Annotated in this window: 51 protein-coding genes, 1 tRNA gene and 1 pseudogene; 21 read left to right on the forward strand and 32 right to left on the reverse strand. The window is 60.5% G+C overall.

The window, feature by feature from the left end:
• Window positions 1–239: 239 nt before the first annotated feature.
• The 15 genes from AC07N8_RS16775 to AC07N8_RS16845 all read right to left on the reverse strand — a co-directional run bounded on the left by AC07N8_RS16775 (window position 240) and on the right by AC07N8_RS16845 (window position 15611).
• Complete coding sequence (locus tag AC07N8_RS16775) at window positions 240–1820, reverse strand: aldehyde dehydrogenase (NADP(+)) (protein ID WP_493144865.1); 1581 nt, start codon at window positions 1818–1820, stop codon at window positions 240–242.
• 119 nt (window positions 1821–1939) lie between these two features.
• Window positions 1940–3337, reverse strand: a complete 1398-nt coding sequence (gene abaF, locus AC07N8_RS16780) for a fosfomycin efflux MFS transporter AbaF (protein ID WP_493144867.1) — start codon at window positions 3335–3337, stop codon at window positions 1940–1942.
• A gap of 70 nt (window positions 3338–3407) precedes the next feature.
• Complete coding sequence (locus tag AC07N8_RS16785) at window positions 3408–4325, reverse strand: dihydrodipicolinate synthase family protein (protein ID WP_483843232.1); 918 nt, start codon at window positions 4323–4325, stop codon at window positions 3408–3410.
• 118 nt (window positions 4326–4443) lie between these two features.
• Window positions 4444–5472: a trans-3-hydroxy-L-proline dehydratase gene (locus AC07N8_RS16790; protein WP_493144870.1), complete on the reverse strand. Its 1029-nt coding sequence runs from the start codon at window positions 5470–5472 to the stop codon at window positions 4444–4446.
• Between the two features lie 116 nt (window positions 5473–5588).
• Window positions 5589–6311 carry an amino acid ABC transporter ATP-binding protein gene (locus AC07N8_RS16795; protein ID WP_027924791.1) on the reverse strand — a complete coding sequence of 241 codons (723 nt, stop codon included), beginning with the start codon at window positions 6309–6311 and terminating at the stop codon, window positions 5589–5591.
• The gene (locus AC07N8_RS16800; RefSeq protein WP_027924790.1) at window positions 6304–6954 is read right to left on the reverse strand and encodes an amino acid ABC transporter permease; all 651 of its coding nucleotides are present in this window, start codon (window positions 6952–6954) and stop codon (window positions 6304–6306) included. The genes AC07N8_RS16795 and AC07N8_RS16800 overlap by 8 nt, the downstream gene beginning before the upstream one ends.
• A gap of 10 nt (window positions 6955–6964) precedes the next feature.
• Window positions 6965–7630, reverse strand: coding sequence for an amino acid ABC transporter permease (locus AC07N8_RS16805; RefSeq protein WP_027924789.1), 666 nt, complete (start codon window positions 7628–7630; stop codon window positions 6965–6967).
• Window positions 7623–9398, reverse strand: coding sequence for a cis-3-hydroxy-L-proline dehydratase (lhpI, locus tag AC07N8_RS16810; protein ID WP_493144873.1), 1776 nt, complete (start codon window positions 9396–9398; stop codon window positions 7623–7625). Before lhpI ends, AC07N8_RS16805 begins: the two co-directional genes overlap by 8 nt.
• A gap of 10 nt (window positions 9399–9408) precedes the next feature.
• The gene (locus AC07N8_RS16815; RefSeq protein ID WP_483843234.1) at window positions 9409–10227 is read right to left on the reverse strand and encodes an ABC transporter substrate-binding protein; all 819 of its coding nucleotides are present in this window, start codon (window positions 10225–10227) and stop codon (window positions 9409–9411) included.
• Between the two features lie 232 nt (window positions 10228–10459).
• Window positions 10460–11209, reverse strand: a complete 750-nt coding sequence (locus tag AC07N8_RS16820; protein WP_493144877.1) for a PAS domain-containing protein — start codon at window positions 11207–11209, stop codon at window positions 10460–10462.
• An 89-nt stretch (window positions 11210–11298) separates the two neighbouring features.
• Window positions 11299–12555 (reverse strand): FAD-dependent oxidoreductase, encoded by a 1257-nt coding sequence (locus tag AC07N8_RS16825; protein ID WP_493144879.1) that lies wholly within the window; start codon window positions 12553–12555, stop codon window positions 11299–11301.
• A complete protein-coding gene (locus AC07N8_RS16830; protein ID WP_493144881.1) occupies window positions 12552–12788 on the reverse strand; it encodes a (2Fe-2S)-binding protein in 237 nt (78 codons plus the stop codon). The genes AC07N8_RS16825 and AC07N8_RS16830 overlap by 4 nt, the downstream gene beginning before the upstream one ends.
• Window positions 12781–13896: an NAD(P)/FAD-dependent oxidoreductase gene (locus AC07N8_RS16835; RefSeq protein ID WP_493144883.1), complete on the reverse strand. Its 1116-nt coding sequence runs from the start codon at window positions 13894–13896 to the stop codon at window positions 12781–12783. The genes AC07N8_RS16830 and AC07N8_RS16835 overlap by 8 nt, the downstream gene beginning before the upstream one ends.
• Window positions 13893–14825, reverse strand: a complete 933-nt coding sequence (locus AC07N8_RS16840; RefSeq protein ID WP_483843239.1) for a 4-hydroxyproline epimerase — start codon at window positions 14823–14825, stop codon at window positions 13893–13895. The genes AC07N8_RS16835 and AC07N8_RS16840 overlap by 4 nt, the downstream gene beginning before the upstream one ends.
• 114 nt (window positions 14826–14939) lie before the next feature.
• Entirely contained in the window at window positions 14940–15611 is a 672-nt protein-coding gene (locus tag AC07N8_RS16845; protein ID WP_027924781.1) for a GntR family transcriptional regulator, read from the reverse strand.
• A 425-nt stretch (window positions 15612–16036) separates the two neighbouring features.
• On the opposite strand from AC07N8_RS16845, the gene AC07N8_RS16850 reads away from it, so the two are divergent.
• The 3 genes from AC07N8_RS16850 (at window position 16037) to AC07N8_RS16860 (ending at window position 21075) form a co-directional block, all read left to right on the forward strand.
• Window positions 16037–16396: a DUF6124 family protein gene (locus AC07N8_RS16850; protein WP_483843240.1), complete on the forward strand. Its 360-nt coding sequence runs from the start codon at window positions 16037–16039 to the stop codon at window positions 16394–16396.
• Window positions 16397–16599: 203 nt separating this feature from the next.
• Complete coding sequence (locus AC07N8_RS16855; protein WP_483843241.1) at window positions 16600–17034, forward strand: GFA family protein; 435 nt, start codon at window positions 16600–16602, stop codon at window positions 17032–17034.
• A gap of 213 nt (window positions 17035–17247) precedes the next feature.
• Entirely contained in the window at window positions 17248–21075 is a 3828-nt protein-coding gene (locus tag AC07N8_RS16860; RefSeq protein ID WP_493144886.1) for an autotransporter outer membrane beta-barrel domain-containing protein, read from the forward strand.
• A gap of 90 nt (window positions 21076–21165) precedes the next feature.
• Here AC07N8_RS16860 and AC07N8_RS16865 read toward each other — a convergent pair whose 3' ends face one another.
• Entirely contained in the window at window positions 21166–22068 is a 903-nt protein-coding gene (locus AC07N8_RS16865; protein WP_493144888.1) for an autotransporter domain-containing protein, read from the reverse strand.
• Window positions 22041–22562: an autotransporter outer membrane beta-barrel domain-containing protein gene (locus AC07N8_RS16870; RefSeq protein WP_493144890.1), complete on the reverse strand. Its 522-nt coding sequence runs from the start codon at window positions 22560–22562 to the stop codon at window positions 22041–22043. The genes AC07N8_RS16865 and AC07N8_RS16870 overlap by 28 nt, the downstream gene beginning before the upstream one ends.
• Before the next feature lie 145 nt (window positions 22563–22707).
• Between AC07N8_RS16870 and AC07N8_RS16875 the strand changes: the two are divergent.
• A pseudogene (locus tag AC07N8_RS16875) lies at window positions 22708–23040 on the forward strand (MBL fold metallo-hydrolase); the annotation flags it as partial.
• Window positions 23041–23120: 80 nt separating this feature from the next.
• Here the strand turns inward: AC07N8_RS16875 and AC07N8_RS16880 are convergent.
• The 4 genes from AC07N8_RS16880 to AC07N8_RS16895 all read right to left on the reverse strand — a co-directional run bounded on the left by AC07N8_RS16880 (window position 23121) and on the right by AC07N8_RS16895 (window position 26221).
• Window positions 23121–23528, reverse strand: a complete 408-nt coding sequence (locus AC07N8_RS16880; protein WP_493144892.1) for a hypothetical protein — start codon at window positions 23526–23528, stop codon at window positions 23121–23123.
• 165 nt (window positions 23529–23693) lie between these two features.
• On the reverse strand, window positions 23694–24275 hold the full coding sequence (locus AC07N8_RS16885) for a hypothetical protein (protein WP_493144894.1): 582 nt from the start codon (window positions 24273–24275) through the stop codon (window positions 23694–23696).
• Window positions 24276–24451: 176 nt separating this feature from the next.
• Window positions 24452–25177 carry an alpha/beta fold hydrolase gene (locus AC07N8_RS16890; protein ID WP_493144896.1) on the reverse strand — a complete coding sequence of 242 codons (726 nt, stop codon included), beginning with the start codon at window positions 25175–25177 and terminating at the stop codon, window positions 24452–24454.
• Between the two features lie 120 nt (window positions 25178–25297).
• Entirely contained in the window at window positions 25298–26221 is a 924-nt protein-coding gene (locus tag AC07N8_RS16895; RefSeq protein ID WP_493144898.1) for a LysR family transcriptional regulator, read from the reverse strand.
• 90 nt (window positions 26222–26311) lie between these two features.
• Here AC07N8_RS16895 and AC07N8_RS16900 point away from each other — a divergent pair, with 90 nt between their 5' ends.
• On the forward strand, window positions 26312–26779 hold the full coding sequence (locus AC07N8_RS16900) for a GNAT family N-acetyltransferase (RefSeq protein WP_493144900.1): 468 nt from the start codon (window positions 26312–26314) through the stop codon (window positions 26777–26779).
• Window positions 26780–26844: 65 nt separating this feature from the next.
• Here AC07N8_RS16900 and AC07N8_RS16905 read toward each other — a convergent pair whose 3' ends face one another.
• The 3 genes from AC07N8_RS16905 to AC07N8_RS16915 all read right to left on the reverse strand — a co-directional run bounded on the left by AC07N8_RS16905 (window position 26845) and on the right by AC07N8_RS16915 (window position 30773).
• Window positions 26845–27732 (reverse strand): DUF2950 domain-containing protein, encoded by an 888-nt coding sequence (locus tag AC07N8_RS16905; RefSeq protein ID WP_493144901.1) that lies wholly within the window; start codon window positions 27730–27732, stop codon window positions 26845–26847.
• Between the two features lie 26 nt (window positions 27733–27758).
• Window positions 27759–29342, reverse strand: a complete 1584-nt coding sequence (locus tag AC07N8_RS16910) for a DUF3300 domain-containing protein (RefSeq protein WP_483843250.1) — start codon at window positions 29340–29342, stop codon at window positions 27759–27761.
• 132 nt (window positions 29343–29474) lie between these two features.
• On the reverse strand, window positions 29475–30773 hold the full coding sequence (locus tag AC07N8_RS16915; RefSeq protein ID WP_493144904.1) for a peptidase MATCAP family protein: 1299 nt from the start codon (window positions 30771–30773) through the stop codon (window positions 29475–29477).
• A 233-nt stretch (window positions 30774–31006) separates the two neighbouring features.
• Between AC07N8_RS16915 and AC07N8_RS16920 the strand changes: the two genes are divergently transcribed.
• The 3 genes from AC07N8_RS16920 (at window position 31007) to AC07N8_RS16930 (ending at window position 33830) form a co-directional block, all read left to right on the forward strand.
• Complete coding sequence (locus tag AC07N8_RS16920; RefSeq protein WP_483843252.1) at window positions 31007–31666, forward strand: hypothetical protein; 660 nt, start codon at window positions 31007–31009, stop codon at window positions 31664–31666.
• A gap of 77 nt (window positions 31667–31743) precedes the next feature.
• Window positions 31744–33507 (forward strand): SulP family inorganic anion transporter, encoded by a 1764-nt coding sequence (locus AC07N8_RS16925; protein WP_493144906.1) that lies wholly within the window; start codon window positions 31744–31746, stop codon window positions 33505–33507.
• A gap of 59 nt (window positions 33508–33566) precedes the next feature.
• Entirely contained in the window at window positions 33567–33830 is a 264-nt protein-coding gene (locus AC07N8_RS16930; protein WP_493144908.1) for a hypothetical protein, read from the forward strand.
• A 36-nt stretch (window positions 33831–33866) separates the two neighbouring features.
• Here AC07N8_RS16930 and gltS read toward each other — a convergent pair whose 3' ends face one another.
• A complete protein-coding gene (gene gltS / locus AC07N8_RS16935; protein ID WP_493144910.1) occupies window positions 33867–35081 on the reverse strand; it encodes a sodium/glutamate symporter in 1215 nt (404 codons plus the stop codon).
• A gap of 383 nt (window positions 35082–35464) precedes the next feature.
• On the opposite strand from gltS, the gene AC07N8_RS16940 reads away from it, so the two are divergent.
• The 3 genes from AC07N8_RS16940 (at window position 35465) to AC07N8_RS16950 (ending at window position 40994) form a co-directional block, all read left to right on the forward strand.
• Window positions 35465–37087, forward strand: coding sequence for a methyl-accepting chemotaxis protein (locus AC07N8_RS16940; RefSeq protein ID WP_493144912.1), 1623 nt, complete (start codon window positions 35465–35467; stop codon window positions 37085–37087).
• A gap of 138 nt (window positions 37088–37225) precedes the next feature.
• Window positions 37226–37921: a tRNA (adenine(22)-N(1))-methyltransferase gene (locus AC07N8_RS16945; protein ID WP_483843257.1), complete on the forward strand. Its 696-nt coding sequence runs from the start codon at window positions 37226–37228 to the stop codon at window positions 37919–37921.
• A 136-nt stretch (window positions 37922–38057) separates the two neighbouring features.
• Window positions 38058–40994 (forward strand): sensor domain-containing phosphodiesterase, encoded by a 2937-nt coding sequence (locus AC07N8_RS16950; RefSeq protein ID WP_493144915.1) that lies wholly within the window; start codon window positions 38058–38060, stop codon window positions 40992–40994.
• Between the two features lie 12 nt (window positions 40995–41006).
• On the opposite strand, the gene AC07N8_RS16955 is transcribed toward AC07N8_RS16950, so the two are convergent.
• Entirely contained in the window at window positions 41007–42329 is a 1323-nt protein-coding gene (locus AC07N8_RS16955) for a DUF1329 domain-containing protein (protein ID WP_493144917.1), read from the reverse strand.
• 212 nt (window positions 42330–42541) lie between these two features.
• Window positions 42542–43717: a DUF2252 domain-containing protein gene (locus AC07N8_RS16960; RefSeq protein ID WP_493145105.1), complete on the reverse strand. Its 1176-nt coding sequence runs from the start codon at window positions 43715–43717 to the stop codon at window positions 42542–42544.
• An 837-nt stretch (window positions 43718–44554) separates the two neighbouring features.
• Here AC07N8_RS16960 and AC07N8_RS16965 point away from each other — a divergent pair.
• Both AC07N8_RS16965 and mqo read left to right on the forward strand, forming a co-directional pair.
• Window positions 44555–44914 carry a DUF6124 family protein gene (locus tag AC07N8_RS16965; RefSeq protein ID WP_493144918.1) on the forward strand — a complete coding sequence of 120 codons (360 nt, stop codon included), beginning with the start codon at window positions 44555–44557 and terminating at the stop codon, window positions 44912–44914.
• 386 nt (window positions 44915–45300) lie between these two features.
• Complete coding sequence (gene mqo, locus AC07N8_RS16970; protein ID WP_493144920.1) at window positions 45301–46947, forward strand: malate dehydrogenase (quinone); 1647 nt, start codon at window positions 45301–45303, stop codon at window positions 46945–46947.
• A 63-nt stretch (window positions 46948–47010) separates the two neighbouring features.
• Here mqo and AC07N8_RS16975 read toward each other — a convergent pair whose 3' ends face one another.
• Window positions 47011–48231: an MFS transporter gene (locus AC07N8_RS16975; protein ID WP_493144921.1), complete on the reverse strand. Its 1221-nt coding sequence runs from the start codon at window positions 48229–48231 to the stop codon at window positions 47011–47013.
• 129 nt (window positions 48232–48360) lie between these two features.
• Here AC07N8_RS16975 and AC07N8_RS16980 point away from each other — a divergent pair, with 129 nt between their 5' ends.
• Window positions 48361–48825 carry a winged helix-turn-helix transcriptional regulator gene (locus tag AC07N8_RS16980; RefSeq protein WP_483843262.1) on the forward strand — a complete coding sequence of 155 codons (465 nt, stop codon included), beginning with the start codon at window positions 48361–48363 and terminating at the stop codon, window positions 48823–48825.
• A 1-nt stretch (window position 48826) separates the two neighbouring features.
• Here the strand turns inward: AC07N8_RS16980 and AC07N8_RS16985 are convergent, their stop codons facing one another.
• The 3 genes from AC07N8_RS16985 to AC07N8_RS16995 are packed head-to-tail and all read right to left on the reverse strand — an operon-like array spanning window position 48827 to window position 49560.
• Window positions 48827–48988, reverse strand: coding sequence for a DUF2986 domain-containing protein (locus AC07N8_RS16985; RefSeq protein ID WP_483843263.1), 162 nt, complete (start codon window positions 48986–48988; stop codon window positions 48827–48829).
• A 54-nt stretch (window positions 48989–49042) separates the two neighbouring features.
• Window positions 49043–49369, reverse strand: coding sequence for a low molecular weight protein tyrosine phosphatase family protein (locus AC07N8_RS16990; RefSeq protein WP_493144924.1), 327 nt, complete (start codon window positions 49367–49369; stop codon window positions 49043–49045).
• Window positions 49366–49560 carry a hypothetical protein gene (locus tag AC07N8_RS16995; RefSeq protein ID WP_483843265.1) on the reverse strand — a complete coding sequence of 65 codons (195 nt, stop codon included), beginning with the start codon at window positions 49558–49560 and terminating at the stop codon, window positions 49366–49368. The genes AC07N8_RS16990 and AC07N8_RS16995 overlap by 4 nt, the downstream gene beginning before the upstream one ends.
• 205 nt (window positions 49561–49765) lie before the next feature.
• Between AC07N8_RS16995 and AC07N8_RS17000 the strand changes: the two genes are divergently transcribed.
• On the forward strand, window positions 49766–50506 hold the full coding sequence (locus AC07N8_RS17000) for an AzlC family ABC transporter permease (protein WP_493144926.1): 741 nt from the start codon (window positions 49766–49768) through the stop codon (window positions 50504–50506).
• Window positions 50503–50829, forward strand: coding sequence for an AzlD domain-containing protein (locus tag AC07N8_RS17005; protein ID WP_493144928.1), 327 nt, complete (start codon window positions 50503–50505; stop codon window positions 50827–50829). The genes AC07N8_RS17000 and AC07N8_RS17005 overlap by 4 nt, the downstream gene beginning before the upstream one ends.
• A gap of 13 nt (window positions 50830–50842) precedes the next feature.
• Here the strand turns inward: AC07N8_RS17005 and AC07N8_RS17010 are convergent, their stop codons facing one another.
• Window positions 50843–51703, reverse strand: a complete 861-nt coding sequence (locus AC07N8_RS17010; protein ID WP_483843268.1) for a LysR family transcriptional regulator — start codon at window positions 51701–51703, stop codon at window positions 50843–50845.
• Window positions 51704–51837: 134 nt separating this feature from the next.
• On the opposite strand from AC07N8_RS17010, the gene AC07N8_RS17015 reads away from it, so the two are divergent.
• The 5 genes from AC07N8_RS17015 (at window position 51838) to AC07N8_RS17035 (ending at window position 56287) form a co-directional block, all read left to right on the forward strand.
• On the forward strand, window positions 51838–52902 hold the full coding sequence (locus AC07N8_RS17015; protein ID WP_493144930.1) for an agmatine deiminase family protein: 1065 nt from the start codon (window positions 51838–51840) through the stop codon (window positions 52900–52902).
• 4 nt (window positions 52903–52906) lie between these two features.
• Window positions 52907–53815, forward strand: coding sequence for an N-carbamoylputrescine amidase (gene aguB / locus AC07N8_RS17020; protein ID WP_493144932.1), 909 nt, complete (start codon window positions 52907–52909; stop codon window positions 53813–53815).
• A 1-nt stretch (window position 53816) separates the two neighbouring features.
• A complete protein-coding gene (locus AC07N8_RS17025; RefSeq protein ID WP_493144934.1) occupies window positions 53817–54920 on the forward strand; it encodes an extracellular solute-binding protein in 1104 nt (367 codons plus the stop codon).
• Between the two features lie 52 nt (window positions 54921–54972).
• Complete coding sequence (locus AC07N8_RS17030) at window positions 54973–56079, forward strand: agmatine deiminase family protein (protein ID WP_483843272.1); 1107 nt, start codon at window positions 54973–54975, stop codon at window positions 56077–56079.
• Between the two features lie 133 nt (window positions 56080–56212).
• Window positions 56213–56287 (forward strand) — tRNA-Gln (locus AC07N8_RS17035).
• Window positions 56288–56300: the final 13 nt, after the last annotated feature.

Here is a 56300-nt window from a genome sequence, read left to right on the forward strand (position 1 = left end):
CTGCTGAACGGGCAGAGCGAATACCAATCGAAAACCAGTTGAGGGCTTCCCCTCAACCATAGAATCTCCCACAGTTAGTCCAGGTCGTACACAAGTATTGTTCCCGGCAACAATCCAGTGTGGGAGCGAGCCTGCTCGCGAAGGGGACGGTACATTCAACATTTCTGTTGGCTGACATTCCGCTATCGTCGGAACGCCGCCCGGAGCAGGCTCACTCCTATAGGATTTTTGGGTGTCTGTTAGATTGGATTTCGGTGGTTGATGCCGTCGACCAGCCGGGCAATACCCAGTGGGTTGGCGTTTTTCAGTGGGTCGGGCAGCAGCGCCTCCGGGCAGTTCTGGTAACACACCGGGCGCAGGAAACGGTCGATGGCCAGGCTGCCGACCGAGGTGCCACGGGCATCGGAGGTGGCCGGGTAGGGGCCGCCATGCACCATCGCATCACACACTTCGACACCCGTGGGGTAGCCGTTGAACAGCACCCGGCCGACCTTTTGTTCCAGCAGTGCCAGCAACTCTGCGTGTTCATGCAGGTCCTGCGGTTCGCCAATCAGGGTGGCGGTGAGTTGACCGTGCAAGCTGTTCAGCGCCTGGCGCAGTTCGGCTGTGTCGGCCACTTCGACGATGAGGGTGGTCGGCCCGAAAACTTCTTCCTGTAGCAACGGATCACCTTCGAGCAACAGACTCACGTCAGCCTTGAACAGATGCGTACGCGCCTGATTGCCGTGTTGTTCATGGCTGGTCAGGTGGGTCACGCCCGGGTGGCTGAGCAACGCCTGCACACCTTTTCCGTAGCTGCGCAGCGTGCCGGCGTTGAGCATGGTTTGTGCCGGTTGTTCAGCCAGCCGCGCAGTCAGGGTTTCGGTGAAGGCACTGAATTGCACGGAGCGCACACCGATGACCAATCCCGGATTGGTGCAGAACTGGCCGCAGCCGAGCACGACAGAGGCGGCCAGTTCATTGGCGATTTTCTCGCCGCGAACGTGAAGGGCTTCGGGCAACACCACGACCGGATTGATGCTGCTCATTTCGGCAAACACCGGAATCGGCTGGGCGCGTGCAGCAGCCATGTCACACAACGCCCGGCCACCTTTGAGCGAACCGGTGAAGCCGACGGCCTGGATCGCCGGATGCTTGACCAGGGCTTCACCCACACCCGCGCCGTAGATCATGTTGAACACACCCTTGGGCATATCAGTCTGCTCGGCCGCGCGGATGATTGCATCGGCCACCTGTTCGGCGGTCGCCATATGCCCACTGTGGGCCTTGAACACCACCGGGCACCCGGCGGCCAGGGCTGCTGCGGTATCGCCGCCCGCCGTGGAGAATGCCAACGGAAAGTTGCTCGCACCGAACACGGCCACGGGTCCGACACCGATTCGATACTGACGCAGATCGCTGCGTGGCAGCGGTTGCCGGTCAGGCAATGCGCGGTCGATGCGTGCAGCATAAAAATCACCGCGACGCAGGACCTGGGCGAACAGGCGCATCTGGCCGCTGGTGCGAGCGCGTTCACCCTGTATGCGTGCGCTCGGCAATGCGGTTTCGCGGGTGACCAAGGCGACGAATTCGTCATCCAGGGCATCCAGTTGTGCGGCGATGGCTTCCAGAAAATCCGCACGGCGTGCTGCTGGCATCGTGCGAAAGGTCGGGAATGCTGCGGCAGCGGCCTCAGCGGCGGCATGCACTTCGCCTTCGGTGGCTTGCACGAAAGCGTAGGGCAACGCCTCGCCAGTGCTGGCGTCATGACTGTGCAACATGAGGCTGCCGGCGGCGCTGCGCGTGCCGCCAATGTAGTTGTGACCAAGGATCCGGGGCATGAAAACTCCTGTCAGGCAAAAGGTAATACATCCCTCTGTAGGAGCGAGGCTTGCCCGCGATGGAGGTTCGAATGACACACCGCCATCGCAGGCAAGCCACGCTCCTACAGGTTTTGGGCTCACGCCAGCGAATCGCCTCGACGCGGGGTCGCGGGGGCGGCGTTATCCAGTGAGGCAATGCTCGCCGCAGACTCGGCATCCACCGCGTGCAACGACTTGCCGCGGGTTTCCCGGGTCAGCCCCACGGCAACGACCGAGATCAGCGAAGCACCGACCAGGTACCAGGCGATGGGCGTCGAGCTGTGGTACTTGTTGAGCAGCGTGATCGCGATCAGCGGTGCGAGGGAACCGGCGAAAATCGGCGCCACCTGGTAGCACAGCGAGAGGGCGGTGTAGCGCACGTGCGTGGGGAACATTTCGGCCATCAGCGCCGAGTACGGTGCGTAGGTCATCGACTCGATGGCCAGGCCCAGGGTAATGGCCGCCATGATCAGCCAGTTGTTGCCGGTGTCCATCATCGGGAAGCCGACGAACCCCCAAAATGCCGTGAGCACCGCGCCGACCAGATACACCGGTTTGCGCCCGACGATGTCGGACAGATAGCCCATCAACGGGATCATGAAAAAGTGCAGCAAGTGAGCACCGAACATCAGAAACAGAATCTCTGAAGTGTCCTTGTGCACCACCAACTTGAGGTAGGTAATCGAGAACGTCACCACGGTGTAGTAGAGAATGTTTTCGGCAAAGCGCGCGCCGATGCCCACCAACACCGAACGCCAATGGTGACGCAGCACTTCGACCACGCCCAATTGTTGTTGCTTGGTTTGCGCCTGACGCGCCTGGGCTTCCTTGAAGATCGGTGCGTCATCGACGCTGGTGCGAATCCAGTAGCCGATCAACACCACCACTGCCGAGAACCAGAACGCCACGCGCCAGCCCCAGGCGAGAAATTGTTGCTCCGACAGGTTCGACGACAACAGCAGCAGGGCGACGGTCGCCACCAGATTTCCGGCCGGCACACCCGCTTGCGGCCAACTGGCCCAGAAGCCCCGGCGATTGTCCGGGCAATGTTCGGACACCAGCAAAATCGCGCCGCCCCATTCACCGCCAAAGGCGAACCCCTGGATCAGCCGCAACAGCACCAGCAATACCGGCGCCGCGTAACCGATCTGGTCGAATCCGGGCAGGCAGCCCATCAGGAACGTGGTGATGCCGACCACCACCAGGCTCAATTGCAGCAAGCGCTTGCGGCCGAATTTGTCACCGTAGTGACCGAACACCAGGCCACCCAGCGGTCGAGCGAGAAAGCCCACGGCGTACAGCGCGAACGCGGCGATGATGCCGTCGACGGGGCTGTCGGTCTGGCGAAAGAACAGTTGGCCGAAGACTAACGCCGAGGCCGTACCGTAGAGAAAGAATTCATACCACTCCGCGACGGTACCGGCCATGGCGGCGGCCACGACGCGCTTGAGTCCGGAGGGTGTGGTTGCGCGTTGAGTGTGTTGATGATTGGGCATGCTGACGTTTCCTGTAGAGGCGCGAAAACAGGCAGCCGGGCCGGGCCTCCAAGGCCCGCCCGGCACTCACTCAGAGACCGACGTCCGGCAGGTGCGGACGGTTCGCCAGGGCCTTGGCCATGATCTGTTCGACGAACAGGCGATCCGCTTCCGGCAGGGCCAGGCGTGGCGGACGGGTCAGCGCGCTGCCGCGACCGGCGATGGCTTCGCACAGCTTGATGCACTGCACCAGGTCGGCACGGGCATCCAGGTGCAGGATCGGCATCAGCCATTCGTAGATCGGCATGGCTTCGGCAAAACGCCCGGCCTTGGCCAGGCGGAAGATGGTTTCGCCTTCTTTCGGGAACACGTTGGACATGCCCGAGACCCAGCCTTCGGCGCCCACGGCGATGCTTTCCAGCACCACGTCATCGAGGCCGGCGAACAGCACAAAGCGGTCGCCGACTTCATTGCGCACGTCGATGAATCGGCGGGTGTCGCCGGAGGAATCCTTGAAGCACACCACGTTGTCGCAGTCAGCCAGGGAAATCAGGATGTCCGGGGTGACATCGTTTTTGTAGATCGGCGGGTTGTTGTAGACCATCAATGGCACGTCGGCATGCTTGGCCACGTAGCGATAGTGCTCGGCGGTTTCAAACGGCTTGGAGCTGTAGACCAGCGCCGGCATCAGCATCACGCCATCGACGCCCACCTTGCGCACGGCGTTGGCCACTTTGGCCGCTTGCACGCTGGTGAATTCGGCCACGCCACAAATCACCGGCACCCGGCCGCGAGACGCATCGACAGCGACTTCGGTGACAGCGATTTTTTCTTCGGCGGTCAACGAAGTGTTTTCACCGACCGAACCGCATACCACCAGACCCGACACACCATCGCGGATCACGTTGGAAATCACCTGATGGGTCTTGTCCAGGTTGATGGTGAAGTCATCGTTGAATTGAGTGGTCACCGCGGGGAAGACGCCACTCCAGTTAATACGCTTGCTCATTTGTTGCCTCCGGGTCGTTAATTGTATTTCGTATACGATATTTAAAATGAAAAGATTCGGCCAGTGCTATTTCGGATATTTCAGGGAATTTTGTAGCCGTTGGTCTGGGTGTTCGGGATTAAGCACCCGGCCAGGTATCGGACAGGCGATAGCCCTGTGGCCATGGATCGCTCGGATCGAGCAGCAATTGGTGAGTGCCGGTGATCCAGGCCCGTCCGGAAATGCACGGGTAGATGGCAGCGCGGCCGGCCACTTCGGTCAGCGAATCAATGCGGCAGTGGAACTCGGAGCCGATGATCGAACGGCCGATAAAACGCTCGCCGACCTGCATCAAGCCCTTCGCGTGCATCACGGCCATGCGCGCCGAGCAGCCGGTGCCGGTAGGGGATCGGTCGATTTTGCCGGGTTGAATCACCACCGCGTTGGCGCCGGTGGCGATGCCATTCTCGTAGACGATGGGCGCGGCGATCTGACAGAAGGAAATGTGCGACCACTCCGGGTTCAGCGGATGCACGAAGCCCAATTGTTCGTTGGCGGCGCGGGTGATTTTCAGCCCGACCGCCACCAGATCGGCGGCCTCGTCCGGGCGGATGGAAAAGCCCAGGCCCTTGGCGTCGGCAATCACGAAACTGTCGCCACCGTATGCCGTATCGACCTTCAATGAACCGATGCCCTCGACTTCAATCCAGGCATCCAGGCGGTCGGCGAAGGACGGCACGTTCTTGATTTCCACCCGTTCAACCTTGCCGTCACGGCAATCGGCGACGGCCTCGATCAGACCGCCGGGGGCTTCCAGCACCAGCCGGGTTTGCGGCTCGGTCATCGGCAGGATGCCACTGTCGAGCAACACCGTGGCCACGCACAGTGAGTTGGAACCGGACATCGGTGGCGTGTCCGCCGGCTCCATGATGATCCAGGCCATCTGCGCCCGCGGGTCCTTGGCCGGTACCAACAAGTTGACGTGGCGAAACACGCCACCGCGCGGTTCGTTGAGCACGAAATTGCGCAGGGTGTCGTCCTTGGCGATCCAGCGTGACTGTTCCCACACGGTGGCGCCGGGTGGCGGGGCGACACCGCCGACGATCACGTCACCGACTTCGCCTTCGGCGTGGCAGCTGACGACGTGGATTACTTTTGATGAGCGCATGGTTTATTCCTTGTTTTGTCTGTGCGGGCCTCTTCGCGAGCAGGCTCGCTCCCACAGTGATTTGCGTACACCACCAAACCCTGTGGGAGCGAGCCTGCTCGCGAAAGGGCCATCCGCTATTTCACTGATTTGAGAAACGCCGCAGTCTCCGCATGCACCGGATTCCCGATCACTTGATCCGGCGACCCAATCTCATGCACCAACCCATTACGAAAGAACGCCACCCGGTCGGACACATCGCGGGCAAAGCGGATCTCGTGGGTCACCAGCACCATGGTCATGCCGTCCTCTGCGAGCATGCGCATGGTGTCCAGCACCTCGCCCACCAGTTGCGGGTCGAGGGCGGACGTGGCTTCGTCGAACAGCATGTAGTCCGGCGACATCGCCAGGGCGCGGGCGATGGCCATGCGTTGCTGTTGACCGCCGGAGAGCTTGCCGGGGAAGGTCTTGAGCTTGTCGCCCAGACCGACGTGGGTCAGTTGTTGCACCGCCAGTTCCTCGGCTTCGGCCTTGCTTTTGCCCAGCACCTTGCGCGGGGCCAACATGACGTTTTCCAGGACCGTCAGGTGCGGAAAGGCATTCCATTGCTGGAACACGATGCCAATCTTCTGCCGCAGACGGTTGAGGTCGGTGGCGCTGTCATGCACCTCGACTCCGTCGACGCGAATGTTGCCTTTCTGGATCGGCTCCAGCCCGTTGATACACATCAGAAGCGTGGACTTGCCAGAGCCGGAGCCGCCGATGATCGACACCACTTCACCCTTGTTCACGGTCAGGTTCACGCCCTTGACCACTTCGAGGTTGCCGAACGATTTGTGTACGTTATCGATCTCAATCATTTTCCTGCCACCTTCTTTCCAGACGAGCGCCGAGGCGTGCAACCACCAGGCTCATGACGTAGTAGATAAGGCCCGCGATGCACAGCACCAGCAACGGTTCCTGGATGCGGGTGACGATGGTTTGTGAAGCGCGCAGCAGCTCGACGATGCCGATCCACATCACCAGCGCGGTGTCTTTCATCACCCCGAGCACCAGGTTCAGCCAGCCAGGGAAGGCGACGCGCGTGGCCATCGGCAGGACGATCCAGCGCAGGTCCTGCAAGAAACTCAGGCCCAGTGAACGGCTGGCCCGGCGTACCGTGAACGGCACCGCCAACACGCCGCCGCGCACGATCTCGGTGAAGTACGCAGCGGTGTACACACCGAGCACGATGCAGCCGACGCTGAAGGCGCTGATGTTCAGGCCGACGATGCTTTTGAGTGAGTTGAACAGCACGAACTGGATCAACAACGGCACGCTGCGAAACACGTCCAACACCCAGGCCAGCGGCAAACTGGCCCGTGGCAACAAGGCCCGGAGCAAGCCAAACAGCAGCCCGGCGATGGAGCCGAGAATGATCGACCAGAACGTCAATTGCAGCGTGACCCAGGCGCCATTGAGCAGGAACATCAGGTCATTCGAGGAAAAACCGGTGGCAAACATGGACAGCTCCTCAGTAACGGAACAACCGCCAGGCCATCAGCCGGGCCGTCGCGACGATCGTCTTGGCAATCGCGTAATACAGCACCGCCGCAATCGCGAAGTACTCGAAGGTGCGGAACGTTTTGACGTTGTAGTCCTGGGTCACCCCGGTCAGGTCATTGTTCAGCCCGACGATCACCCCCAGCGACGTCATCAGCACCGCCCAGACCATTTGGTTGGTCAGCGGGTAGAAGACGATGCGCAGCAACTGCGGGACGATGATCATGCGGTAGGTCTGAAAGGCGCTCATGCCCAGTGACCGCGCGGCACGCACCTGGGTTTGGGGCACAGCCTTGAGCCCGCCGCGAAAGTTTTCCGCGAGGTAGCCGGCGTTGTTGAACGTGATCCCGGCCAGCAGCGCGAGCCACGAGCTGACGTGCATCCCGAGCGAGCCGAGGCCGAAGTACAGGATGTAAATCTGGAACAGCGACGGCGTGTTGCGGGCAATCGACACCCAGCCGTTGCCGATGCCGCGCAGCAGCGGCTGTTTGCTTTCGCGCATGACCGTCAGGGCCAGTGCGATCAGGACGCCGAAGATCATCGACAGGGCCGCGGTCTCGAACGTGACCACGGCGCCGGCGAGCATGTCCGGCAAGGCGCGCAGGGCAGAGCGCCATTGGAAGGTGTAGTCAAACATGCGCAGGGCTCTCCAGTTGGGCGGCGGGTTGCAGCCAGGCCGGCAGACGTCCGCTGGCGATGGCGTTGCACGCGGTATCGACACACTCGGCAAGGCTGGCGAAATGCACCTTGCGGCCCACCAGGCCCGGTGCGTAGTGGGCGTATTTGCCGGAGTTGGTCATCAGCGTGGTGGCGGCGGGTGGAATTACTGGCTCGCCGAGCATGCACCAGCAGGTGTCGGTGACCAGCGTGGCGCCGAAGGCCTCGATCACCGCGATATGCCCGGCCTCGCGCGCCTGCTCCAGCACTGCACGGCCGCAGGTGATGGCGAGTACGACGCTCGGGTGTTTGTGCCGACCCCGGCACAGCTTCGCCAGATGCGCGAATTCGCTGAGGGAAAAATGCGGGTTGCCCAGCGACACCACATCCACGCGGTGATCGCGGGCACTGTTAAGCTCGCGCCAACTCACCAGCAGGTCTTTCAGACGGATTTTTTCCACGGGTAGTTCGACATTCGGTTCCACCACATTGGCCGGATCAATCGCTTCCGGTGTGACCCCGGCGATATGAAACAGCGGCGCCGCCGAAGTGGTGGCAAACGCGGCGCCGAACGCTTTGAGATCGTCCAGGGTCGGCTTGCGATTTTCCAGGCCCAGCACCAGCGGCACGCGGCTGCCGGCCAGCGTGCCGATGTGATAACCGAGCAACGGGTAGAACGCGTCGTCCAGTTCACCGAGTGCCAGCAACTCGATCTGCAACCGGGCCTTGCGTTGCGCGTCCAGGTGGCAGCCGATCAGCGGGGCTCGGCCAGTGAGGGCGATGCAGATGTCGAGGTAGTCCGGGTACTTCAGGGTGCGGGCGCCGAGCACGCTGTTGGCGTAGACCACGGCATTGGATTCGGCCCAGACAATCTGCTCGCCGGCCTTGGGCGCACTGTCGAGCAGGTAGGGCGCGCAGGTGTAGCTCAGTTGTGCGCCCATCGCCATATAAGCATCGCCCAAGGCGCTGGCCGGCTCGCCGAGGGCCGGGTCGATGCCCAATTCGCGCCAGCGACGCTGGTCCACGGAAATCGAATTGAGGGTGGTCGGCACCCGCACTTTGGCCCCCCATTCCACCAACTGCTGGGCAAAGCGCAGGCTTGCAGGTCCGGTGTAGATGCAGCCATCAATGTGCGCCTGGGTGACATCCACCAGGCTTCGCGCCCCTTGCAGCTCGGCCATGCGCAGCACGATGTGCATGGCCATTTGCGCGGCTTGACCGTGCTGGCCGTCGAGCAGTGCCTGATCAAACCCGGTGAGTTCAATTGAAGCGCGGCTGTCGGTGGGCACGGGTTTGTCGAGTGCCTGCCAGGCATCGCCGGGCAGGTTTTCGAACAGGTTCAGCGTGTCGCCATCCACTCTGGCGAAAGCGTGATCGCGCAACGTCGCGAAGGCCTCCCGGCCGATGCAGAGCACCGGCAGGGAACGGGTAAAAATGGTCTGCGCGACCAGCACGCCCAGGGTCAGGATCTCATCCGGCTCGGCCAGCACCAGTGCCGCCGGTGCATGGCCGTTGCTGATCAGTTCCATCAACACGCTGCTGCCGGTGCACGAACCGCGTCCGCTGGGAATCGCCAGCACACACCCCGACAGGAATTCGCCGCTGAGCGGGTGGTGGCGATCGATGACCTCGCCACTGGCGGAATCAACGCCGCCCCAGAAACTCAACCCGACATCGGCGAACAACAGGGCACCTTGAGCGGCGCCCGCGACCAGGCTACGACCGGTCAGAGAAACAGACCCAGGCATGCCGGACACCTTAGTAGTAGACCTGTGGCACGGTCAGGTTGGCCGGCGAGATATCGGTGCCGACCCATTTGACGAACAGCTCTTTGTAGCGACCGGTACGCACCTGTTGGTTGACGAACAGGTTGAGGTAGTTGAGCAGGCCATACTCGCTGCGCTTGGCGCCGAGAGATACGTAGTCGATCACGTACGGCGCGTTGCCGGCGACTTTGAGGTTTTTGTATTTCCCCGATTTGAGGGTGGCGGCAGCGACGGTGTTGGTGACCACGGTGGCGTCGATGTGCCCCTGGGCGACGGCCAGCAACGTGTCGTTCTGCGACTGGTAGGCGCGGAAGCTGCCGGTGCCCCAATTCTTCACGTCTTTCTCAAGGGCAATGGCCTCATAGGTGCCGCTGGTGTTACCCACGGGTTTGCCCTTGAGGTCGTCGAAGCCATTGATGCCGGTATCGTCGCGGGTCAGCACCACCATCTGGAAGGCGAAGTAGGGCACGGTCAGCCCGACAGTCTTGGCCCGTTCGAGGGTGTCGGAGGTGGAGGCGACAATCACGTCGGCCCGCCCGGAGACCAGCGCCGGAATGCGGTCCGGGAACGGCGTCTCGACCACTTCAGCCTCGACCCCAAGGATCTTCGCCAGGTCGCGGCAATAGTCCACATCGAAACCGGCCGGGTTGTTACCGGCATCGCGGAAACCCATCGGTGGGAAGTCCAGGGTCACGGCGCAGCGCAGCTTGCCCGAACCGATGATGTCGTCGAGCTTGTCCGCCTGGGCGCTGGCGACAAAGGAGGTACTGAGAACAGCGCTGAGGGCTACGGCAAATGCGGGGTTTTTCATAGAGGCCTCGTTCGTGTGAAGTGCTGTTGAAATATCGTATTGAGGATTTCGTATACGATATTAACAATAGCAATCAACGTGCCGATTTCCAGTCAGCACCGTGAATTTAGCGTCAGCCCTTGAAGTAGAAGGTTTGCCGTGGCGCGACACCGCGCCGGCGACCTGCGTGCCGGTGTTACAGATGGGAGCAATGGTGGTGCGGGCGCCCCTTTAGGGAACACCGGTGACGGGTTTAACGCTGATTATCGCGGTACTGACTCGGCGACAAACTGGTCAGTGCACGGAACTGCCGACTGAACGCACTGTGGTCGGTGTAACCGCAGCGCAGGGCGATTTCGGTGATGGGCAGGTCGGTGCTCAACAGCAGGCGCGAACCTTCTTCCAGGCGCGCCTTGTGAATCATCTGCCGCGGTGTGAGCTGGAACACCCGTTTGCAGTGACGCTCCAGTTGCGCGACGGAATAGCCGCCAATCGCCGTCAATTCAGAGAGGCTGATGGGCCGCGCAAAGTGGCTACGGATATGCGCATCCACGGCGGCGAGCTTCAGGTACGCCGGGTGAGTGGACTGCGGCGTTGGCAAATCCCGGGAGATGCCGGCGAGGCCGACGATGTGACCCTGTTCGTCGTGAAGGGCCAGTTTGTGGGTCAGGCACCAGATCGGCTGGTTGCCGAAATACAGGTGCAGTTCCAGTTGGTCGGTGAGCATCCGGCCGCTGGATAACACCCGTCGATCCTGCTCGGTGTACAGCGGCCCGAAGTTTTCCGGGAACACCCTGTCGGCGGTGAGCCCGAGCAATTGATCGCTGTGTTTAAAACCGCAACGCCGCGCCAGCGTCTGGTTGACGAAGGCGTAACGGGCGTCGCGATCCTTGATGAAAAACACCACGTCCGACAGGGTATCGAGCAGCGGCGCGATCGGCTGAAGATTGCTTAACAGCGTCGGCAGGTCGCAGGGTTTGAAGGTGGTGAGTGAGGGGTACATAGCGCTGGGAGGTCCGAGGGCGACCTGCGGATCATAGAGGCTCGGCCTCACGACCGAAACCCCAATGACCGAAACCCCAGCCATGCTCATCACGCGGGCGGCGTGTCGTCCAGGCACATCAACGTCTCGATCCGCGCCGGGCTGTACGGTGGGCGCGACGCCGAGGGTTGCCAGCCAAACAAGTGCTCAACCGCTGCGCCGCACACACGCCCCTGACAGGCGCCCATGCCACAACGGCTGGCGAGCTTGGCCGAGCGCCAGTCGCTGTGTTCGCTCAGCGCGGCGTAGGGCACGTCTTCACAGCGACAGACCAGGGTGTCGGGGCGGGCCAGGGACTTCAGTCGCGGGTCGAGGGCGAAGGCCTGATTCAGTGCGTTGGCGAAACCCTGCCAGCGTGCCCGGCGTGGCCACCATTCGCGGGCTTGTTCAACTTCACCCACGGCGCTGTGCCCGGCAATCGCACCTTCGGCCAGGGCCAATTCGCTGCCGCCGAATCCGGTGCATTCGCCCGCCGCGTAATGATCGGCGCGGTTACTGGCCTGCCAAACATCCACCGCCAACGCTTGCCCTTCAATGGCGTAACCCAATGCCTGACCCAATTGGATGTTCGGGATCAGACCGAACCCACAGGCCAGTCGATCACATTCCAGCTCGACGATTTTGCCTTGCTGTTGCAGGCGCACGCCTTCGAGTCGGTCGGAGCCAAACGCAGCCAGCACATGTGTGCCTGCCCGATAATGCCGGTTGAACAGGCTGAACGATTGCAGCCATTTCGCCGGCCAGCGCGGCAGTTGCGCAGCGAAACCGGCGACCGAGGTTAACGAAGCTTGCTCGGCGATGCGCAGCACCGATGCGCCGTGTTTTGTGGCGGTCGCCGCACTGGCCAATAACAGGGGCCCGCTTCCGGCGATCACCACGCGTTCATCGCGCACAGACAGTCCGGATTTGATAAGTGCCTGCAAACCCCCGGCCCCGGTCACCCCAGGCAGCGTCCAGCCGGGAAAGGGCAGCAGCAACTCGCGGGCACCGGTGCACAGGATCAATTTGTCATAGCTGATCAACCAGCCGTTTTCGTCGTCTTCGACCAGCAGTTGCTTCGGGCCCGGATTGGCGATCACTCGCGTGCCGCTGTGATGGCGGATATTGCCGTGGGACTGCAAGCGTTCGCGTAGCTGACGGGCCTGAGCGGGGAGGTTGGCTTGAGGGCCGTCGCGCCAGATTTGCCCGCCCGCCAACGGGTTGTCGTCGAGCATGACAATGCGTGCGCCACTGGGGGCCGCGGCCAGTGCGGCGGCCATACCGGCGGGGCCGGCACCGATGATCAACAGGTCGGCGTATTCGTTCATGGCTGTGTCTCCACCTGCATGCCGTCACGGCAAAGGGTCTGGCAGGCGAGGCGTCGGCGACCGTCGATGGTCACCCGGCATTCCTGGCAAATGCCCATGCCGCACAGCGGTGCGCGGCGTTGTCCGCTGACCGAGGTGCGGCTGCAACCGTTGCCGCCCAGCGCCAGGGCGGCGGCGACGCTGGTGCCGTCGGCGACCTTCAGGGCCTGTCCGTCGAGCATCAATTCAGGCATACACAGGTTCTCCGAGGAAACGCTGGGGCAGATAGGGTCGCGCGGCCAGTGGCGGGGTTTCGTTGAACAGTTGCGCGACCAGCAAATCCGCGGTGCCGGGCGCAGTAGTTACCCCCAGTCCTTCATGCCCGACCGCCAGCCACAAGCCCTGACGTTGCGGGTGCTGACCCACCAGCGGCAAACCGTCAGGGCTGGCGGCACGAAACCCGGTCCACGCGCGAATGCCATTCAGTTGGGCCAACCCCGGCATGTAGCCGGCCGCACGCTTGAGCATCTTCGCGAGCATCCAGCCTTCGACCTCCGGGTCGGTCGTGCCGAATTGCCGCGAGGCGCCGATGAACAATTGCCCGGTCGGACGCGGTTGAATATTGCAGGCCACCGACGGGCCTTTGGCGTTGTGGGCGCTGGTGACGTAACCCAGTTCCACCAGCGTGTGAGTGACCGTGGCGGGGTAGCGGTCGGTGATCAGCAAGTGGCCTTTTTTCGGCTCGATGGGCAACTCGGGGCACAGTTGATTGGCCTGAGTGCCGTTGGCCAGCACTACCGCGTCAGCACTCAACCAGTGGCCGTCATCGAGGCGTACCCGATGGCCATCGACTTCCGCGACGTGGGCCCGGCGCTGTCGGATGTTCGCTGTTTCGAGCATCCAGTTGGCCGTGGCGGGCGCGTACAGAATGCCGTCACCCTTGATCAGCAGTCCGCCTTCAAGCCCCTCGGCCAGCTCTGGCTCTCGCTGGCGCAAGGCACTGGCACCGATCAGTTCGCAGGCGATTCCCTGAGCTTGCAGGTTCAGATATTTGCTCTGGGCCACCGCCATTTCCTCGGCGTTGGCGGCGAGCCAGAGCGTACCGTTGTTGCGGTAAGCGCAGCCGTCAGGCAAATCCGGCCCGAACTCGCGCCAGCGTTGCAGGGAGTAATCACTCAGGGCCAGTTCGGCCGGGTTGTCGTCGAGCACCAGCAAATGGCCCATGCCCGCCGCCGTCGCGTTGTGCAGGCCGGCGTCGAGCACCAGCACCTGCAGACCGCGACGCGCCAGCGCCTGGGCGCACGCCGCGCCGATGATGCCGGCGCCGATAACGATTACATCGGCCACACGCCCCTCAATCATGGGCGAATGCCCCAGGCGAACGGGTCGTCCTGTTCGATGATCAGCCGCGCTTCGGCACTGATAAACGCGCGGCCGCGAATGGTCGGGATGATGCGCTCACCTTGCCATTCGAAGGAGCCTTCGAATTCGCTGCCAATCACACTGGCCTGACGCCAGATCTGCCCTGGCTGCAATTTGTCGTCCGCCGCCATGCACGCCAGTTTGGCGCTGGTGCCGGTGCCGCACGGTGAACGGTCGTAGGCTTTGCCGGGGCAGAGTACGAAGTTGCGGCTGTCGGCGTGGTCGTCATCGGCGAACAGTTCGACATGATCGATCAGGCCACCGTCTTCACCGCGAATACCCTGGGTGTCCAGCGCTTGCTGCACCGCGTAGGTGTAGGCGGTCAGCGTCTCAAGGTTGTCACCGGCTACCCGCAGGCCGTGATCGGCGATCAGGAAAAACCAGTTTCCGCCCCAGGCGACATCACCGGTCACCTGACCGATCCCCGGCACCTGCAATGTCAGGTCCTTGCGATAACGATAAGCGGGAACATTACGCACGCTGACCGAATGATCCTCATGCAGGGTGGCCTGGACCGTGCCCACCGGCGTCTCGATGCTGTGCACGCCAGGCCCGATCTTGCCCATGTGCGCGAGCGACGCCACCAGGCCAATCGTGCCGTGGCCGCACATGCCCAGGTAACCGCTGTTGTTGAAAAAAATCACCCCGGCACAGGCGCTCGGGTCAACCGGTTCGCAGAGCAGGGCACCCACCAACACATCACTGCCGCGTGGTTCGAGCACACATGCCGCACGCCATTGGTCATGCTCTTCAGCGAGGATTTTGCGCCGTTCAGCCATGCTGCCGCGGCCCAGATCAGGAAAACCGGCGGTCACCAGACGCGTCGGTTCGCCGCCGGTGTGGGAGTCGATGACGGAGATGCTTTTCATGGGAGGGCCACGTCCATTCGGTTGAGTGAACGCTAGAGTGGCCCGTGCGGTTGGGTGTCGGCTTGATGGATTTAACCGGTGCCGATGACGAAATCGGCACAGTGTACGCAGCGATCAGTGTGCGTGGGGCAGGTGCTCGAAGAGGGTTTTGCAGACCCCGGCAATGTGCTCGTCCAGCAGCTTCACCGCCAGGTCTACATCCCCGGCACGGCAGGCCGCGAGGATCTCGCGGTGTTCGTGATCGGCGCGCTCCTTGCCGGCGGACAGGCTCATCTGCATGCGCAGGTAGCGCTCCAGTTTGTCGTTGACCGAACGAATCAGACTCACCAGAAATGGCCGCTGCGCCGGCTCATACAGGCAGGAATGCAACTCCCAGTTGAGCTCGGCCCAGCGCCCGACGTCGTCTTCGCCGATGAACTCCTGGCAGATACGCTCGGCACGGGCGAAGGTCTCTTCGGTCATGTTGGGAATGGCCAGGCGCAACACCTTGTCTTCCAGAAGCATGCGCACTTCGAACATCTGCGCCAGTTCCGCATCGGAAATCCGCGTGACCATCGCCCCGCGATTGCGCTGGAACATCACCAGCCCTTCGGCCTCCAGCCGCTTGAGCGCCTCGCGCACCGGGATTTTGCTGACGTTGAACTGTCGGGCAATGTCGTCCTGGCGAATCGGTTCATCCTCGGCAAAATGCCCGGCGACGATCGCATCCCGCAGATGGCGGGTGATGATTTCCGAGGTCGAAGGCGTATTGCCAAGGTCGGGAGCGTTGAGTTTGGGTAGGTTCACGTCGGCAGATCGTTTGGAGTGAGGTAGGGCTAGGGTATACGAAATCCTTTGGCTGATCGCTCGTTTAAACAAGAAAAATCGTCTGCGTTTAAATGACGCTTTCCGTTACTACCCGGAGGCTACAACGCCTTGCGCCATCGCCTACGGGTAAGACAGAATCGGCCGGCTTGTTTGCTTTAACCCTAGCCTCTATCGTTTTCCTGCCACTGCCCATCAGTGGCCGGGTTTAGTCGCCCGGGGTTAAAAGTAAGGTGCATTAGCTCTGTCAGTCTGGCATTCCCATGCCTGCACTTGATGGCGGTTGTGCGCAGGGCGCCTTTGGGCGCGCCGGCTTTGCTAGCTTCCCCGGTCGACTAACCTGCGTACAGCTGCCTCCCTCTCGTTTAGTCGCAAGAGGGTTGGCGCCCAATTAGAGAAGCGAGCATATGTTCAAAGTAACGCCCAACCCACCGGACACCGATCCAGTGTCCCCGTACGAACCCGATTCAAAAAAACTCAACGAAGCCGCCGAACGCGCCCTCGAGTTCCACTTCCCGTCGAACGCCGATATCAAAGCCAAGCCGCGAACCCGCAGCACCCTGTTTTCCGTGGACCCGCAAGCCAGCGCCGAAACCCTGGGCGTATTTTTGGTCGAAACCCTGGCCTCGATCGACGTGATGGTCCATCACTTGGTGGATCATCTGGAAGGGGAGGCACGCTACGCCTTGCTGGGCATCTCAAACAGCATCATGGTGGCCGAGATCACGGCAAACGGCGTGCTGGATAAAATAGAACCGCCTGTCTAAACGCAGCCCTGTAGCGAGAGAGCTGTTGTGGCGAGGGGGCTTGTCGGAACGCCGCATCGCCCCGCTGGGTCGCGCAGCGGCCCCAAAAAATGGGCCTGCTGCGCAGTCCAGCGGGAGCAAGCTCCCTCGCCACAGGGGGGTGTTCTGTCTAATGGAATCACCGCTTGAAAACACCGATGAATCGATCTTCAAAGGAGATACACATGACATCAGGACAATGTCTTTGCGGCACCGTACGCTTTTCCCTGGCCGTCGAACCACGATTCTTCTACCGCTGCCATTGCACCCTGTGCCGCAAGCAAACCGGGGTCGGCCATAACCTCGCCACACTGGTCAACGCGCGCGACTTTCAATGGGAAGTAGGACACGACGCGATCACCCGTTGGCGCAAACCCAGCGGTTACAGAAATGACTTCTGCTCGCACTGCGGCTCGACCGTGCCCAACCCTCTACGCGAAACGCCTTACTTCTGGATTCCGCTTGGACTTCTCGATGGCGAATTGAACATGGAGTGTATTGGAGATTTCTGCACCGAAGACGCCATGTCATGGGATGAACATCGCTCGGAAAAAAGTCATCCCGCCGCCCCGGATTCACTTGGGTTTCTTCTGGATGAGCTTCAGGTCAACGATGATTGATTCTGCGCTCGGTCGGCATAGGGATTAGCCGATTATTGCCTGTCAGGAAGTTCTCCAGTCGACCTACACCTCATGAAGGCCTTCATCAGGTGGTCACTGCTTTCCATTTTTCCCAATCTGCGAATTACGAACTAAGGTCTATAGCTGTAATCGCCAAGCCATAACTACTTGGCTGGAAAAGTATCCGGTGAGAGTTAAAACACGGAGGTTTTGATGAAAAGCGCTCGCGACCATTTTCGGGTCGGGTTTGCCCCGCATTTCAAACGTAGCGCCTTGTTGGTTGCTATGGCCAATGTCCTGACACTGGCGGATGCTCAGGCCGCGTGTGGGCCGCTAGCCGCCGGTGCTTACAATGTATCTGATGCCTGTACGCCTGCTGCCGGTGTCGATGCGTCGATCACTACTCAATCGGGCACGACCATCACAACCACTGCCGGCTCCTCGGTACTCAGTCGAGGCAACAATGCCAATTCAACGGTGATCCTCAGTGGCACCACCATCAACAGCACGCCGCCGACGGCTGCAAACGCCGTGTTCTCGAATGTGATCGGTGCCGGCGCAGGCAGTGCCGTGCTGACCGTCGATGGCGGCACCAACACGGTCAACATTGGCGGCAGCGGGCTTGATGCGCTGGCGATCACCCATGCCAGCAGTGGGCTGTCGACGTTTTCGGTGACCTCGGGCACCACGCTGAACATCCTCAACACCGTGGTGGGCAACGAACACGACGGGATCGATGTGAGTGCCAATGGCGGCGGCGGGATCAATGTCACGCATGATGGCAACGGCCAGATCACCTTGCTCGGCGGCAACGGCATCTGGACCAAAGCCACCGGCAGCGGCGACACCAGCGTCAGCGTCGGTGCCGGGGTCAGCATCCTGGTCAACAACGACGATGCGCTGTCCGCCGGCCTGCCGATCATCGACGATACTTTGCCGACCGCCGGCATCGGCAACCACGCCGGCGTCCACACCCGCGCGGTCAATGGCAACACCACTCTGGTGAACGCCGCGACGGTCCAGGCCATAGGCATGAACGCCTTCGGCCTCTTCACCGAAGGCGGCGCCGGCAATACCCGGTTGAGCAACAGCGGGACGATCAGCACCAGTGGCCTCAACGGGTTTGGTATTCGTTCCTTTTCCTCCGTTGGCAGCATCGACATCGTCAACAACGGCGCGATCACCACCACTGGCGGCGCCGCGCACGGTATCTATGCCAACGATAACGTCGGAGCCACGGGCTCGATCAGCATCGAGAACAATGCTGCCATCAATGTCGGCGACGCGGCCAACCCTGCCGGCTCGCGGGCGATCTACATCATCAAGCGCGGCACCGGGGATGCGACGGTCACCGGCAGCGGCAATCTCACCGTGCTCGGCGGGCTGAACACCACGCGCGCCTACGGCATCATCGTCAGCTCCGAAAACAACAATGTGCTTATCGACTACTCCGGCAATATCTTCGCCAGCGGTTTTGGCGCGGGTGGTATTCGGGTCGACTCGACGGGCGGCAATGTCCGGGTCGACTATTCCGGCAACCGTATCGAAACGCTCCACAGCAATGCCAACGGGATTTATGCCTCGACCCAATCACCGACTGGCACCGTGGACGTCAACGCCGGCGGCACGATCATCACGCACTCGAATGCCGGGTCGGGCGACGGCAGTGGCATCGGCTCCTTTGGCATACAGGCACTGACTTTGGGTGGGAATGTGGGTGTTGCGTTCACCGGTCCGCTGATTGACGTCAATGGCCAGGGCGCGGCGATTCTGGCGGGCAATGCGTTCAACTCCGGCACCGGGACAGGCACCCTGAACGTCAGCAACAGCGGTCAACTGATCGCTCGCGGCGATCAGCAGCGCGGCATCCGCACCTTGTCCGTCAGTGGCCAGCAGACCCTCGTCAACACCGGGTCGATCCAGACGCTCGGTGCCAGCAACAGTCAGGGGATTCTCGCTGAAGCATCCGGCCCGGCCAGTCTTTCGGTCAGCAACAGCGGCGCGATTAGCACCAGAGGCACGGGGTCGTCGGCGATCGATGCATTGACCGTGGGCGGCGCGGTCAGCGTCAACAACAGCGCGACCCTTCAAGGTGGTCGGGCAGACAGCAGCGGCGTGATCCTTGGCGGTGCCACCCAGACGTTGAACAACTCGGGTGTGATCGGCGCGCTCAGCGATTCCGCGGTGCGTGCGGATGCGACCACGCCCGGGACGAATTTCACCCTCAATAACACGGGGCAGATGACCGGCTCGGTCAACGCCGTCAGTGCCGCCAGTACCGTCAGCAACAGCGGCACCTGGATCTTGCGCAGTTTCGCCGACAGCACCGGCAGCGGCACCCGGGATACCTGGGGCGTTGCCACCAGCAACCTCGGGTCGTCGGGCAGCAACAACATCGACAACAACGGCGTGATTCGTCTGGCGACGCAGCCGGCCACAGGCATCACCGGTTTCAGTGCCAGCGGTGCCTATCTGCCACTGGGCCAAACGGCTAACACGCCGACGCTGGGCGGTCCGGTGCAGGGGCAGATACTCGGCGTGAACCGCTTCACCCACAGCGGCACCCTGGACCTTGCGGCCGGCAGCAACACCGTGGGCAATGTCCTGCTGATCAGCGGCGCGACCACCGCCGGCACCGATGGCGGCGGCGTGTTCGTGTCCAATGGCGGCAGCCTGCTGCTCAACACCACGCTCAACGGCGGTGGCGCCAACAGTCGCTCCGACATGCTCGTGGTGGACTCGACCACGACCGGCAGCGGCGGTGCCACGGGTGTCGCTGTGCGCAATATTGGCGGGCTGGGTGAACTGACCGAGGGCAACGGCATTGCGGTGGTTGAGTTGCTGAACAAATCAGACGGCGCGAGCGACCCGAATGCCTTCCGCCTGGCCCGCCGTGCGGTGGCCGGGCCGTATGAATATCGTCTGCAACAAGGCGCCGATGATGGCAGCGCCAAGGACACCTGGTTCCTGCGTTCGGACGCCCTGGTGCCGGATGAACCCCCTGGTCCTGATCCCGATCCAACCCCTGCGCATGTGCCCAACTTCCGTCCGGAAGTCTCCCTGTATGGCGCAGTTCCGGCGCTGGCGCTGGTCTACGGCAGGACCATGGTCGACACCCTGCACGAGCGGGTCGGCGAAGAGCGCCTCAATGCCGGCGATCCATTGCCCAAGGAGGACGAGTCCACTCTGGCCCCGTCCATGGGTTGGGGAAGGGTGATCTACCGCAGCGGCAAACAGGATGGTGATGGCAAAAACGCCTTGGGCAACACGCCCGAGTACAACTACGACCTGACCGCCTTTCAGGTCGGCACCGACCTCTACCGCAAGGTCAGAACCGATGGCAGTCATGAACAGGCCGGTATATCGCTGTCGGCCGGCACCATCGACGCCGGCGTCAGCCACTACACCCGCCGTCCCGCCGGTGACGACACCTTGCGCGCTTATGGCGTGGGCGCGTACTGGACGCACTTCGGCCCGTCGGGCTGGTATCTGGACGGCGTGTTGCAGGTCAACCACTTCGACATCGAGGCCAAGCCCAACGACCTGGACAAACTGAAAACCCGGGGCTGGGGGTACACCGCCTCGCTGGAAAACGGCTATCCGTACGAGTTCGACAAAGACTGGTACGTCGAACCGCAGTTGCAAGCGATCTACAGCTACGTTGATCTGGACAGCAGCGATGACGTCGGCGCCAACATTCGTTTCAAAGACGTGGATTCGCTGATCGGCCGGCTCGGCGTACGCATCGCCAAGGATTGGGATACCGAGGGTGTCGATAAGAGTGAACGACGCACCAACGCGTGGGTTCGCCCGAGTGTCTGGCATGAGTTCAAAGGACAACCGAAGACCGAGTTTTCCTCCGAGTCGGGTTACGTCCCGTTCGAGGCAGACATTCAGGGCACGTGGGGTGAGGTGAATCTGGGGGTGGATTACCAGGCCAACCGACGCACCACGTTCACCGCCTCGGCGGGTTATCGCCAGGGGTTCGACGGTGATAGCCATGGGTATGACGCGATGCTTGGGTTCAAAATCAACTTCTAAAATCAGGGCGGCAATCTGCGCGATTGAGGATCTGCCGCCAATCCTTCCCTCCGAACGTTCCTTCGAACGTTACGCCATTTAACGATGACTTCATCCCTTCGACGGTCGCCGCGCGTTTATCGGCAAATCCAGGTTGGCCTCCCACCAGCTCCCCCCAATATCCGCCTCGAAGGGCACGAAGCCGTTGGCCGATGAAAACTCGGTCTTGGGCTGTCCCTTGAACTCATGCCAGACGCTGGGACGTAGCCAGCCATTGGTACGCAGTGCCTCGCCCTTGTCGTTCTCGCGGAACCAGTCCTTGGCCAGACGCACGCCAAGTCGGCCGATCAGCGAGTCGACGTCCCTGAAACGCACGTCGGCAGCGATGTCATCGCTGTTGTCGAGATCGATGTGGGAATAGATCACTTGGGCTTGTGGCTCGAGGTACAGGTTTTCATTCTTGTGTTCTTCATCGCCCTCATCGACCAGAAACGGGTAACCGGTTTCCAGTGATGCGGAGTAGCCCCAGCCTTGGGTGTCCAGTTCATCGATGTCGCGCGGTTTGGCTTCGATGTCGAAGCGGTGCAGTTGCAACACGCCGTCCACATAGCCACCGTCGGGCCCAAAGTGCGTCCAGTAGCCACCCAGGCTGTAAGCACGCAGTTCGTTTTCACCGGCGCCAATCCCGCTGTAGTGATCAACTCCCCCCGAGATGTTGCCGACCGCCAGCGATACCCCGGCCTGGTCATGGCTGCCGTCGGTGTCCTCGCCGCGATAAAGGTCCAGACCGACCTGGAAGGCCTGCATGTCATAGTTGTAGCCTGGGGAGTTACCAAACGGGCCGTTGTGACCGCTTTCTCGTTCGCCATTGCGAAAGATCATGCGCCCCCAGCCGAGCGACGGGCCGTAGGTTTCTTCATGCTCCTTGGGCAACGGGTCGGTGGGGATCCGGCGTTCTTCAGCAACCCGCTCGTGCAAGGTGTCGATCATGCCGCGGGTATAAACCAGCGCCATGGCCGGGATGGCTCCGTACAACGAGGTTTCCGGGCGGAAGTTCGGCACGGACGGAGTAGGGGCGTGGGCGTATCAGGCGTATCAGGCGGAACCGGTGGGGTTGGATCGGCGCTGGAACGCAGGTACCACGCTTCACGGTTGGTTGCATCCACGCTCGCCCGATGCAATGTGTATTCGTAGGGGCCGGCGATCGCCCGGTTGCCCAGGCGGAAAGCATTGGCGGCGGTGGTGCCGCCGTTCTGCGTATCCACCACGAGGATGCCGTTGCCGGTGGTCAGGGCACCTCGCCCAAGGACGCCGCTGGCATCCCGGGCGTTACGGACCAGCAACGCCGTGTTGCCGGTGGCCAGCGCCGTTGCGGTGCCCCCGTCGATCACCAGTCTGTCGGAAGGCGAGCCGTCGCCCTCCAGGAATGTATGGAGCGCAATGGTGCCATCGCCGCTGTAATTGTTGACGGTGAGAGTCTTGAAGACACCGCATGTGGGTGACTTCATCCGGGAAATCCGCCGGGCCGGTCAGGGGTGGAGGCGAAGCGGTCAGCAAGGGGAAGTCACTGAGCGTACCCACGCGCAGCCACTCACTGGCACCCGTCGCGGTCGAGTTGGTCAGGGTGATGTTGGCATCGCCGGCAACACCCGCCTCGGTAACGGCTGGTATTTTCATTTCAGCGACGGCTACACACCGGGGCAACTGTTGCCGGAAATCCTGCTACCCGGCGGGCCGGTGGTGTTTGTCGGCGACTTGATCCCGGGAACGCACTGGCTGAGCCTGAACGTCAACAGCGCCTATGATCGCAATCCCGAATGCGTGGTCGGGGACAAGGAACGCCTGCTCGATCATCTGGTGGCGATGCGCGGGCGCTTGTTCTTTTCCGTGGACCCGGACATCGCCATGGTCAAAGTCATGCGCGACCGGCAATCACGCTATGTTCCCTTTGATCCGTACACGTCGCTCAATCGTTTCGAAAACTGAGCATTCGGCTGTCGATGACTGTTGAACCTGAACATGGCGTTGAGGACAGCAGGCAACACTACTGTTGAACGCATCGCCAATTAAAAAAACCTGGTTATTTCATTCAAGATCCGGTCCTGGGTTTCAGTACTGGGCCTTTGACGATAAGCCACTGCCAAAAATGCAACGCCTTCGTAGTCGCAGCGGATCGAAAACGTCATCCCTTGACGAAACCCAAAAACGGAGCGGTCTCCTGCATCAACAAAATATCTCGCTTTTGTAAGTGCTGCCTGGGCGTGCTTCAGGCATTCAGCCTGGCTAAGCGAGTGTTGTATCCAGCTAGTAGTGACACGCACAGAAGACGTCTCGCTATCATCGATAGGGGGGCGAGCAATTGCTTTGGCAGGTGTATTAATATTTTCGTTACTGGAACAAGCGGTCAGCCCCATTGAGATAACAGTCAGCAAAAATACCAAACGAAATCTCGAATGCTTAAGTGAGTTTCGCATCGCGGGGCGTTCCTCTGACGATGTGCAATGAATGAAAATTGCAGGTACTGACGTAATAGCGGATTTATGATCCTTTGCTACCTGTTTGCAGCGAATGCGACCAATGGTTGTAGGTGGACTCGTCATGTGGTTCTTTTGAAGCAGGTCATGCTCCCTGTGCCGATGCTACGTTAGCTCAAACCGCTCTAATGCATAATCCTTTCCTGCCAGGGTAAGTTCAAAGTAGGTGGCGCCGAACGTGCCTCGTGTCACTTTGTGCTTCACAAGATGTTTGATCTGGAGTTGCTTCAAGTCGGCTTCAACCTCTAGCCTGCTGAGTGAGACCAGTTTGCAAATTGAGTCCAGATTTGCAATTTTCCTGAAGTTTGCGTGATAGGTCAAAGCCTCCATCAGTAGCGTTTGGTTTTCTGTCAGTTGTGGGAACTCAGGGTTGTTCTTTTTGTAAACTTTTCGCTCTATCTCATGCAACTCGCCGACCGCTCCGTCAGTGCTGCGGACGTAGAAAAACGCTACAGACAGCGTGCTGATTGAAAACATGATAATCGTCAGCACAGACCAATTCGGCATTGGTGTTTCCAGCAAAAGCCAATCCCGAACACTTAGCAGTCCGCCCGTGGCATCCGCCAACAACGTCAGTTCGAAGTAGGTGTCGAGCAGTTTCATCGCAGCCCAGGCAACAAGGAAACCACCAGCCGACCAGGCCATGGCCTTGAGCGTGAATGGGGCGTGCTGGCGTTGTGCTGCCATGCTGCTCGTCTCTGGTGGAGAAACAGATGTTGTTAGCATAGCAGTGGAAAAGTGGGCCTCTGGCAGCCGGTCTGCAAGGTCAGCTATTGGCCGATAGAATCCACAGCCGCAACCAGACACCCAAATCGCAGCGCATTGAAGACGCAGACGCTACCCACCCCCCCGCGCGCATACGCTTAAAGCGCTACCCGTTCCAGAAACTTCCTGATTTCGAGCGAGTAGGCGCCAGGATGCGAGAACCTGAACATGTGGCCGGTGCGCGGCAGGATGACTTCCTGCGAACCCTTGATGCCCTTTAGCAGAATCCCCGCGGCTTCTTCGCCGATCAGCTTGTCTTCCTCGGGCGTCAGGATCAGCGTGGGGACGTCAATCTTCTTCAGCAGGGCCGAATAGTCGACCTTCTCGATCGAGCGCATGCGGTTGACGTAGGCTTTGTGTGGCGTCTCCTTGACGAAGAAGGCGCGACTCTTTGCGGTTGACCAAAGGGTCTCGCCTTCCTTGTCAAACGCCGACGCCAACTGCGCGGCGTGGACCCGTAGGGTCATCTGCCGATAAAAGAGCCCGGGGAAAAACGGTACGAACGCTGCCAATGTCTTGAGCAGGGGCGAGATGATAGGGCTCTTGGCAAAACCACCCGACAGTACCAGTCCTTTCAGGCCTTTGGGCTGGCGCGTCGCAACCGCGATCGAAGCGACCGCGCCGTAAGAGTCGCCAACCAATACATAGTTCTTGAGGTCCTCTACCTGGTCAGCGATGAAGTCGGCCAATGTTTCCAGATCGCTTACATCATCGGGCAAACGAAGGGTGCGCATGGCGCGGCTCTGCAAAGAGGTCATCTGGTCAAGCTGCCACGGGGCCCCTGCGAAGCAAGGGACCATGACCAACGTGGGCAGGGTATTCATGAAGTGTTCCTGGAGGGTTGAATAGACGACCGCACTCTAGGAGCACCGAGGCACTCGATGCCAATGGCATTTACACAGCCTGTCGATGCACGAGATTCATGATCCCGGGGCCGGCGCTGTTCAGTCGGCGATCATCATGTTCGTGATCCACTCGACGGCGGGCTCGTTGGCGCGCCCTCGTGCTCGAATAACCAGCACCTCCCAAGTGGGCAGCGCCAAGGGCAACTCAAACAGGCTCAGCTGCGCGGTCTCCTGCATCTGCAAGGCGACCCGCTCGGCAACAACGGCAATCGATTGTGAAGCACCGACCATGAAGGGCACCGCCAGAAAGCTGGGGCAGGTAACGCTCACCTTGCGGGAACGACCGAGGTTCTCCAACGCATCGTCGACAGCGCCCCGTGTATCACCGCGCGGCGAGACCAGAATGTGGGGGAGGGAAGTGAAGTCATCCAATTCCATGTGCAATTTCTTGCCTCGCTTGACCAGCGCCGGGTGGCCCTTGCGCGCGATGCCGACGAAACGTTCCTTATGCACTAGCTGGCACTCAAAGCGCTGCGGGACTTGGGCAAATGAACCCGACCCCAGCACGATGTCGACCTCGCCTGCGTCCAGCAGACGTAGAGCGGATTCGACATCCGCCGGGCTGAGCTTCAGCACGGCCTGCGGCGCGGCGGCCTGGATCCTGGCCAGAGCAGGGGCGATGACCGTCATGACGGCGTGGTCGGTGGCCGCCACTGACAGTGTTGCTTGCAAACGACTCGGATCGAACGGGCCACGTGGACTGGCGACGAGCCTGACCGACTCGAGCACCGCCGCCACTCTCGGCATCAGCTCGATGGCCAGCGGCGTCGGCGCGATCCCGCGAGGGTTGCGAATGAACAGCTGATCATCAAAAGCGGTACGCAGCCTCGATAAGGCGTGGCTCGTTGCGGACTGGGACAAATGCAATCGTTCGGCCGCGCGGCCGACGTGCTTTTCAACCCAAAGCGCCTCAAGCACAATCAGAAGGTTGAGGTCGAAACGCGTCAAATCCAGGGGCTTCATGCGGTGTTGGCCTCATCGTTCATCATTTGAAGTGCGGCGGGTTATTCTGCTTCTCGAGCCGACATTAACCGACATTCGTCAGGATTTGCCATGAGCGAACGACACAGGATCCGCCAAGCCGTTGCAGACGACGAAGACGCAGTGCGCGCTTGTGCGGAGCAGGCGTATGCCCAGTATGTTTCGGTAATAGGACGAAAGCCTGCACCGATGCTGGCGGATTTCAGGGCTCAGATCGCTGCCGGGTTTGTGCACCTTTGCATCGCAGAACAGGAGGAATTGCGAGGTTTTATCGTCTTCTATCCGGTGGGCCAGCATATGCTTCTGGAAAATGTAGCCGTGTCCAAAGCGGGTCGTGGGAAGGGGATCGGCAAGGCACTCATTCAATTTTGCGAGGCGCAGGCGACGCGCCTGGGGTTTGGCAGCGTTTGTCTCTATACGAACGAGAAGATGACCGACAACCTGTCCATTTATCCTCGACTGGGTTACGTCGAAGTCCAGCGGCGCTCGGAAGATGGATTTGATCGTGTCTACTTTGAAAAGCGCTTGGGTTGCCATTGAGAGCGGCGCAGCCAGCCCTGCCACCGCTTCGCGATCAACGCCGCAGAGTTTGTAAACGACACCTCCTACTCCTGATCCGCAGCCACCTCCTTCCAACTGTCATCCGGATCAAAGCGCTTCATCGCCTTCGCCAGTTTTTCGCTCTCAGGCCCCAGGTCTTTCTCGAACACCTGCCCTTCATGGCTGATCATGAAACTCATCACGCCGGTGTCGTTGTATTTCTCTGGCCAGGCGATCAGTGCAAAGCCCCGGCTCATCTTGTCGCCGATGAGGTAGCTGTAGGCGCCGCCGGGTGCTGAGGGTCCCTGGCCATCGAGAATGCGAAAGTGATAACCATGCCAGCCTTCGCCGGCAATGGTGTTACCGAACTCAGCGCCCAGAGGGCTGATCTGACCGCTGTCGTCGTCCGCCCAATAGAGTCCGTCATGGGTGCCGGGGGTGCTGAAAATATTTTGCGCATACTCAAGTGCGCCGTCACCGTCGCGATCCACCGAGGCGTAGTCCATCTGGGCGTCGTGATAGGCCAGCGCCGCTTGCACCGCGGCCAATTCGTTGCGGCCGATTTGACGTGCACGGACTTCGGCACTGCCAGCCTTGACGTCGAAGCGCCAACCGTTGGTGCTTTTCACGATCGGGATCGGCAGTGTCCAGTGGTTACTGCCGACCGACAGAATCGCGGTGTGGTCATTGGTTTTTTCGATGTGGTTTTCCTCGTGGTACTGCTTCAAAAACGCATCCACGTCTTTGCGTTCGGCGCCTTCGCGAGGGATGAAACTGCGCCATTCCTTACCCAGCAACTCGGTCAGGCGTTCATGATCGGCGTGTGTCGTACCCAACGCTTCGACGAACGCTTGAGCGGCTTTTTCCGGGGTCGGGAATTCCTGCTGTGCTGTCGCCACGCACGACCACGCCAAACCGGCAGTGATCGCCAAGGCCTGAAGGAGCACGCCCATGCGTGCCTTCAATCGAGGATAGTTGTTCAACGACGGCCACCCCTACTTTGACGCGCTGGCGGATTGGACGGCCGACTGACCTGATGGCCGGCGGCTCGCGCGGAACTTGGGCGCTGGGCGGATGCCTGGCTGGCCCGGCCACGATTGGCTTGTGCGTTGACCTGGGACGGGGAGCGCGCGCCGGCGAAGGCATTGTTGCGGGCACTGCCCTTGCTGGCGGCTGTCGTGGAAGGGCGGTTCTGCGTCGTTTGGCGCGCCTGCGCGTTGCCCTGTCGCTGGTTCGTCTGAGCGGTCTGTTTTCTCGGCTGCTGATTCGCCTGATTGTTTCTGGCCGTGCCCTGGCTTCTGTCAGACGCCTTTGCTCTTTCAGCGGCATTCTGTCTATCCGCTGCCTTTTGTCTATCGGAGGTCTGCGGTCTATTGGCGGTGTTCGGTCTGTCGGTGCCGGCTTGCATCCGGTTGCCGGCTGTGGCCCGTGAGGTATCACGCACTTGATCACGGGCTTCGCGGTTGCTGGTAGGCGGGCGTTCGATACCGGCCCTGTCCATGGAACCTCGGGCATTTTCACGGGCCTGGGCGCGCTGGGCGTTGTCGCCTCGATAAGCCTGACGCTGACTGGCACCGTCCAGTTGCCGGCCGTACTGTTCGCGGCTGCGGTTATCGCGATAAGGGACGCCATTGCGGTGCGCGGAATTGTGCTGCCACTTGTTCTGGTTCACGTTGATGCGGTTGTTGCCATTGATGTTGTTGTAGCGCTCGACGTCGATGTCGACGTCGTTATTGCCCCAGTCACACTCACCCCACAACGCACCGACAATGGCCACGCCGGTACCAAACGCCAGCCCGGCCATCAAGGCCTGGCCCGGGTAATAGGCCGGCGGCGGTGGGTAGTACGCAGGCGGCGACGCCGGATACGGCCAGGTACCGTAGGCGGTTGTCGGGTTATAGGTGGGGACGTACACAACCTGCGGATCGGCGGGCTGGATGATGATGGTGGAACTGCTGCTGGCAGGGGCCGGTGCTGGCGCCGCGGGAGCGGGTTCTGCTGCAGGGGCCGGTGCTGGCGCGGCATTATTCTGAATGGTCACGTTCTGATATTGATTGCTCTGCAGGTTGCCTGCTTCCTGGGCCTGACGACGCAAGCGTTGCACCCCGTTCATGACATCGTCGGGCTGCGCGAGGAAGGCATCACCCAGGCGTTGGACCCAGACGGGATCCTGCCCCAGCGTTGCCAATACCTGCGGGAAGGCGACGAGCGCCTGCACGCTCGGGTCCCAAGGCTGGTTCGCCACTTGTTTGACTGCATCGTCGCCCTTGGCGTCCGGATGCGCTTTGGACCAGGTGACCGCTTCGGCAACTTCCCCAGGGTACGTGCTGGCCATCAGCACCTGTGCCAGCAGTGGATCGGGATACAGCGCAATGGGCGCCAGCATTTGATCCAGCTGTTCCTGGGTAAACACAGGATCTTTAGCCGGCAGCGGGGCGGGCGCAGCGGCCGGCGCCGTAGCGGCAGCGTTTGCGGGCGCAGGTGCGGTCGTACCGGCTGCCATGCCGTTAGACCCGCTCAACAAAAGGACAGCCGACAGCGCGTAAAATACTGGAATGCGCATTGCAACTCCCTGTAGTCAGGCAGGTTTGAAATGAGTGGATCAATGCCCTGGAAGTAGAAGCCGACTGTGCAAACCACAGGTCCTGACTTCGACGCCGCTCACTAAGCGTAGCAAACAAAAAATATCTGCCATTTATTTACGTTCACCCGGCCCGGCGCCACCACTGGCATCGGTTTCGTGCTCGTCTGCGAACGCCATGAGCACGTCCAGATCGAGCACGTCCAGCTGGATCCGGGTGATAAAGGCAGAGAAGGCGAGGTTGGCGGCGAGCAGGCGCAGATCGCTGGCCCAGGCAGGAAGATGGACCGGTGCCGTGAGCCAGCCGGATTCGAACAGCGGTGCCAGGCGTACGGTATCCCCCAGGCTGAGACGTCCGGCAAACAAATGGCCCACCAGTTCCGGCCGGTTATCGCGAATCGCGAGGCGCAGCAGGGTGTGGACACCGAGCAAGCCGGTCAGGTACGCGGCATCCTTGGTAAACGCCGAACCGCCCCGCAGGTCAGCGCCGCGAAACACCCGTTGGGTTGAGCGAAACGACTCCTCTTGCGACTGGCCGGCCGCCAGAAAACCTTCGAACACCTGAATGAAATCGGCGCCATCCAGCGCTTGCTGGACGGCGAGCACGCGCAGGGCCAGGCGACGCAAACGGTTGATGTCCATGCTGCCGGTGAACAGCTCCGCCAGGGTGGCAATGCCTTCCTGAGTCTGGGTTGTGCGCGGTGCTCCCAGGCCGAGGCTTTTGAGGTTGGGTTGGAGCGCGCCGTTTTGCGCAGTGGCGATATGCACGAACGCTTCGTGTTGCAACAACTGGTTCTTGTCCAGTTCCGAGAACAGCGCGTTGGCCCGCAGACGGATGCGGCTCACCCCTGCGATGGCTTTGGCGGCGAGGGTCGGATCGAGCACGACCGTGATCCGCCCCTCGCCGAAGAATCGGTCCAGTTCCGGCTGCATCCAGGCAGCAAAGACATCGGCCGGTATTTCGGCCGGGCTCGGTGGAATCCGCGTGCCGCCGAGCAGGGCGTCGGTGGTGTTGAGGAAAAACCGGGCGGCGTCGAGCATGCTCAGTTTCAGACGGTGGTAATAGAAGTCCGGACGCCGATAAAGCGCTGACGAATAGTCGGTAAAGGCAGGCGTGCCAATCGCCCCGAGCATGCGGCCGGCCGTGGCATAACTTCGTGCGGTCATGGCGAGGTGGTTGCCGGCCGGATGCCCCGCATCGCATCGCTCAATAAAGGCTTCGAGGGCGATGATGTCGGCGCTGTGGTCACGCGGGCGCAGTTCGACGTCGGGCAACGCTGCTTTCCCTGCCCGCCAGTTCGCCAGGAAGGTTTCCTCGACGCCATCCGGCCAGGACAGGGCATCCAGCACGCGGATCTTGCGGGCCAGGCCGGGCAGGGCGGCATCGAGTTCTGAAAGGGGCGCGGCGTGCATCGGAATCTCCCGGGGGGACGAGATTGACCTGAAAAAGCTTAGACGTTGCTGCCACAAAGCGCGTTTTGGCCTTCAGGCTGATGTGCTGCCATTCACAACCCGCTCACACCGGCAGCGACAATTTTTTTTGTCACTACAATGAAGTGAAATCGAAAAAGAGCACCGCCTGAAAGTGCGGTGCTTTGACCTTTGACGCTTGCACCACGCGGGTACTTTTCAGCGAGGTAGGACGCATGCCGAACACCGGAGAACAAAAACGGGCAAGGATTCTCGACCCGGTCGATCGAGTCACAGAAGTGATTTTCGGCTTGCTCATGGCGATGACGTTCACCGGAACGATCAGCGTGGCGACTTCGGGTCAGGAGGCGGAACGGACCATGATGTTCGCCGCGCTCGGTTGCAACCTGGCCTGGGGGCTCGCGGATGCGGTGATGTATCTGCTGCGGGCCTTGATCGACCGGACGCGCAAAAGCACGCTATACGCAAAACTCGCCGGGGCGGACGCGGCCACCGGCCAGACGCTGGTGGCGGCTGCATTACCGTCCCACGTGGCGGCAGCGGCCAAGCCTGAAACCCTGGAATTGTTACGCAGCCGCCTGGTTCAGTACCCGGCCGCGTCCGTGCCGTCGGGCCTCGGTTGGGAAGATTTCAAAGGGGCGCTGGGCGTCTTTCTCTTGGTGGTGGCCTCGACCTTTCCACTGGTCGTGCCTTTCCTGTTACTCGAAGACACGGCGCTCGCCGTTCGTTTATCCAATCTGGTCGGGATCGCGGTGCTGTTCATCGCGGGCTGGATGCTGGCGCGATACGCAGGCGCAAAACCTTGGCAGGGTGGGGTGGCGATGGCGGTCACTGGCGCTGTGCTGATCGTGGCGATCATCGCACTCGGTGGTTGAAGAACAGAGGAGGGCGCAGCCCCTCGGCTGCAGCCCTTTAGGCGAATATGCGCTGTGTACCAAGGGGTTACAGTTCTATGAGCGATTCAGATTCTTCACCCTCCGCCCCGGAACCGGGTCGAATTGCACGCCGCGTCGCAGGCGCCGGTCAAAGCCCCTGGGCCCGCTGGCTACCGGGGCTGAACACGCTGCGCCACTATCAAATCGCCTGGCTGCGAAATGACATTGTCGCCGGACTCGTCCTGACCACCATGCTGGTGCCGGTCGGTATCGCCTACGCGGTGGCCTCGGGCGTACCCGGCATCTATGGCCTCTACGCGACCATCATTCCGCTGCTCGCTTATGCGTTGTTCGGGCCCAGCCGGATTCTGGTGCTGGGACCGGATTCCTCGCTGGCAGCGGTCATCCTTGCAGTGATCCTGCCGCTGTCCGGCGGTGACCCGTATCGCGCCGTCGCCCTGGCGGGAATGATGGCGATTGTGTCGGGGGTGGTCTGCATCCTCGCCGGGATCGCGCGCCTGGGATTTATCACGGAATTGCTCTCCAAACCGATCCGCTACGGCTACATGAACGGTATCGCGCTGACCGTACTGATCAGCCAGTTGCCCAAGTTCTTCGGTTTCAAGATCGAGTCCGACGGGCCACTGAGAAACATATGGGCGATCGCCACCGCGGTGCTGAACGGAAAAACCAACTGGGTCACCTTCGCGGTCGGCGCCGCCACGTTGGTGGTGATCCTGTTGCTCAAGGGACACAAACGCATCCCGGGTATTTTGATTGCCGTGGCCGGCGCAACCATCGCCGTCGGTGTGCTGGACCTTGCGACGAAATACGGCATATCGGTGCTCGGCGAACTTCCACAAGGCATGCCCGCGTTCGCCATTCCCTGGATCACTTCCGCGGATATGGTCCCGGTGCTGATCGGTGGTTGCGCGGTGGCGCTGGTTTCGTTTGCCGACACCAGCGTGCTATCGCGTGTCTATGCGGCGCGGTCGCGCACGTACGTCGATCCGAATCAGGAGATGGTCGGGCTTGGCGTCGCCAACCTGGCGGCCGGTTTTTTCCAGGGTTTTCCCATCAGCAGCAGTTCGTCACGCACTCCGGTGGCCGAGGCCGCCGGCGCCAAAACCCAACTGTCTGGCGTCGTCGGCGCGCTGGCGGTGGCCTTGCTGCTGATGGTGGCGCCGAACCTGTTGCAGGACCTGCCCAACAGCGCGCTGGCGGCGGTGGTGATCGCCTCGGCCATCGGCTTGATCGAGGTCACTGATCTGCGACGTATCTATCGCATTCAACGTTGGGAATTCTGGCTGTCCATCGCCTGCACCGTCGGCGTCGCAGTGTTCGGCGCCATCGAGGGCATTGGCCTGGCCATCCTGCTGGCGGTAATCGAGTTCCTCTGGGATGGCTGGCGGCCGTATTCCGCCGTACTGGGCCGTGCCGATGAGGTCCAGGGTTACCACGACATCAAGCGTTTTCCCTATGCCCGGCTCATCCCCGGCCTGGTCCTGTTTCGCTGGGACGCCCCGTTGTTTTTTGCCAATGCCGAATTGTTCAATGACCGGGTGCTGGATGCCGTGGCGACATCGCCTACGCCCGTGCGCTGGGTGGTCGTGGCGGCGGAACCGATGACCAGTGTCGACGTGACATCTGCCGACATGCTGGCCGAACTGGACGAAACCTTGCGTGCGGCAGGCATCGAATTGTGTCTGGCCGAAATGAAAGACCCGGTCAAGGACAAACTCAAGCGGTTCGGGCTGTTCTCGCAGTTTGGTGAAACGGCGTTTTTTCCAACGATAGACACGGCCGTCGACAGCTATCTCGCGCTATACCCCGAGGACTGAGAGGCCGACTAAACTGACTGGCGAGTGAGCCAGCTATGCGCTTGAACGGGAGGAATATCATGATTGGCAAATACAGCATGATCGCTCTGGCGACATTGGTCGTCGCCGTGGGTGTGCAATCAGTGTCGGTAACGGCTCACGCGACCGAGCAGGGAGAGCAGCGGCGTGAAGCGCGGGATACGCGGCAGACCGGGCGCTCGGATGCACGGCAAACCAAGGTTGATTGCAGACAGGCCAGTGAGAAAAGCAACGCACAATGCCGCCAGGACAAGCGCAGCACCAAACAGGACACGCGCCGCACTGCCCGGGACATCAAATATTGATGACCTGATCCCTATCGCCGTGAACAGGGCCTGCCGCTAGATACCGCTGAACAGGCCAATGATCACGGCATTGACCAGGTCAATGAAAAAGCCACACACCAGCGGCACAATCAGGAAGGCCTGATGTGCCGCGCCGTATTTTTGCGTCACCGTCGTCATGTTGACGATGGCCGTCGCCGTGGACCCGAGGGCAATCCCGCCGAACCCGGATGCAATCACGCTGGCTTCGTAATTACGGCCCATACAGCGGAACACCACGAAATACGTGTAGAGCACCGTCAGCAGGATTTGCAGGCTCAAGGCGCACAGAATGAACAGCAACGCGCCGCTGAGCTGCCATAACTGAAGCCCCATCAGCGCCATGGTCAGAAACATGCCCAGGCAGATATCCGAAATCAGCGACAGGCCCAGACGGGCGCCGCCCCAGGATTTCAGCCGTTGTTCATCCATCACCGCGAGAACGATGTGGTGAATGACGATACCCGCGAACAGGCAACTGACGAACTTGGGCAGGGTGATGCCGGCATCGACCAGCAGCAGGTTGAGTCCGTAGCCGAGCATCAGGGTCAGGTTGAGCCACATCCAGGCCCAGAGCACATCGTAGTAGTCCATTGACTGGTGGGGTTGTTGTTCAAGGACGCCGACTTCCAGCGTCCCATCCCCGGAAGTCGTCAGTTGATGACGACGTATCAGTCGGTTGGCGATCGGGCCGCCAATTACGCAAGCGGCAATCAGGCCGACGGTGTTACTGGCCATGCCCAGTTCATGCGCGTTAGTGATGCCCAGTTTGTCGACGAACAGCGGCGCCCAGGCCAGGGTCGTGCCCGCGCCCCCCGTCAGGGAGATAGACCCCACCATCAACCCCGCCTTGGGATCGAGTCCAAACGCCTCGGCCATACCCATGCCCAGCGCGTTTTGCAGGACGATGAACACGCCCGCGAGCACCAGCAGGATCAGCAGCGGGACGCCACCCTTGAGCAGTTGGCGCATGTCCGAGTTCAAGCCAATGCCGGCAAAGAAATACAGCAACAGGGTGTCGCGAACATCCAGATCAAATTCGATCTCGATGTTCAGGCCGAAATAAAACAGGGTCGTCACCGCCGCACAGACAAAGCCGCCGACCACCGACTCGGGAATACAGTATTGGCGCAGCAAAGCGTTGCGCTGGACAAGGGTTTTGCCAAGGAAAAGCAGGAGGATGGCGAGGGTAAAACTCACGAGGCCGTGAATCTGGAAGATCTGTGGAGTCATTCAGAGCCTGCCTAAAAATATGAAAAATCATTATCAGGATTCGACCGTCCACGATTCAGACCTGAGTCAATGAACGGTGGATGCAGCATAGCAGGCGAGTTAAAACCTTCCCGACGCCCCCGCATCTGTAGCAGCTGACGAGCCTGCGAGGCTGCGTTCGAGGACGAAGTCCTCGCCCTCCGGAACCCGCGATCTACCTAAATTCACACCCGGCATGACCCCCAATTAATGCTGCGAATCTGTCATGAAATGAAAAGAAATTGTCGTCGAATGAATGCTCGGCCACAAAGCACTCGCGTAGATAAGGTCGCCTGCAATTTAGCCCGGTCGTGATGTGCCGGCGCTTTAACCCCACTGCTCGACGACCAGACAAGAAGAAAAATATGCTCAGGAATATAAGTATCGCGTGGCGTGCCTCGATTGGTTTCGCCCTGGTTGCCGTGTTGACTGCCGGGATGGGGATCTTTGCGTTATCCAAACTGGACGACATGCGTGAAAGCACCCGGCAAATCAGTGAGGATTGGCTACCCGGGGTGATGGCTTTGAGTCAAGGCGCGCAAAACGTTCAGCGTATCCGTGCGCTGACCCTGCGCGTCATGATCAGTCGCGACCCGCAGACCCTTGAGCAGAACTACAGCAAGATCGACGCGCTCAAGGCCGAAACCCGAAAAGCGATGGGGCAGTACGAAAAAACCATTCTCGTCGATGAAGACCGGGCGATGTTCGAGCGCTTCAAAGCTGCCGCAACGGCCTACATGTCGCTACAGGCCAAAGTGATCGACTTGTCGCGCAAGGATCAACTCGACGAAGCGCGGGACGTGATCAATGGTGAGATGAACCCGCGTGCGGATGCGTTGAGCAAGACCCTCACCGACCTGGTCGAATTCAACAACCGTGGCGCCAGTGGCGCTGCCGCCCACAGTGTCGACGTCTTCAACAGTGCGCGCAGTGGCGTTTTCGCGGTGCTGTTGATCGTCGCGCTGGCGTCATGCGTCGTGGCCGTCGGCTTGATCCGCAGCATCGTCCTGCCGCTGCTGCAATCGGTTCGGCTGGCCGAAACGGTGGCGACCGGCGACCTCACCACCCGCACCGTGGTGATCGGCTCTGACGAACCCGCGCGATTGATGACGGCATTGGTCACCATGCAGGGCAATCTGCGCGACACCATCATGGCCATTGCCGAGTCGTCCAACCAACTGGCGTCGGCGGCCGAAGAGTTGAGCGCCGTGACCGAAGACGCCAGCCGTGGGCTGCACCAGCAAAGTGGCGAGATCGAGCAGGCGGCCACGGCGATCAACGAAATGACCAGTGCCGCGGAAGACGTCGCCCGCAATGCGAGCTCCACGGCCGATGCCACCCGGGCGTCGGACCTGACCGCGCAGCAAGGCCGGCAGCAGGTGTTGCGGACCGTCGACGCGATTGTCGAACTGGCCAGCGGCGTCACGGCCACGGCCGGCGAGGTTGAAAACCTGGCGGGCCGGGTACGCGATATCAGCCAGGTCGTCGATGTCATTCGCACGGTGGCCGAGCAAACCAATCTACTGGCGCTCAACGCCGCCATCGAAGCGGCCAGGGCAGGGGAAGCCGGTCGCGGTTTTGCGGTGGTCGCCGATGAAGTGCGCAGCCTGGCGCATCGCACTCAGCGCTCGACCCAGGAAATCGAACAGCTGGTCACCGCCATCGAGCAAGGGACAGTGCAGGCGGTCAATGCGATGCAAGGCAGCAATACCCGCGCTCGCGACACCCTGGAAGTGGCTCAGGCGGCGGGGCAGGCCCTGGATCAGATTGCTTCGTCGTTCACACAGATCAATGAGCGCAACCTGGTGATCGCCAGTGCGGCCGAGCAGCAGGCGCAAGTCGCCCGGGAAGTGGATGGCAACCTCGCCAACATTCGCGAGCTGGCGTCGCAGACCTCCGCCGGCGCCACTCAAACCAGCGCTGCCAGCCAGGAACTGTCGCGCCTGGCCGTTTCACTCAACGGTCTGGTGGCGAGATTTGCGGTTTAACCAAAGACGTTCGCCGGGGCCATGGCGGGCCAAACCATGGCCCCGGTCGCCGGAATTTGTAAAGCGCGGCGTTGCCCGACACAATCGCGTCCCGATCCGGCCAACGGTGCCGGACATTCGTGGTAAAGGGATCTACAGTTGAACGAACAGACATTGTCCATGCGCCTGGAACGCGTGGCGGCCCATGTGCCCGCCGGCGCGCGACTGGCCGATATCGGCTCGGATCACGGCTACTTGCCGGTCGCGTTGATGCGCCGTGGCGCCATCGCGGCGGCAGTCGCTGGTGAAGTGGCGTTGACGCCGTTCCATGCGGCCGAACGCACCGTGCGCGAGAGTGACCTTGACGCGCGGATCACCGTGCGCCTGGCCAACGGGCTGGCGGCGATCGAGCCGGGCGACGGGATCACCGCGATCAGTATTTGCGGCATGGGCGGCGAGACGATTCGCGACATTCTCGACAGCGGCAAGGCGCGCCTGAGCGGGCAGGAACGCTTGATCCTGCAACCCAACGGCGGCGAGCAGCCACTGCGCCAATGGTTGATGGAAAATGGCTACCGCATTCTCTGCGAGGAACTGCTGCGGGAAAATCGCTTCGACTACGAAATCATCGTTGCCGAGCGCGCCGGCCCGGTGCTGTACACCGCCGAGGAGCTGTACTTCGGCCCGCTGCAGATGCAGGCACGCAACCCGGAATTCCTGGCCAAGTGGCAGCGTGTGCTGCGCGAGAAACAGAAGACGTTGACCCAGTTCGCCCGTGCGCGGCAGGCCGTACCCGAGGACAAACTGCAAGACGTCGCCCGGCAGGCCCGGTGGATTACTGAGCTGCTGGTGTGAGCAGGTCGTCCATTTAGAGTGATCAAAAAATAAAACGATTGAAAAAAACTCCCATTAGCTTTAAACGGGAAGATAACCGGCACATTGCCAGCAATCAGAAAGTGAGTATCGCCAGTTACTGGCTCAGGGAGCGCTGATGAGTGTTCGTCCATTGACCGACGCCCCGCGGCAATCGAACGATTGCGACGTTGTCGCATCTCAAATGAATGGACATCTGGATACGGTCGGCATGACCTACGCTGGCAACAAGGACACCATCGAGCAATTGCTGAACCCGGCGCGCCACTGGGCGCACACCACCGCGTGGGCGGTTTACCGCGCCGGTGAACAAATGCATCTGGTCGGGCAGGGCGACCCGCAGGTGCAGTGGCCGTCGAGCGTGGCGAATGAAGACTTCGACGCCTTTTGCCAGATCCAGCGCTTGCACCGCTGGCCGACCGGTAAAGGCGAAAGCGTATTGGGCTGGTTACTCGCCCCCTTGAACGAATCCGCGGAACCGGCGCTCGCCGATTTTGCCCAGCGCCTGGGCATTCAGGTGCAGACCAATACCCTGGCCCGCGCGCAGATCACTCAGCGTGTGCTGTATGAAATTACCTACCTGGCCAGTTCGACCCGCGACCGCTCGGTGTTTCTGGTGGGGGTTCACCAGCTGCTGGCCAGCCTGATCGACGCCGAGAACTTCTATCTCGCGCTGTATGACCCGCACACCGGCAAGATCGACTACCCGTATTACGTCGACATCATCGACGTGGATGCCGTGGAGTCACAGCACTATGAATACCTCGACCCTTCGCACCTGTCGCTGACCGGCCAGGTATTGACCACTGGCCAGCCGTTGCTGATCGACGCCGCCGGCATTCTTGCGGCGCAGGCCGAGAACCGTTTTTACTGCGTAGGTGATCGTCCCGAGTTCTGGATGGGCGCACCGTTGAAAAACGCCTCGGACGACGTCTTTGGCATGCTGGCCATGCAGGTCTACGACGTTTCCCGAACCTACAGCGCAGAAGATCGCGCACTGTTTCTGGTGGTGGCCCGCCACGTGGCCATGGCGTTGGACCGGATTCTGCACCGCGAAGACCTGGAAGAGACGGTGATGCGGCGCACCCTGGAGCTATCGGCCGTCAACGACGCGTTGCGGCAGGAAGTGGCCGACCGACAGCGCGCCGAGCATCTGCAAAGCGCGCTGTTCCAGATTGCCGAACTGTCGAGCCAGCCCGGCGACATGGCTGAGCTGTTTCAAACCTTGCATGGCATCGTCGGTGATCTGTTGTTCGCGCGAAACTTCTATATCGCGCTGTTTGATGACGCGATCAGTGAAGTGACCTTTCCGTATTACGTCGATGAGCGCCAGACCATCTGCCCACCGGCACGCCGTGGCTGCCGGGGCTTGACCGAGTACGTTATCCGTCAGCGCCGACCTTGCCTGATCAACGTCGGCGAAGCTGAACGATTGGCGGCGAACGGTGAAATCGAGCTGGCCAATCAGTCTGTGAGGTCTTACTCGTGGCTGGGCATTCCGTTGTTCGATGGCGATGTGGTGCGCGGCGTACTGGCGGTGCAGAGCTACACCTCGCAGGTGCGCTATACCCTGCGGGACCAGGAACTGCTGACGTTCGTGTCGCGGCACATCGACACCGCGTTGTCACGCCGCACGGCCGCCGAGGCGATCCATGCCGCCAACCTCAAACTGGAGGCCCGGGTGCAGAACCGCACCCGCGAGCTCGATCACGCCAATGCCAAGTTGCAACACGAAAACTCCCACGATGCGCTGACCGGGCTGCCGAATCGTACCTACCTGCAACAGCGCCTCAGCCAGGCGTGGTCGGAGTTCGGCAGCGCAGGAGGACACCTGGCGGTGATGTTCATCGACCTCGACCGTTTCAAAATGGTCAACGACAGCCTTGGCCACCACTTCGGCGACTTGCTATTGATGCAGGCCGCCCAGCGTCTGCGCGGTTGCCTGCGCGAAACCGACATGCTGGCGCGCCTGGGGGGCGATGAGTTTTCGGTGCTGGCGCCTGAGGCCTCGCTGGAGGTGGTAATCGAAATCGCCGAACGGATTCTGGTGGCGTTCGACCTGCCGTTTTTCATCAATGGCCATGAAGTGTTTTCGTCCTGCAGCATCGGTATCGTCAGCGCCGACAGTCAGTTCCATCACGAGCCGGCCGACTTGCTGCGCGACGCCGATGCGGCGATGTACCGGGTCAAGAGCGCCGGGCGTGACAGCTACGCGGTGTTCAATCAGGAAGTGCGCCGTGAAGTCTCGGACCAGGTCGAGCGGGAAGGGGCCTTGCGCAACGCGCTGAAACGCACTGACGAACTGCTGCCGTATTTCCAGCCGATTGTCAGCGTTGAAACCGGCGAACTGGTCGCCCTTGAAGCGCTGGTGCGCTGGCATCAGCCGGGCGGCCGGGTGATCGCGCCGGGCGAATTTTTGCCGGATGTCGAGGGGTTGCGCCTGATCGGTCGACTGGACCTGTACATGCTCACCAGTGTTGCGGTGATCCTTGCACAGCCCGAACATGCCGATTGGCCTGCGGTGCACGTCAATTGCTCCAGCTACAGCATGACGCGTCCGGACTTCGCCAGTGAAGTGCTTGCCCTGTTGGCGCGGCACGGAGTCGCGCCCTCGCGGATCTGTCTGGAATTGACCGAAGGCGCACTGGTGGCTGAGCCGGCCATCGCCCGCCTGACCATGCAGCAATTGGCCGACAACGGCATGTCGGTGGTACTCGATGACTTCGGCGCAGGGTTTTCATCCCTGAGCTATGTGCATCAATACCGTTTCAGCGGTTTGAAGATCGACAAATCGTTCATCCTCGAACTCACCACCAGTGCACGCAGCCGCGCCATCGTCCGGGCGATTGTGCGGATGGCCGAATCGCTGGACCTGAGTGTGGTCGCCGAAGGTGTCGAGGATGAAGCGACCCTGGACCTGCTGCGCGAAATAGGCGCCGGGCAGGCCCAGGGTTACTACTTCGCCAAGCCGATGGGGTTGGAGGCGTTGTTGGCGAGTTCGCTGATGAGGTCATCCAGCCTGGCGCTTGCAGATGACTCGACAATCGCTCCCTGAAACCCCCGCCAATTAACGAATACCCGCGCCCGCCATCGACTCCGGTACCCACTGCGCCGTCGACAGCGGTTCGATATACCGAATCCCGCCATGCGGGCCCACCACGCCATTGATGTTGTAGGTGCCGCGCGACAGGTCGTACGTCATGAACGGCGTGGCATCCGGCACCTGCTCGTCATAGCTCTGGCTGAGGAACGCGAAGGAGCCACGGTACAGCTTGCCACTCGTGTCGTATTGATCGGAGGCGACAGCGGCCCAGGTGTCTTCATCCAGGTAAAAACGGCGCTTCTGGTAGATGTGACTGGCGCCGGGCTTGAGGTTGCCTTCCACCACGTAGACCCGATGTTTCTCCCAACGCACGAAGTCCGGGGACAGGTAATTGGGGGTGGTCAGCGACTTGGCATCCCGCGCGTAGGTCAGTTTGTAGGTGTTGTAGGGCACGATCATTTCTTGCTTGCCCACCAGCGTCCAGTCATACAGTTCCAGGGCGCGGGCGGTACCTGGGTTCGGTGTGTCGTAGGCCAGGATCGAAATCTGTTTGACCCGGCGCTGGGCCGGCATGTACTGCCAGGCACGGCCGGGACGCTGCAGCGGGTTGGTGGCGTTCTTGAGCATGATCGATTCACCAGCGCGCCGCGCAGGGCTGGTATAGGACAGCTTCAGCTGGTAGTAGAGGTCGGAGTTGTTGATGGGCTTCGACAGGTTCTCGTAGATCGGGAAGGAGACGAAGGCCTCGCCGGTGACGGCCAGGCTTGGCACGCCCGCCGAGTCGACGTTCCAGGAGTCGTACTTGGAATGAATGTTGACGCCCTGATAGCGCAGCAGGAAATTCCACATCGCTTCGGCACCCGATTGCGGGATCGGGAACGGCACACCGGGCAATACATTGTCGAAGGCAATCCCGCCGTTGAGGGAGCGGGCGGCAGTGGCGTTCTTGCGGCTATTGTCCAGCACCGTCTGCGGCAACGATGCGGTGCGGTGGGTCGGGTACACGTCGATGCGGTAACCGGGGTAACGCTTGGCCAACTCGATGGTGGTGGCGGTCAGCATGCCCTTGTACTGATCAACGTTGCGGCCATTGATCACCAGCAGCGGTTTCTCGTGCGCGTAGGGATCGGGGCGCATGCTGTCGCCGATCTTGAAACTGGCGGGGGCAGTGGTCAGGCCACCGTTATAAGGCGGGATGGAGCCATCGGCATTACCGGCCTTTTCAGCACCGACCAGCGTCAGGTTGGCGCCCAGTTCGGCAGCTTGCTGACTCGATACATAGGCCTGCGCATCAATGGCCAGTGTCATGAGGAGTGAAGCAGCCAGAAGACTTTTCACGCTTTTCATATTGTTATTCTCTGCTGAGTGCACCAGGCCACTCGTGGCTCAGGCGGAGCAATCGTGTTCGCCTTGTGGGCGATCAGACGGGCTCAAGCGCCAGATGCTTTTTTATGACTCCCATTAAAAAGCCCCCGAATCGGGGGCGCTTTTCATTCGACGACAGTCGCTTGGCTATTCGTGACAGACGCACAATATCGCGCCCTACGGCAAACGCGTCCTCATAACTCTTCTTCTCTCAACGCAATGATCCGACCTGATTTCTCGGCGGCCACCAGCGTGGCATGGTCTTTTGCGTTTTGATCGGCATAGGTGATGGCAAATTTTCCGATGGCCTGATCGAAGGAATCTGTCTTGCCCAGGTAGCCACTGATGAGCGCCGCATCCCCGGACTTGGCGTGGGCGCGGGCCAGGGTCAGACCGCACCACTCGGCGTACATCTTCAATCGAGCGGCGGATATGCCTTCGATGGGCGCTGACATTTTCATGTCTCGCAACTGACGCACAAAGTAGTAGCGGCCGTTCTGGCCGCGTGTCCAGCCCAGAAAGATGTCGCTGGACGACTGCATCAGACGCTGCCCGGTGACGACACGTTGCCCCTGGTTCTCGTACTCGCTCTTGCCGGCATAGGGTGCGAGTACCGAGGGGCAGGCTTCCTTGAATTGCAGGAGCAGCGGGTGATTTTCTGCGGAAAAGAACAAGCCGACGAAACAATAAGTACCGACACTGCCGATGCCGACTGCTTTGACGGCAATGTCTTCGAGACGGTAACGATCGAACAGCACGCGCCGTTCATGGGGCAGCGACAACCGATAATCCTGCAGCGCCAGATGGACGTTGCGCACGAAGCCTTTTTCATAGACATGAAACAGAATCGGCGGTTGATCGATCAGGCGCCGTCGCCCTCCGACTTCACCGCTGATTTTGGGATAAAGGTAATCGCCAACACGCAGCTTGGCCTTGGCGACTAGTTGCTCGCGGATTTTCTTGATCTCGGCATTGGGTGCCATGTCGACGATCGCTTGGGCATCCAGGCAGTCGTACCAGACTTCCATCGGGCTCATCTTCGAGAATTTGCGCAGGTACTCGCGGTAAGCACGCACGCATTCGGCGGCGCTGGCCTTTGCTGCTTTATCGCTGAGGCGGTTGTCGCGGGCGGCCACGGCAAAACTGATCGCCAGGCGTTTGACATCCCATTCCCAAGGGGCGGGGAGGGTTTCGTCGAAGTCATTTATGTCGAAGATCAGATTGCGCTCAGGTGTCGCGAACAACCCGAAGTTCATCAGGTGACAATCCCCGCACGCCTGCACTTGAAAACCGGTGGTTGGGGTCGTCGCCAGGTCATGCGCCATCAACCCGGAAGAACCGCGTAAAAAGGTGAAGGGACTGGCCAGCATGCGCCCGTAGCGCACGGGCACCAGGTTGGGCAGTCGATAGCGATTGGACTCTTCGAGGAGCGCGATGGGGTCGCGGTGTTTGCGCGCGGGTTTCCATTCGGCGTGAAGGGCGTGCGGCAGACGCTCGCGTAACTGCTCGCCGGCGTACAGACGTTCCTTGCGTGAGTAAAAGACCCGTTCTTCCCCGTCGTCTTGCGATTGCCCTGACTTTTTGTCGGTGGGCGAGTTTTTACGGGGCGGCATGATCACTCCTTTGCTCAACGAAGTGGGTTTCGTTTGGGCGCAGGATCTGATCATTCGGCTGTTCCATCAGCCTGCAGAGAGGGTGTGCGCCAGTGTATTTGGAAAGCGCGAAAGTTAATGTTTGAAGCGTAGCAGCTCTTATTCCGGGTGCTGGGTAGCGCGGATTATTTTGTGTTATTTATGCGAGGTTTTCCGGTTTCAGGTAGGCCGCGTGTTCAGTCGACAGGCTGGCTTAAACAAAAAAAGTCGTCCGCGTTTAAATGAAGCCTTCGGTTACCACTCGGAGGCTACAACGCCTTGCGCCATCGCCTACGGGTAAGACAGAATCCGCCGGCTTGTGCGCTCTAGCCCTGGCCTCTATCGTTTCCCTGCCACTGCCCATCAGTGGTCGGGTTTAGCAGCTCGGGGTTATAAGCAAGGTGCACAAGCGCTTGTCAGTCGGGCATTCCCATGCCTGCACTTGATGGTGGTTGTGCGCAGGGCGCCTTCGGGCGCGCCGGCTTTGCTAGCTTCCCCGGTCTGCTAACCTGCGCACAGCTGCCTCCCTCTCGTTTAGCAGCAGGAGGGTTGGCACTCAATCAGAGAAGCAAGCATATGTTCAAAGTAACACCCAACCCACCGGACGCCGATCCGGCATCCCCGTACGAACCCGATTCAAAAAAACTCAACGAAGCCGCCGAACGCGCCCTCGACTTCCACTTTCCGTCGAACGCCGACATCAAAGCCAAACCACGAACCCGCAGCACCCTGTTTTCCGTGGACCCGAAAGCCAGCGCCGAAACCCTGGGCGTGTTTTTGGTCGAGACGTTGGCCTCGATCGACGTGATGGTCCATCACTTGGTGGATCATCTAGAGGGGGAGGCACGCTACGCCTTGCTGGGCATTTCAAACAGCATCATGGTGGCCGAGATCACGGCGAACGGCGTGCTGGATAAAATAGAACCGTCCGTGTAACCACACATCCTGTGGCGAGGGGGCTTGCCCCCGTTGGACTGCGCAGCAGGCCCATCTTTTGGGGCCGCTTCGCTGCCCAACGGGGGCAAGCCCCCTCGCCACAGGGACCTGTCAACACCACCATTTGAGGCCGCTGCCGAGGAGGCAGTTGTCTTTTGGCTGGATTTAAATTCAATCTGGCACAAAAACAAAGCAAACACCCAAACAGGACTCTTTAATCCTCGTTACCCTGATTTCATTGGGTGCCGAGCATAGAACCCAATCGAGCTCCTGGACTCACGTGATGCTTGATCTTGAAGCTTCTCACCAGGTCTTTACCACCTATCACCAACGATAGAGCTAACTGATCGGTAAGGATGACCGTAACTCTGCGGGAGAAGCACAAGATGAACACGAAACAGCTGAGACACATACTTGCCGGTTTAACCCTGTCTTTTGGCGCTGTGCATTCGCACGCCGAAGAGGCCAAAAAAGTTGATGTACTGCTGATCGGTGGCGGCATCATGAGCGCGACGCTGGGCGTCTGGCTCAATGAGTTGGAGCCGGGGCTCTCGATGGAGATGGTCGAGCGCCTCGACGGTGTCGCCCTGGAAAGCTCCAATGGCTGGAACAACGCGGGTACAGGCCATTCGGCACTGGCCGAGTTGAATTACACACCGCAAGACGAGAACGGAAAAGTCACGATCTCGAAGGCCGTTGAAGTCAATGAAGGCTTCCAGCTGACCCGGCAATTCTGGGCGTGGCAAGTCAGGCAAGGCGTGTTGAAGAACCCGCGTTCGTTCATCAATTCCACCCCGCACATGAGCTTCGTCTGGGGCGATGCCAACGCCAGCTTTCTGAAAAAGCGTTATGAGGCGTTGCAGGCTAGTCCGTTGTTCCGCGGCATGCAGTTCTCCGAAGACCCGGCCGTGATCAAAAAGTGGGTTCCGCTGATGATGGAAGGGCGTGATCCGAAGCAAAAAATCGCGGCCACGTGGAACCCCAATGGTACCGATGTCAATTTTGGAGAAGTGACCCGCCAACTGGTCGGTTACCTGCAAACCTCGCCGACATTTGCCCTGAAGCTGTCAAGCGAAGTGCAGGACATCACCCGAAACGAGGACGGTAGTTGGCGCGTCAGCTACAAAAACCTCAAGGACGGGAGCCAAACCGTTACTGATGCCAGGTTCCTGTTCATCGGTGCGGGGGGTGGCGCGCTGAAGCTGTTGCAGAAATCGGGTATTCCCGAGGCCAGGGAATATGCAGGCTTTCCAGTGGGCGGCTCATTCCTGGTGACAGAAAACCCGGCCATCACCGAGCGGCATCTGGCCAAGGCCTACGGCCAGGCATCGGTAGGGGCGCCACCCATGTCGGTTCCGCATCTGGATACCCGCGTGCTGGACGGCAAGCGCCTGATCCTGTTCGGGCCATTCGCAACCTTCAGTACCAAGTTTCTCAAGCAGGGCTCCTTTCTGGACCTGCTGAGTACGACCACGATGGACAATGTGTGGCCGATGACTCGCGTCGGCATCAAACAATATCCACTGGTCGAGTACCTGGCTGGCCAACTGATGCTGTCGGACGAGGATCGACTCGATGCCTTGAAGGAATACTTCCCCAACGCCAAAGCCGAAGACTGGCACTTGTGGCAAGCAGGCCAGCGCGTGCAGGTGATCAAGCGTGACGAAGCTGCCGGTGGTGTCCTGAAACTGGGCACGGAGATTGTTACGTCCCAGGACGGCACCATTGCCGGATTGCTGGGGGCCTCTCCAGGTGCGTCGACCGCCGTACCGATCATGGTGAGCTTGCTGCAGAAGGTGTTCAAAGACAAAGTCGCGACGCCCGCCTGGCAGGAGAAACTGCACCAGATTCTTCCGAGCTACGGTACCCAACTTAACGACGATCCGGCGAAAGTGGCTGAAGAGTGGGCCTATACCGCCAAGATCCTTCAACTGATGCCTCCACCGGAGATCAGTCAAGTCGCTACGCCGATGGCTGAAAAAGAGCAGGGCGCGCCAGTGAAGGAAAAGGCGCCGGCCGACATGGCTCTGTGAAAAACAAGACCACTCGTTCGGAGTACGCAACAGCCCGCTGGTCGTTAACGTTCAGCGGGTTTTTTAGTGACGCTGCGAAACCCGCTGCAACGTGACAAACCACACAACCCAGGCAGTCACGCTGATCAAGGCGCCCAACAGACTGACGGCCATCCATCCCCATAACGCATAAACCTGCGTCGCGGCGGCGGCGCCCAACGCGCTGCCGACCGAATAGAAGCACATGTAAGCGCCGACCATCCGACTCTGTGCGTCCGGTCGTGCAGCGAAAATGATGCTCTGGTTGGTGACGTGTACGGCCTGCACAGCGAAGTCGAGCAGGACGACGCCGCAGACCAGCGCGATCAGCGACGTCTCGGCAAACGTGATGGGCAACCAGGACAACGTCAGTAGCGCCAGCGAAATGCCGGTCACCCGCTGTCCCAGACCTTGATCGGCCCAGCGACCGGCTCGTCTGGCGGCCAAGGCACCGGCGACACCAGCCAGGCCAAACAGGCCGATGGCCGTGTGTGAAAGCGACAGCGGCGGGGCGCTCAACGGCAGCACCATGGCCGTCCACAGCACGGAAAAAGCGGCAAAGATCAGCAGGGCCAACAGGCCCCTGACGCGCAACGCGGGTTCGGTGATGAACAGTTTGAACAGGGAACGGATGAGTGTCAGGTAGGACTCTTCATGCCTTGGCGACGCCGTGACCGGCACCACTCTCCACAGCACCGCCGCGAGGGTCAGCATCAACCCTGAGGACACAAAGTACACGGCGCGCCAGCCCGCGATGTCTGCAATCAGGCCAGAGGTAAACCGCGCCAGAAGAATACCCAGAACAATGCCACTGGTGACCGTCCCCACGGCATGCCCGCGTTGTGAGGGCGTTGCCAGCACGGCGGCATAAGCCACCAGCACCTGCACGACCACGGCCAACAAGCCCATCACGACCATGGCACTCAACAGGGCCAGCCATTGCTGTGCTGCGCCGACCGCTGCGAGCGCCACCGCAGACAGCAATACTTGCGAAAGAATCAGCCGCTTGCGGTTGACCAAATCGCCCAGCGGGACGATGAACAGCAACCCTAGCGCGTAACCGACCTGAGTAGCGGTCACCACAACCCCGATCATGGATGAAGCCACACCCAGGCTCTGAGCCATTGAATCGAGTAAAGGCTGCGCGAAATAAACGTTGGCGACGGCCAGCGCGCAGGTGACAGAAAACAATAACGTGAGAAACGGAGAAAGCCCCGCAGGCTGCGTGGACAGGCGTTTGGTGATTAAGTCGGCATCTGCTGTCATGCACACCTCCATGGCGCTAAACTGGTTTCAATTAAAAACTGGATTCGATTGTTGCTGAATCAGGTTTCAAATTGCAACCAGTCTTTTGAGTAGACTGAGCAAAGCCAAAATTTGGGAAGGGCAAAAAAAATGGTCGAAGACGCTTCACCGCAAGGCAGCGAATGCCCGGTCGCCAGAACGCTGGAGGCCATCGGAGATCGCTGGTCGCTGATGATCATCCGCGACGCATTTGACGACATTCGCCGATTCAGCGAATTTCAAAAGAGCCTGGGCGTGGCCAAAAACATTCTGGCGTCGCGCCTGAAAACATTGGTTGAGGTCGGGGTCTTCGACATTCGACCGGCGTCAGATGGCAGCGCCTACAAGGAGTACGTGCTGACGGAAAAAGGACGGGAGATCTTTCCGGTGGTGGTCAGTATCAGGCAGTGGGGCGAACGTTTTCTGTTCCAACCCCAGGAGACGCGTTCTGTGCTGCGGGATAACGCGTTGGGCCAGCCGCTGATGCCGGTCGAGGTTCGCTCATCGAACGGTCAAAAACTTGAGCCCTCTGACTGCCACAGGGTGAGGCTGGTGGATGGCGTTAAAGACGTGTAGATCAACTTTCAGGGGTAACGACCGAGTCTGCACTGGCTTCGGCCTCCAGTTTCAGTCGGTCAGCCTTGCTGATGTATTTTTCCTTGCTTTGCGGCGCCAGTTTGGCGCTGGCCTTTTTGGCGTGGGCCTTTAACAGCTGTTGTATTTTTTTACGGCGGTTCATGTTTTCTACTCGGCGTGTCAGTTCTTGAATGATGGCAGGGGAGGCGCATGAAGCCTAGGCCGGGAGATAGGGCTTCACGGCGTCTTCGAGTATGTCCACCAGCTCAGGATCCATGTAGCGATAGTCGTCGGGAATGTCCAGAGAGTGAATTCGCTTGTGTTCAAGCAGACGGGCGTACTCGGCCTGCAGGCGATTCAGGTGTTTGCGTTCCATGACAAAGATGACATCGGCCCAGCGAATATCCGCCGGGCTGATGGTTTTGCGTGCGTTCGGGCTCGTGCCCGCCGAGCGGGAATTGAAGCCGGGGCGGCGGTGCCAGATCGCTTCCGCCGTGGGACTGCGCCATTGGTTACGACTGCAGACGAACAGAAGGTTTGTCACTCTTGATCCAACAATTGGCGGGTGGTGCGGATGGGATAGCTCATGCCGAGTTGGCGTGCCCTGACTAGCTTGTCGGCACGGGTGTACATCAGCTTCCAGTTCTTTTGCGGCTTGAATTTCAGCGGACGAACTGCTTTATCATTGCCGCGTTTACGGGCCTGTGCACGTCGCCAGGCGCGGGTTCTTTCCATAATCGTTTCCTCGTGAGTACCGGGTTCAGCAGCCGCGGTAATACGAGTTGGGCCTATGGTAAGCGTGAATCGGCTTACAAGTCGATGACAAGGTCGGACGTAGGTCTGCTGCAACAAAGCAGGCGCAATCCTTTATCGATTTCACTCTGTCGGATGCCGCCGTTGTGGTTCAAAGAAAAGCGCTAAGTCAGGTAAGGGGCACGACATGACGTACCGAACAGGAACAGAAGCTTTTATTCACGGCGTGCGAACGCTGATTCCATTGACGCCCGGCGTCATTCCTTTCGGGTTGGTGACCGGGGTGATGGCAATCGAGATGGGCATGTCGCCAGGCATGAGTATGGGGATGACCTTGCTCTTCTACTCGGGGTCGGCTCAGCTGGTTGCACTCCAGCTTCTGCAAAATGGTGCTGTGCCCGTGGCGGTTGTTGTCACAGCCTTGATCATCAACTTGCGCTTTATCATGTACAGCGCTTCGTTGGCGCCTTACCTGCACCACTTGCCACGTCGTTGGACATGGCCCGTGTCGTACATGCTTTCTGACCAATCCTACGCACTGTGTGCTGTGAAATTATCATCCGGTGAGCTGGGTCGATTTGCCCCCCATTTTTATGCCGGAACCGCTGTTGCCATGTGGCTGACCTGGCAGCTATCGGTGTTGGCCGGAGTGTACCTGGGCGCCAGCATCCCGGAGACGTGGTCGTTGAGTTTTGCCGTACCGCTTTCGTTTTTGGCGCTGCTCGTTCCAAACATCCGGGGGGCAGCGAGTCTGGGGGCAGCAATGGTCGGGGGGCTGATCGCTGTGTTGGCCATAAAGCTGCCATACAACCTTGGGTTGGTTACGGCTTCCATCGGCGGAGTCATGGCAGGGCTATTGATTGAAAGCTTGCGCAAAAAATCGTTGAGCAGGGCTTCAACTGATGACGTCGAGAGGGAAGCGCAATGAATGATCTGGCTTTGTGGGGGATGTTTCTCGCGGTTGGCATCGGCACGTTTGTCATGCGTCTTTCGTTTGTCGAGATTTATGGCCGGTGGCGAATTCCCACGCTGCTGAGTCGAGCCTTGGTGTACGTGCCGCCGAGTGTGCTGGCCTCTCTGGTTTTACCCGCGGTGGTGTACCCCCATGGACAGGGTGCGTTTGTGTTCGACAACCCTCAGATACCCGCGGCCATTGTGGCGGCCTGGATCGCCTGGAGGACGCGAAGTACGGTCCTGACACTGGCAGTAGGCATGGCAGCCCTGTGGGGGTTTAAGGTTGTTGCTTCATAAACCTTCTACGCGTCTACCTCCAGGTGGCCTCCAGATGCTGCACCAACCACTCACTAAACCCCCGTGCGCTGCTCTCACTGTCCCGATGCGTCAACACCGCCCAATTCGGCCCGCGAATGGTTTGCTCCACCAACGGCTGCAACAGCCCATCGCTGCACGCCTTCTGACTCAATAGCTGACTCACCAACGCAATACCCAGCCCCGCGCACGCAGCGTCCAGCAACAGTCCGGGATCAGAGAAATTCAGCCCCTGATCCTGCTGGCCAACGTCAATCCCGGCTTCCACCGCCCAATGACTCCAGTCCATTTCCCGCTCGCCGTGCAGGGTGGTGCGCCGTTCGCTCGGCAGCGCCCACTGGCTCGGATGGCACGCCGGGAACAGTCGGTCGGCGTGCAGCACTTTGAAGCTGCATTCAGCCTGGGAGCTGATGTCGTCGCGCACCGCAATGTCGATGGTCTGGGTGGTCATGTCCGGCACTTCATCGGTGCTGTAGATCCACAGGTCCACCTCCGGATGCTGAGCGCGGAAGTCCCCCAGGCGCGGCAACAGCCAATGTCGGGCGAACGCCGGCGTGGTGTTGAGCACCAGCTGATTGGGTTTCTGGTACTGCCCGAGACGGCGAACGCCAACCGCCAATTGTTGCAGCAACGCCTGTGTGGTGCTGAGCAGGTCATGGCCGGCGTCGGTCAGGCTGACGCTGCGACCGCTGCGAAAGAACAGCGGTTGTTCGAGGTACGCCTCAAGGCTGCGGATCTGCTGACTGATGGCTGACTGGGTGAGGTGCAACTCGTCAGCGGCCTTGTGAAAACTGCCCAAACGAGCGGCGGCTTCGAAGCCGCGAAGGGTGTTGAGTGGGGGCCAGTGCTTGAGCATTGATAAGATTTCCTAATCACTTCTGCGCAAAATCCATCGTTTGTTCGCCCGTTTTTCCAGCCGTAGCATGCATGCCAAGACCGCCAACGCAGTTTTTATTGAACACAATGGCTTAACTAAAAGGGCTTTTTATCATGCAGCAGGTCACGCAGCAGCAGGAAATTCAAAACAACGGTTGGTGGATGCCGGCCGAGTGGGCTCGCCATGCCGCGACCTGGATGGTCTGGCCGCACAACCAGGCACTCTGGGAATCGGGCTGGCGCGTCACGCTGCCGCTGGTGCAAGAGGATTTCGCCCGTGTGGCCAACGCCATTGCCCGTTTCGAACCGGTAAAAATGGTCGTAGACCCGTCTGCCATCGCCAGTGCCAAAGCCTTGTGCGGGCCCAACATCGAGCTGATCCCGTTGGCGGTTAACGACAGTTGGTGCCGCGACTCCGGCCCAAGCTTTGTCTGCCACCCGCAACTCGGCATGGCCGGTGTGAGCTGGCGCTTCAACGCGTGGGGCGGCAAGTCGGCGCATGACCTGGACGAAAGCCTGGCGCGCCGTGCGCTGAATCATCTGGGCTTGCCATGCTTCGGCACACCGCTGAGCAACGAAGGCGGCGCGATTCATGTCGACGGCGAGGGCACGCTGATCACCACCGAATCGGTGCTGCTCAATCCCAATCGCAATCCGGGCATGAGCAAGTCCGAGATGGAAGAGATCTTCACGCGCTTGCTGGGCGTGAAGAAAACCATCTGGCTGCCGGGTGATCCGGACTACGTGACCGGTGACATGACCGATGGCCACGTCGATGGCGTGTGTGCGTTTGCGCGTCCGGGTGTGTTGTTGGTCGACGCGACCCACGATCAAGGCTCGGTGTATGCCGAAGTGGCGCGCGAAAACCGTCGCGCCCTGGAGCTGGCCACCGACGCCCATGGGCGCAAGTTCGAGATGATCGAGTTGTACGAAGCCACCGATGCCGTCGACACCGAGGCGCAAGTGTTCTGCGCGTCGTACACCAATTTCTACATCGCCAACGGCGCAATCATCATGCCGGCTTATGGCATCGACGCCGACGATGCAGCGGCCGATGTGCTGCGCCAAGCGTTTCCCGGGCGTGAAGTGGTGCCGGTGCGGATCAATCATCTGGCCCATGGCGGCGGCGGGGTGCATTGCATCACCCAGCAGCAGCCGGCGTGGCCGGTGGAGGGTTGATCGAATGACGCTTCTGACGATTGCCACCACGCAAATGCCCTGCACCTGGGACCTGAAAAACAACCTCGATCTGGCCGAGCAATTGGTGCGAGACGCAGCGGCGAAGGGCGCCCAGGTCATCCTGCTGCAGGAGCTGTTTGCCACGCCTTACTTTTGCATCGAGCAAAGCCACAAGCATCTGGCACTGGCCGAAGAATATCGCGACAGCGCTGTGCTCAAGCGCTTCGCCGCGCTGGCCAGGGAATTGGGTGTGGTGTTGCCGCTGAGCTGGTTCGAAAAGGCTGGCAACGCGTACTTCAATTCCTTGAGCGTGGCCGATGCCGACGGACGTCTGCTGGGCGTGTATCGCAAGACCCACATTCCCAACGCCATCGGCTATCAGGAGAAGGAATACTTCAGCCCCGGTGATACCGGCTTTCGGGTCTGGGACACCGCGTTCGGGCGCCTCGGCGTGGGGATCTGCTGGGATCAGTGGTTCCCCGAAACCGCTCGCTGCCTGGCGTTGATGGGCGCCGAAGTCTTGCTGTTTCCCACGGCCATTGGCTCTGAACCGGGCTGCGCCACGCTGGATTCCCGGGATCACTGGCAAATGACCATGCGCGGGCATGCGGCGGCCAACATCCTGCCGGTGGTGGCCGCCAACCGCGTCGGCCGCGAAGTGGCGACCACCGATCCCGAACTGCAAATGAGCTTCTACGGTTCGTCCTTTATCTGTAACCACAAAGGCAAGTTGCTCGCCGAAGCCGACCGCGACAGCACCGGCGTGTGGGTCCACACCATGGACCTCGCCGCCATGCGCGAAGAGCGCTTGAGCTGGGGCATTTATCGCGATCGCCGTCCGGACATGTACGGAGCGCTGTTGAGCCAGGATGGCCGTCACCTCAATGCTCGCTGGAACACTCAAGGGGTCTGACATGCACATTGCCAACAAACGCTGGCTCGGCGCCCTGGGTCTGGCCCTGTGCTGCGCGATACCATCGCTGCACGCCGAAGAGAAAACCCTGCGCCTGTACAACTGGGCCGATTATTTTGCCGAGGACACGCTCAGCCAGTTCACCGCTGAAACCGGGATCAAAGTGATCTACGACGTCATGGACGGCAGTGAAACCCTGGAAGCCAAGATGCTCGCTGGCGGCAGCGGTTACGACTTGATCTTCCCCGGTGATACCGTGGCCGAGCGCTTGATGCGCGCCGGCAGCCTGCAAGCGCTGGACCAGTCGAAACTCACCGCGATGGATGACGTCGAACCCGGTTTGCAAAAGCTGCGCTCGCACTATGAGCATTCGAGCAAGGCCACCGTTCCCTACACCTGGGGCACCATCGGCCTGACCTACAATGCCGAGCAGATCAAACAGCGCATGCCGGACGCGCCGGTCAACAGCCTGGACATGCTGTTCAAACCGGAACTGGCGGCGCGGTTTGCCGACTGCGGGATCTCGATGATCGATTCGCCGGACGAAGTGCTGGCGGTGGTGCTCAACTATCTGGGCAAGGACCCACGCAGCGCCAAACCGGCGGACCTCGCCGCCGCCAGTGACCTGCTGATGAAATTGCGCCCGCACATTCGCAAGTTCCAGTCGCAACCGGTGACCGATCTGGTCAATGGCAACCTGTGTTTGTCGCTCGGTTACAGCGGCGACATGACCCAAGCGCAGCGGACGTCGGACACTGCCGGCAAGAAAACCACGTTCCAGTACCGCGTTCCCCGTGAGGGCACCACGGTATGGATGGACACCATGGCGATTCCGGTCGACGCCAAACACCCGGAGTACGCCTATGCGTTCATCAACTTCGTGATGCGGCCGGAGAACATGGCGGCCATCAGCAATTTCACTGGCTACCCTACGTCCAACGCCAAGGCGCGGCCGAGCGTCGATGCGGCCATGCGTAATAATCCGGACATCTACCTCGACGACGCCACGTATGCACGGCTGATTCCCGGCAAGGACATCCCGCAATCGGATATGCGCGCGCGGATGCGCACCTGGACCAAGTTCAAGACTGCCACTGCCCAGTGACATCCGGCCGGCACCCGGTGCCGGTCTTTACTTTTTTCGCAAGGATTCACACATGTCGACGCGTCGCGAGTTCATCAAACAAGTCTCCGTGGTCGCAGGTCTCGGCGCCGCCGTGTCCATGGGCTGGGTCAACGCCGCCACCCGGGGCCCATGGTTCATGCCGGATGAAGGCGATAAACACCAACGGGCCTTCATCGCCTTTGGCGCACAGGACGCAATCTGGGAGGACTTCACCGCCGATGTACAAGAGGCCCTTGGCCTGATCGCGCGCACCATCGCCCGCTATGAACCGGTCACGGTGTTCTGCCGCAGCAACGAACGGAGTCTCGCCGAGGAACTGTGCGGTGCTGCCAACATCACCTACGTCACCACTCAGCTCGACGACATTTGGATGCGCGACATCGGCGCCAACTTCGTCATCGACGGCGACGGCGGGTTGGGCGCCGTGGACTTCAACTTCAACGGTTGGGGCAACAAACAGCAGCACGCCAAGGATACGAAACTGGCCAGCCTGGTATCTGAAAACGCAGAGGCCAGTGACCTGCGCACCGAACTGGTGGGCGAGGGCGGCGCTATCGAAGTGGATGGTCACGGCACCGGGATCATGACCGAAAGCAGTTGGATCAACGCCAATCGCAACCCGGACTGGAGCAAGGCCGAGGTCGAACAAGAACTGAAAGAACGCCTCGGTTTGCGCAAAATCATCTGGCTGCCGGGGATTAAAGGCAAAGACATCACCGACGCCCATGTCGATTTCTACGCGCGTTTCGTCACGCCGGGCGTGGTGATCGCCAACCTCGACAACGACCCTGAATCCTACGACCACAACGTCACGCTGGCGCACCTGGAGATTCTGAAAAACGCCACGGACGCCGATGGCCGAAAGCTGCAAGTGCATACCGTGTCGCCACCGTTGGACCCGCGCAAGAGCAAGTTCAACAAGAACAACCCGGACTTCGCGGCCGGCTACATCAACTACTTTGTGATCAACGGGGCGGTCATCGCGCCTGAGTTCGGCGACAAAGCAGCGGATACCAAGGCTTTCGAGCTGCTGTCTGAACTCTATCCGGACCGTGATGTGGTGCAGCTCAATATCGACGCCATCTCGGCCGGTGGCGGTGGCATTCACTGTGTGACCAGTCATCAGCCACGGGTTTAATCTGCAGTGGCGCCCGTTGTATCTGCGGTCGATTAATGTTAAGTGGCTGTTTTAGAAGAAAAATATTTTAAGCAGGGGCTTCCCGGACGGCGAGAAAGTTGTTAAATTCCCGCCCACACGTAGCAAGCGCTACAGGGGCGTCGCCAAGCGGTAAGGCAGCAGGTTTTGATCCTGCCATGCGTTGGTTCAAATCCAGCCGCCCCTGCCATCTTCAAGAAACG

It is taken from the genome of Pseudomonas sp. GW821-FHT10C09 (assembly GCF_059415465.1).

What these genes read in the sequence shown, in the direction of transcription:
- AC07N8_RS16775 (WP_493144865.1), bottom strand. Translation starts at nt 1,820, where the DNA reads ATGCCCCGGATCCTTGGTCACAACTACATTGGCGGCACGCGCAGCGCC.
- abaF (WP_493144867.1), bottom strand. Translation starts at nt 3,337, where the DNA reads ATGCCCAATCATCAACACACTCAACGCGCAACCACACCCTCCGGACTC.
- AC07N8_RS16785 (WP_483843232.1), bottom strand. Translation starts at nt 4,325, where the DNA reads ATGAGCAAGCGTATTAACTGGAGTGGCGTCTTCCCCGCGGTGACCACT.
- AC07N8_RS16790 (WP_493144870.1), bottom strand. Translation starts at nt 5,472, where the DNA reads ATGCGCTCATCAAAAGTAATCCACGTCGTCAGCTGCCACGCCGAAGGC.
- AC07N8_RS16795 (WP_027924791.1), bottom strand. Translation starts at nt 6,311, where the DNA reads ATGATTGAGATCGATAACGTACACAAATCGTTCGGCAACCTCGAAGTG.
- AC07N8_RS16800 (WP_027924790.1), bottom strand. Translation starts at nt 6,954, where the DNA reads ATGTTTGCCACCGGTTTTTCCTCGAATGACCTGATGTTCCTGCTCAAT.
- AC07N8_RS16805 (WP_027924789.1), bottom strand. Translation starts at nt 7,630, where the DNA reads ATGTTTGACTACACCTTCCAATGGCGCTCTGCCCTGCGCGCCTTGCCG.
- lhpI (WP_493144873.1), bottom strand. Translation starts at nt 9,398, where the DNA reads ATGCCTGGGTCTGTTTCTCTGACCGGTCGTAGCCTGGTCGCGGGCGCC.
- AC07N8_RS16815 (WP_483843234.1), bottom strand. Translation starts at nt 10,227, where the DNA reads ATGAAAAACCCCGCATTTGCCGTAGCCCTCAGCGCTGTTCTCAGTACC.
- AC07N8_RS16820 (WP_493144877.1), bottom strand. Translation starts at nt 11,209, where the DNA reads ATGTACCCCTCACTCACCACCTTCAAACCCTGCGACCTGCCGACGCTG.
- AC07N8_RS16825 (WP_493144879.1), bottom strand. Translation starts at nt 12,555, where the DNA reads ATGAACGAATACGCCGACCTGTTGATCATCGGTGCCGGCCCCGCCGGT.
- AC07N8_RS16830 (WP_493144881.1), bottom strand. Translation starts at nt 12,788, where the DNA reads ATGCCTGAATTGATGCTCGACGGACAGGCCCTGAAGGTCGCCGACGGC.
- AC07N8_RS16835 (WP_493144883.1), bottom strand. Translation starts at nt 13,896, where the DNA reads ATGATTGAGGGGCGTGTGGCCGATGTAATCGTTATCGGCGCCGGCATC.
- AC07N8_RS16840 (WP_483843239.1), bottom strand. Translation starts at nt 14,825, where the DNA reads ATGAAAAGCATCTCCGTCATCGACTCCCACACCGGCGGCGAACCGACG.
- AC07N8_RS16850 (WP_483843240.1), top strand. Translation starts at nt 16,037, where the DNA reads ATGTTCAAAGTAACGCCCAACCCACCGGACACCGATCCAGTGTCCCCG.
- AC07N8_RS16855 (WP_483843241.1), top strand. Translation starts at nt 16,600, where the DNA reads ATGACATCAGGACAATGTCTTTGCGGCACCGTACGCTTTTCCCTGGCC.
- AC07N8_RS16860 (WP_493144886.1), top strand. Translation starts at nt 17,248, where the DNA reads ATGAAAAGCGCTCGCGACCATTTTCGGGTCGGGTTTGCCCCGCATTTC.
- AC07N8_RS16865 (WP_493144888.1), bottom strand. Translation starts at nt 22,068, where the DNA reads ATGGCGCTGGTTTATACCCGCGGCATGATCGACACCTTGCACGAGCGG.
- AC07N8_RS16870 (WP_493144890.1), bottom strand. Translation starts at nt 22,562, where the DNA reads ATGAAGTCACCCACATGCGGTGTCTTCAAGACTCTCACCGTCAACAAT.
- AC07N8_RS16880 (WP_493144892.1), bottom strand. Translation starts at nt 23,528, where the DNA reads ATGCGAAACTCACTTAAGCATTCGAGATTTCGTTTGGTATTTTTGCTG.
- AC07N8_RS16885 (WP_493144894.1), bottom strand. Translation starts at nt 24,275, where the DNA reads ATGGCAGCACAACGCCAGCACGCCCCATTCACGCTCAAGGCCATGGCC.
- AC07N8_RS16890 (WP_493144896.1), bottom strand. Translation starts at nt 25,177, where the DNA reads ATGAATACCCTGCCCACGTTGGTCATGGTCCCTTGCTTCGCAGGGGCC.
- AC07N8_RS16895 (WP_493144898.1), bottom strand. Translation starts at nt 26,221, where the DNA reads ATGAAGCCCCTGGATTTGACGCGTTTCGACCTCAACCTTCTGATTGTG.
- AC07N8_RS16900 (WP_493144900.1), top strand. Translation starts at nt 26,312, where the DNA reads ATGAGCGAACGACACAGGATCCGCCAAGCCGTTGCAGACGACGAAGAC.
- AC07N8_RS16905 (WP_493144901.1), bottom strand. Translation starts at nt 27,732, where the DNA reads ATGGGCGTGCTCCTTCAGGCCTTGGCGATCACTGCCGGTTTGGCGTGG.
- AC07N8_RS16910 (WP_483843250.1), bottom strand. Translation starts at nt 29,342, where the DNA reads ATGCGCATTCCAGTATTTTACGCGCTGTCGGCTGTCCTTTTGTTGAGC.
- AC07N8_RS16915 (WP_493144904.1), bottom strand. Translation starts at nt 30,773, where the DNA reads ATGCACGCCGCGCCCCTTTCAGAACTCGATGCCGCCCTGCCCGGCCTG.
- AC07N8_RS16920 (WP_483843252.1), top strand. Translation starts at nt 31,007, where the DNA reads ATGCCGAACACCGGAGAACAAAAACGGGCAAGGATTCTCGACCCGGTC.
- AC07N8_RS16925 (WP_493144906.1), top strand. Translation starts at nt 31,744, where the DNA reads ATGAGCGATTCAGATTCTTCACCCTCCGCCCCGGAACCGGGTCGAATT.
- AC07N8_RS16930 (WP_493144908.1), top strand. Translation starts at nt 33,567, where the DNA reads ATGATTGGCAAATACAGCATGATCGCTCTGGCGACATTGGTCGTCGCC.
- gltS (WP_493144910.1), bottom strand. Translation starts at nt 35,081, where the DNA reads ATGACTCCACAGATCTTCCAGATTCACGGCCTCGTGAGTTTTACCCTC.
- AC07N8_RS16940 (WP_493144912.1), top strand. Translation starts at nt 35,465, where the DNA reads ATGCTCAGGAATATAAGTATCGCGTGGCGTGCCTCGATTGGTTTCGCC.
- AC07N8_RS16950 (WP_493144915.1), top strand. Translation starts at nt 38,058, where the DNA reads ATGAGTGTTCGTCCATTGACCGACGCCCCGCGGCAATCGAACGATTGC.
- AC07N8_RS16955 (WP_493144917.1), bottom strand. Translation starts at nt 42,329, where the DNA reads ATGAAAAGCGTGAAAAGTCTTCTGGCTGCTTCACTCCTCATGACACTG.
- AC07N8_RS16960 (WP_493145105.1), bottom strand. Translation starts at nt 43,717, where the DNA reads ATGCTGGCCAGTCCCTTCACCTTTTTACGCGGTTCTTCCGGGTTGATG.
- AC07N8_RS16965 (WP_493144918.1), top strand. Translation starts at nt 44,555, where the DNA reads ATGTTCAAAGTAACACCCAACCCACCGGACGCCGATCCGGCATCCCCG.
- mqo (WP_493144920.1), top strand. Translation starts at nt 45,301, where the DNA reads ATGAACACGAAACAGCTGAGACACATACTTGCCGGTTTAACCCTGTCT.
- AC07N8_RS16975 (WP_493144921.1), bottom strand. Translation starts at nt 48,231, where the DNA reads ATGACAGCAGATGCCGACTTAATCACCAAACGCCTGTCCACGCAGCCT.
- AC07N8_RS16980 (WP_483843262.1), top strand. Translation starts at nt 48,361, where the DNA reads ATGGTCGAAGACGCTTCACCGCAAGGCAGCGAATGCCCGGTCGCCAGA.
- AC07N8_RS16985 (WP_483843263.1), bottom strand. Translation starts at nt 48,988, where the DNA reads ATGAACCGCCGTAAAAAAATACAACAGCTGTTAAAGGCCCACGCCAAA.
- AC07N8_RS16995 (WP_483843265.1), bottom strand. Translation starts at nt 49,560, where the DNA reads ATGGAAAGAACCCGCGCCTGGCGACGTGCACAGGCCCGTAAACGCGGC.
- AC07N8_RS17000 (WP_493144926.1), top strand. Translation starts at nt 49,766, where the DNA reads ATGACGTACCGAACAGGAACAGAAGCTTTTATTCACGGCGTGCGAACG.
- AC07N8_RS17005 (WP_493144928.1), top strand. Translation starts at nt 50,503, where the DNA reads ATGAATGATCTGGCTTTGTGGGGGATGTTTCTCGCGGTTGGCATCGGC.
- AC07N8_RS17010 (WP_483843268.1), bottom strand. Translation starts at nt 51,703, where the DNA reads ATGCTCAAGCACTGGCCCCCACTCAACACCCTTCGCGGCTTCGAAGCC.
- AC07N8_RS17015 (WP_493144930.1), top strand. Translation starts at nt 51,838, where the DNA reads ATGCAGCAGGTCACGCAGCAGCAGGAAATTCAAAACAACGGTTGGTGG.
- aguB (WP_493144932.1), top strand. Translation starts at nt 52,907, where the DNA reads ATGACGCTTCTGACGATTGCCACCACGCAAATGCCCTGCACCTGGGAC.
- AC07N8_RS17025 (WP_493144934.1), top strand. Translation starts at nt 53,817, where the DNA reads ATGCACATTGCCAACAAACGCTGGCTCGGCGCCCTGGGTCTGGCCCTG.
- AC07N8_RS17030 (WP_483843272.1), top strand. Translation starts at nt 54,973, where the DNA reads ATGTCGACGCGTCGCGAGTTCATCAAACAAGTCTCCGTGGTCGCAGGT.